The organism is Bifidobacterium miconis (assembly GCF_019331735.1).
GTDB classification, from domain to species: domain Bacteria; phylum Actinomycetota; class Actinomycetes; order Actinomycetales; family Bifidobacteriaceae; genus Bifidobacterium; species Bifidobacterium miconis.
The window spans coordinates 1-57,671 of record NZ_JAHBBH010000009.1; the positions used below are offsets into that span (position 1 = coordinate 1).

The 57,671-nt window shown below is 66.7% G+C and carries 43 protein-coding genes and 1 other RNA gene (1 of these 44 running past the window's edge); 33 read left to right on the forward strand and 11 right to left on the reverse strand.

Translation table 11 applies throughout. From position 1 onward, the window contains the following. Positions 1-194: 194 nt before the first annotated feature. Together KIH79_RS04425 and KIH79_RS04430 are read right to left on the reverse strand one after the other, a co-directional pair. Positions 195-995: an ABC transporter permease gene (locus tag KIH79_RS04425; protein WP_219058309.1), complete on the reverse strand. Its 801-nt coding sequence runs from the start codon at positions 993-995 to the stop codon at positions 195-197. Next, a complete protein-coding gene (locus KIH79_RS04430; protein WP_236023616.1) occupies positions 992-1,693 on the reverse strand; it encodes an ABC transporter ATP-binding protein in 702 nt (233 codons plus the stop codon). The genes KIH79_RS04425 and KIH79_RS04430 overlap by 4 nt, the downstream gene beginning before the upstream one ends. Before the next feature lie 400 nt (positions 1,694-2,093). Here KIH79_RS04430 and KIH79_RS04435 point away from each other — a divergent pair, with 400 nt between their 5' ends. From KIH79_RS04435 to KIH79_RS04450, 4 genes are all read left to right on the forward strand, one after another. Beyond that, positions 2,094-2,828: a response regulator transcription factor gene (locus tag KIH79_RS04435; RefSeq protein ID WP_219058310.1), complete on the forward strand. Its 735-nt coding sequence runs from the start codon at positions 2,094-2,096 to the stop codon at positions 2,826-2,828. Positions 2,829-2,916: 88 nt separating this feature from the next. Further along, entirely contained in the window at positions 2,917-3,960 is a 1,044-nt protein-coding gene (locus tag KIH79_RS04440) for a sensor histidine kinase (RefSeq protein WP_219058311.1), read from the forward strand. Between the two features lie 99 nt (positions 3,961-4,059). Then, positions 4,060-4,842: an AzlC family ABC transporter permease gene (locus KIH79_RS04445; RefSeq protein WP_219058312.1), complete on the forward strand. Its 783-nt coding sequence runs from the start codon at positions 4,060-4,062 to the stop codon at positions 4,840-4,842. Then, positions 4,839-5,174 carry a branched-chain amino acid transporter permease gene (locus KIH79_RS04450; protein WP_219058313.1) on the forward strand — a complete coding sequence of 112 codons (336 nt, stop codon included), beginning with the start codon at positions 4,839-4,841 and terminating at the stop codon, positions 5,172-5,174. Before KIH79_RS04445 ends, KIH79_RS04450 begins: the two co-directional genes overlap by 4 nt. Before the next feature lie 20 nt (positions 5,175-5,194). On the opposite strand, the gene KIH79_RS04455 is transcribed toward KIH79_RS04450, so the two are convergent. Then, positions 5,195-6,424: a glycoside hydrolase family 3 N-terminal domain-containing protein gene (locus tag KIH79_RS04455; protein ID WP_219058368.1), complete on the reverse strand. Its 1,230-nt coding sequence runs from the start codon at positions 6,422-6,424 to the stop codon at positions 5,195-5,197. Between the two features lie 267 nt (positions 6,425-6,691). Here KIH79_RS04455 and KIH79_RS04460 point away from each other — a divergent pair, with 267 nt between their 5' ends. Further along, positions 6,692-9,949 (forward strand): UPF0182 family membrane protein, encoded by a 3,258-nt coding sequence (locus KIH79_RS04460; protein WP_219058314.1) that lies wholly within the window; start codon positions 6,692-6,694, stop codon positions 9,947-9,949. A 155-nt stretch (positions 9,950-10,104) separates the two neighbouring features. Here KIH79_RS04460 and KIH79_RS04465 read toward each other — a convergent pair whose 3' ends face one another. Then, positions 10,105-10,905 carry an ABC transporter permease gene (locus KIH79_RS04465; protein WP_219058315.1) on the reverse strand — a complete coding sequence of 267 codons (801 nt, stop codon included), beginning with the start codon at positions 10,903-10,905 and terminating at the stop codon, positions 10,105-10,107. A gap of 401 nt (positions 10,906-11,306) precedes the next feature. Between KIH79_RS04465 and KIH79_RS04470 the strand changes: the two genes are divergently transcribed. The 5 genes from KIH79_RS04470 to mfd all read left to right on the forward strand — a co-directional run bounded on the left by KIH79_RS04470 (position 11,307) and on the right by mfd (position 18,503). Beyond that, on the forward strand, positions 11,307-12,380 hold the full coding sequence (locus KIH79_RS04470) for an ABC transporter substrate-binding protein (RefSeq protein WP_219058369.1): 1,074 nt from the start codon (positions 11,307-11,309) through the stop codon (positions 12,378-12,380). A gap of 2 nt (positions 12,381-12,382) precedes the next feature. After that, a complete protein-coding gene (locus KIH79_RS04475) occupies positions 12,383-13,564 on the forward strand; it encodes a nucleoside hydrolase (RefSeq protein ID WP_219058316.1) in 1,182 nt (393 codons plus the stop codon). 94 nt (positions 13,565-13,658) lie between these two features. After that, positions 13,659-14,183 carry a GNAT family N-acetyltransferase gene (locus tag KIH79_RS04480; protein WP_236023608.1) on the forward strand — a complete coding sequence of 175 codons (525 nt, stop codon included), beginning with the start codon at positions 13,659-13,661 and terminating at the stop codon, positions 14,181-14,183. Positions 14,184-14,305: 122 nt separating this feature from the next. Then, complete coding sequence (gene pth / locus KIH79_RS04485) at positions 14,306-14,905, forward strand: aminoacyl-tRNA hydrolase (protein ID WP_219058317.1); 600 nt, start codon at positions 14,306-14,308, stop codon at positions 14,903-14,905. After that, on the forward strand, positions 14,895-18,503 hold the full coding sequence (mfd, locus tag KIH79_RS04490) for a transcription-repair coupling factor (protein WP_219058318.1): 3,609 nt from the start codon (positions 14,895-14,897) through the stop codon (positions 18,501-18,503). Before pth ends, mfd begins: the two co-directional genes overlap by 11 nt. Positions 18,504-18,614: 111 nt before the next feature. Here the strand turns inward: mfd and KIH79_RS04495 are convergent, their stop codons facing one another. Next, positions 18,615-19,187, reverse strand: coding sequence for a hypothetical protein (locus KIH79_RS04495; protein ID WP_219058319.1), 573 nt, complete (start codon positions 19,185-19,187; stop codon positions 18,615-18,617). 131 nt (positions 19,188-19,318) lie between these two features. Here KIH79_RS04495 and KIH79_RS04500 point away from each other — a divergent pair, with 131 nt between their 5' ends. The 11 genes from KIH79_RS04500 (at position 19,319) to KIH79_RS04550 (ending at position 28,805) form a co-directional block, all read left to right on the forward strand. Beyond that, a complete protein-coding gene (locus tag KIH79_RS04500) occupies positions 19,319-19,846 on the forward strand; it encodes a GNAT family N-acetyltransferase (protein ID WP_219058320.1) in 528 nt (175 codons plus the stop codon). Between the two features lie 263 nt (positions 19,847-20,109). Further along, positions 20,110-21,408, forward strand: a complete 1,299-nt coding sequence (gene eno, locus KIH79_RS04505; protein WP_219058321.1) for a phosphopyruvate hydratase — start codon at positions 20,110-20,112, stop codon at positions 21,406-21,408. Between the two features lie 98 nt (positions 21,409-21,506). Continuing rightward, a complete protein-coding gene (locus KIH79_RS04510) occupies positions 21,507-22,238 on the forward strand; it encodes an FtsB family cell division protein (RefSeq protein WP_219058322.1) in 732 nt (243 codons plus the stop codon). After that, positions 22,235-22,858: a DUF501 domain-containing protein gene (locus tag KIH79_RS04515; RefSeq protein ID WP_219058323.1), complete on the forward strand. Its 624-nt coding sequence runs from the start codon at positions 22,235-22,237 to the stop codon at positions 22,856-22,858. Before KIH79_RS04510 ends, KIH79_RS04515 begins: the two co-directional genes overlap by 4 nt. Before the next feature lie 87 nt (positions 22,859-22,945). Continuing rightward, positions 22,946-23,953 (forward strand): Ppx/GppA phosphatase family protein, encoded by a 1,008-nt coding sequence (locus tag KIH79_RS04520; protein WP_219058324.1) that lies wholly within the window; start codon positions 22,946-22,948, stop codon positions 23,951-23,953. 159 nt (positions 23,954-24,112) lie between these two features. Next, positions 24,113-24,802 (forward strand): CDP-diacylglycerol--glycerol-3-phosphate 3-phosphatidyltransferase, encoded by a 690-nt coding sequence (pgsA, locus tag KIH79_RS04525; RefSeq protein ID WP_420829352.1) that lies wholly within the window; start codon positions 24,113-24,115, stop codon positions 24,800-24,802. 115 nt (positions 24,803-24,917) lie between these two features. Continuing rightward, positions 24,918-25,475, forward strand: coding sequence for a CinA family protein (locus tag KIH79_RS04530; RefSeq protein ID WP_219058326.1), 558 nt, complete (start codon positions 24,918-24,920; stop codon positions 25,473-25,475). 67 nt (positions 25,476-25,542) lie between these two features. After that, positions 25,543-26,055, forward strand: coding sequence for a helix-turn-helix domain-containing protein (locus KIH79_RS04535; protein ID WP_219058327.1), 513 nt, complete (start codon positions 25,543-25,545; stop codon positions 26,053-26,055). A 198-nt stretch (positions 26,056-26,253) separates the two neighbouring features. Continuing rightward, a complete protein-coding gene (locus KIH79_RS04540; protein ID WP_338023118.1) occupies positions 26,254-26,499 on the forward strand; it encodes a DUF3046 domain-containing protein in 246 nt (81 codons plus the stop codon). A 373-nt stretch (positions 26,500-26,872) separates the two neighbouring features. Then, on the forward strand, positions 26,873-28,078 hold the full coding sequence (gene recA, locus KIH79_RS04545; protein WP_219058328.1) for a recombinase RecA: 1,206 nt from the start codon (positions 26,873-26,875) through the stop codon (positions 28,076-28,078). Between the two features lie 10 nt (positions 28,079-28,088). Continuing rightward, the gene (locus KIH79_RS04550) at positions 28,089-28,805 is read left to right on the forward strand and encodes a regulatory protein RecX (RefSeq protein WP_236023610.1); all 717 of its coding nucleotides are present in this window, start codon (positions 28,089-28,091) and stop codon (positions 28,803-28,805) included. Positions 28,806-29,037: 232 nt separating this feature from the next. Here the strand turns inward: KIH79_RS04550 and rnpB are convergent. After that, an RNA gene (gene rnpB / locus KIH79_RS04555) (RNase P RNA component class A) lies at positions 29,038-29,401 on the reverse strand. A gap of 231 nt (positions 29,402-29,632) precedes the next feature. Here rnpB and hpf point away from each other — a divergent pair. From hpf to trpD, 3 genes are all read left to right on the forward strand, one after another. Beyond that, positions 29,633-30,292, forward strand: coding sequence for a ribosome hibernation-promoting factor, HPF/YfiA family (hpf, locus tag KIH79_RS04560; protein ID WP_219058329.1), 660 nt, complete (start codon positions 29,633-29,635; stop codon positions 30,290-30,292). A 215-nt stretch (positions 30,293-30,507) separates the two neighbouring features. Beyond that, entirely contained in the window at positions 30,508-33,426 is a 2,919-nt protein-coding gene (gene secA, locus KIH79_RS04565) for a preprotein translocase subunit SecA (protein WP_219058330.1), read from the forward strand. Between the two features lie 156 nt (positions 33,427-33,582). After that, positions 33,583-34,629, forward strand: coding sequence for an anthranilate phosphoribosyltransferase (gene trpD / locus KIH79_RS04570; RefSeq protein ID WP_219058331.1), 1,047 nt, complete (start codon positions 33,583-33,585; stop codon positions 34,627-34,629). A 168-nt stretch (positions 34,630-34,797) separates the two neighbouring features. On the opposite strand, the gene KIH79_RS04575 is transcribed toward trpD, so the two are convergent. Further along, on the reverse strand, positions 34,798-35,361 hold the full coding sequence (locus KIH79_RS04575) for a hypothetical protein (protein WP_219058332.1): 564 nt from the start codon (positions 35,359-35,361) through the stop codon (positions 34,798-34,800). A 51-nt stretch (positions 35,362-35,412) separates the two neighbouring features. Here KIH79_RS04575 and KIH79_RS04580 point away from each other — a divergent pair, with 51 nt between their 5' ends. Continuing rightward, complete coding sequence (locus KIH79_RS04580; protein ID WP_219058333.1) at positions 35,413-36,126, forward strand: lysophospholipid acyltransferase family protein; 714 nt, start codon at positions 35,413-35,415, stop codon at positions 36,124-36,126. Positions 36,127-36,303: 177 nt separating this feature from the next. Here the strand turns inward: KIH79_RS04580 and KIH79_RS04585 are convergent, their stop codons facing one another. Both KIH79_RS04585 and KIH79_RS04590 read right to left on the reverse strand, forming a co-directional pair. Next, a complete protein-coding gene (locus KIH79_RS04585) occupies positions 36,304-38,457 on the reverse strand; it encodes a protein kinase domain-containing protein (protein ID WP_219058334.1) in 2,154 nt (717 codons plus the stop codon). A gap of 120 nt (positions 38,458-38,577) precedes the next feature. Further along, positions 38,578-39,657 (reverse strand): polyprenyl synthetase family protein, encoded by a 1,080-nt coding sequence (locus tag KIH79_RS04590; RefSeq protein WP_219058335.1) that lies wholly within the window; start codon positions 39,655-39,657, stop codon positions 38,578-38,580. 203 nt (positions 39,658-39,860) lie between these two features. Between KIH79_RS04590 and KIH79_RS04595 the strand changes: the two genes are divergently transcribed. From KIH79_RS04595 to KIH79_RS04605, 3 genes are all read left to right on the forward strand, one after another. After that, complete coding sequence (locus KIH79_RS04595) at positions 39,861-40,526, forward strand: DUF4192 domain-containing protein (protein WP_219058336.1); 666 nt, start codon at positions 39,861-39,863, stop codon at positions 40,524-40,526. Between the two features lie 133 nt (positions 40,527-40,659). After that, positions 40,660-42,060 carry an RNA polymerase sigma factor gene (locus KIH79_RS04600; RefSeq protein WP_236023612.1) on the forward strand — a complete coding sequence of 467 codons (1,401 nt, stop codon included), beginning with the start codon at positions 40,660-40,662 and terminating at the stop codon, positions 42,058-42,060. A 78-nt stretch (positions 42,061-42,138) separates the two neighbouring features. Continuing rightward, positions 42,139-44,439, forward strand: a complete 2,301-nt coding sequence (locus tag KIH79_RS04605) for a DNA gyrase/topoisomerase IV subunit B (protein WP_219058338.1) — start codon at positions 42,139-42,141, stop codon at positions 44,437-44,439. 113 nt (positions 44,440-44,552) lie between these two features. Here the strand turns inward: KIH79_RS04605 and KIH79_RS04610 are convergent, their stop codons facing one another. Next, on the reverse strand, positions 44,553-46,046 hold the full coding sequence (locus tag KIH79_RS04610) for an aspartate ammonia-lyase (protein WP_219058339.1): 1,494 nt from the start codon (positions 46,044-46,046) through the stop codon (positions 44,553-44,555). Between the two features lie 266 nt (positions 46,047-46,312). On the opposite strand from KIH79_RS04610, the gene KIH79_RS04615 reads away from it, so the two are divergent. The 4 genes from KIH79_RS04615 (at position 46,313) to KIH79_RS04630 (ending at position 53,616) form a co-directional block, all read left to right on the forward strand. Then, a complete protein-coding gene (locus KIH79_RS04615) occupies positions 46,313-47,524 on the forward strand; it encodes an MFS transporter (RefSeq protein WP_219058340.1) in 1,212 nt (403 codons plus the stop codon). A 129-nt stretch (positions 47,525-47,653) separates the two neighbouring features. Then, positions 47,654-48,253: a DUF2975 domain-containing protein gene (locus KIH79_RS04620; RefSeq protein WP_236023613.1), complete on the forward strand. Its 600-nt coding sequence runs from the start codon at positions 47,654-47,656 to the stop codon at positions 48,251-48,253. Further along, positions 48,253-48,480 (forward strand): helix-turn-helix domain-containing protein, encoded by a 228-nt coding sequence (locus tag KIH79_RS04625; protein WP_219058341.1) that lies wholly within the window; start codon positions 48,253-48,255, stop codon positions 48,478-48,480. The genes KIH79_RS04620 and KIH79_RS04625 overlap by 1 nt, the downstream gene beginning before the upstream one ends. Positions 48,481-48,543: 63 nt before the next feature. After that, entirely contained in the window at positions 48,544-53,616 is a 5,073-nt protein-coding gene (locus KIH79_RS04630) for an Lhr family helicase (RefSeq protein WP_219058342.1), read from the forward strand. A gap of 145 nt (positions 53,617-53,761) precedes the next feature. Here KIH79_RS04630 and KIH79_RS04635 read toward each other — a convergent pair whose 3' ends face one another. Further along, complete coding sequence (locus tag KIH79_RS04635; RefSeq protein ID WP_219058343.1) at positions 53,762-56,491, reverse strand: DNA gyrase/topoisomerase IV subunit A; 2,730 nt, start codon at positions 56,489-56,491, stop codon at positions 53,762-53,764. A 203-nt stretch (positions 56,492-56,694) separates the two neighbouring features. On the opposite strand from KIH79_RS04635, the gene KIH79_RS04640 reads away from it, so the two are divergent. Further along, on the forward strand, positions 56,695-57,671 hold the 5' portion of the coding sequence (locus KIH79_RS04640; RefSeq protein ID WP_219058344.1) for an alkaline phosphatase family protein. Its footprint extends 289 nt past the window's final position; 977 of the gene's 1,266 nt are visible here — the first part of the coding sequence; it begins with the start codon at positions 56,695-56,697; the stop codon falls past the right edge of the window.

The following is a 57,671-nucleotide window of genomic DNA, read 5'->3' on the forward strand; positions in this document are numbered from 1 at the left end:
GCCGTCATTCCAAGATCAAGCGCGCCCCGTTCCGCCGCATGGGCCGCTGACCCGGGTCACTGACTTGGGCCGTTGACCTTGGCCGTTGGGCGCCGCATAACACAAGTGGCGGTTTTCTTTCGCTGAGCGTGACTCAGCGAAAGAAAACCGCCACTCGTGATATCACAGGAGGGCAGTCGGCCGCCTCCGCATCATTACCGCGCGTCGGCCGTCCTGTACTGGTGCAGCGCGGTGAACGAGGTCTTGTAGATCAGGATCATGATCAGCGAGTCGGCCATGAGCGTCAGCGCGCTGATCACCGCCAGCACCACGAGCTGGTACTTCGCGGCCGTCAGCGGGTCCGCGCCCGCGATCACCTGGCCGGCCATCATGCCCGGGATCAGCACGATGCCGCTCGACGCGAGCTGCGAGATCGTCGGGATCATGCCGAGCTTGACCGACGAGATGATCGACGGCTTGGCCGCCTCGAACGGCGTGGCGCCAAGGCTGAGCAGCATGTCGATCTCGTAGCGGCGCGCATCCATGTCGGAGAAGAACCGGCTCATCGCCACGGCGATCGCCGACACCACATTGCCCAGCAGCATGCCGCTCATGGTCGCCAGCACGGTCGGCGCGTACCACGGATGCGGGCGGATCACCATCTCCGTGACCACGCACACCTGCAGGATCACGCTCGCCGTGAGCGTCAGGAACACGGACGGCATGACGGAGCGCGGAATGTTCGACGCGCGCGACATGGTGATCTGCACGGCCGCGAGAATCATCACGGCGATCAGGGCGAACACCAGCCACGGATTGTTCTGCTCGATGACGAACTTGAGGATGTATCCCATCGCCAGCAGCTGGATGAGCGAGCGTATCGTCGCCCACAGCATCTGCCGGTGCACGCCGAGCCGCATCGCGTACGACAGGCCGGCGGCCACGGCCACCAGCAGGATGGTGATGATCAGACCCCATACGTCGATGGGGTAGGAGCCTGCGCCCGTGCCGTTCATCGCGTCGCCTCGCTTTCCCTGAGCTCGCCGCCGTGCGTAGCCGGCACGGCCGCCGCATTCGCCTTGATCTCCGTCAGCGCGCCCGCCTCAAGATGCAGCGTGCGGGTCGCCCGACCGTCCGCGCTGCGATGCCGCACGCGCACGATCGCCATGCCCTTCTCGCGCGCCGCGTAGGCGAGGATCTCGCCCACCTTGTCCGCGTTCTCGTCGTCCAGACCGGCGTCCACCTCGTCCGCCAGCATCACCTTCGGCAGCGTGAGCAGCGTGCGCAGCAGACACACGCGCGCCTGCTGGCCCACCGACAGATCCTGCGGCGAACGTTCCAGCTCGATGTCCGAGCAGCCCACGTTGTCCAGCGTGCGGCGCAGCGTCGCCTCGTCCGGCCGGCGCTCCTCCAGCGGCGAACCGTCGTCGGCGACGCGATGCACGCGCAGCGAGAACGGCATGAGGATAGCCTCGCGCACGGTCGCGCCGGTCAGCGTCGGCCGCTGCGGCAGATAGGCGACCTCGCGCCGCCAGCGTTCCGGGCTCATCCTCGATGCCGGAACGCCTTCGAGCGTCAGATCGGCGTTCGCGTGCGGGTTGAGCTGCGCGATCGTCGTCAGCAGCGTCGACTTGCCCGAGCCCGACGGTCCGACCAGATCGACGATGTCGCCGCTCGACAGCGAGAACGACAGGTCGGAGAAAATCGTCTTCATCTCCCGCGTTTCGGGATGCCTGTCCGCGCGGCGGAACAGCGACGGCAGCCGGAGCGTCTCGTCCGCCTGCGCGGTGACCTTCGGCATGCGGCACGTCGCATGGGCCACGTCCAATAATCGATTCGGTTCACTCATAGCCGCCATGCTACGAACCGGACGCGGTTATGGCGAACCGACGGCGATTCTGAGTGCTTTCTTAGTGAATCTTAGCGAAAACGATGATGGTGGTTTCCGGATCTCGGCCCCGATGCGCACGCGGACTTAGCATAGTCTGAGACGCGATGGAGTCCGGTGGGACGGACGGTGCGGTGTGCGGGACCGTGGCGGAATCGCGGCCGCACACGAAGAGAAGGCATACGGACAGGCGCGGCACACCGGCGCGCGGAAAGGAACGTGAACGATGATGACCGCCAGCGATACGACGACGGGAGCGAACGATCCGGTCGCGCTGCGCGATCCGGCGCGGCTGCTGCTGCCGGCCGTGCTGCTGATCGAAGACGATCCGAACCTCGGCGCGATGACCAGCGAAATGCTGCAGCCGGACTATCGCGTCGACTGGGTCGAAACGCAGGCCGCCGCACGCGACAGACTGCGCCGCGCCGGCTACGACGCGCTCATCGTCGACCGTCGGCTGCCCGACGGCGACGGGCTCGACCTGGTCCGCACGCTGCGCGGCGGCGGCATGACCGTGCCGGTGCTCGTCCTGACCGCGCTGTCCGGCGTCGACGACATCGTCACCGGCTTGGACAGCGGCGCGAACGACTACCTGTCCAAACCGTTCCACTTTGTCGAACTCGAAGCCCGTCTGCGCGCGCTGCTGCGTGGATTCCACGCGCAGTCGGCCAGCATTTCCATCGGCGACTGGACGCTCAAGCCCGGCTCGAACGCCGTCGAGGACCCGGACGGGCATAGCGTGGCGCTCACCGACGCGGAAACGAAGCTGCTCACGGTGATCGCCGGCTCGCCCGACCACGTGTTCAGCCGCGAGGAGCTGCTCGGCCGCGTGTTCAACGAGGGCGCGGACATGGGCACCGTCGACGTGTACGTGTCGTACGTGCGCGGCAAGACGACGCGAGGGATCATCGACACGGTGCGCGGACGAGGCTACCGCATCGGCAGTCCGGTCGCGCAGTGAGACGCCGCGGCGGGGCAACTCGGCCGATGACGGCGGACGGTGGCGAAACGCGGGATGCGTACACGATTGACGACGGAAGGACGGAACCATGGACGATGATCCGAACGGCGGCACGACGAAACCGGGCGGGCGGGCGACGGGCTCGCCGCTGAAACGACTCACCCTGCACGGGGGAGCGGCGGGGCTCATCAGCCTGCGGATGACGGCCGCCATGGCCGCGATCACCCTGTGCGGCGGCGTTGCGTTCGTGCTCGGCGTGCTGCTCGGCTCGCGCCACGAGTTCAGCGAACGCGGCCTCGACCCGAACGCCATGTCCGTGACCGAACAGTTCGGCTCGGGCATGATGGTCATCGACACGCGCAAGGCCGTCGCGTTCACCGTCCTGTTCGTGCTCGGCGTGATCGCCGCCGTCGCGCTCGTCGGCTGGCATTATGCGCGCCGCGAAGTCGAACCGCTCGAACACGCGCTCGAACTGCAGAAGGACTTCGTCGCCGACGCCAGCCATGAGCTGAAAACCCCGCTCGCCGTCATCTCCACGCGCATCGACCTCATCGACTTCCGCCGCGCGCACGGCCAGCCCATCGACCAGCCGCTCGACGACCTGCGCGGCGACGTCGACCGCATGAACGCGATCCTGACGGACCTGCTCGTCGCCGCGCGCGGCGCGGTCAACACGCAGCCGGTCGCGCTCGCCGGAGTGATCGCGCAGTCCGCCGACGCGGTCCGTCCGCTCGCCGACAAGCACCGCGTGTCGATCGTGACGCGCGTCGACGGCGACCGCGGCCACTTCGTCGTCAACGGCAATGCGGTCGGCCTCTCGCGCTGCGTGGTCGCCGTGCTCGACAACGCGATCGCCCATTCGCCGGACGGCTCCGACGTCGTCGTCTCGCTCGGATACCGGCACGGCGACGCGGCCATCCGCGTCACCGACCACGGGCACGGCATCGGGGAGAATCCGGAACGCCTGTTCCGCCGGTTCGCGCGCGACGACGACGGCACCGCGCATCAGGGCTACGGGCTCGGCCTCGCGCTCGCCCGCGACGTGGCGAACCGCTACGGCGGCACACTCGACGTGGAATCCACGTCCGAACACGGCACCACCATGCTCATCACGCTGCCGCTCGCGTCCTGATACGCGGCGTCGTTTCCGTCCGGGCCTGTCCTAAGATAAACGGGGCATGGACGTAAACCCGCGGGCGTCTCCGCGGGCGGGCAGGGAAGGAGACGACACATGCGCACTGGAGGAGGCGTCAGAGCCAAGGCGTTCGAGACCGCGCTGCCGTTGACCCTGCCGATCGCCGCCGGATTCCTGTTCCTTGGCTGCTCGTACGGCCTGCTCATGCATGCCAAGGGCTTCGCGTTCTGGTATCCGGTGTGCATGGCGTACTTCATTTTCGCCGGGTCGATGGAGTTCGTGACCGTGAACCTGCTGCTGTCCGCGTTCAACCCGATCGTCGCGTTTCTGCTGGCGATCATGGTCAACGCCCGCCACCTGTTCTACGGGCTGTCGATGCTCGGGCCGTACCGAGGCACGGGCTGGAAGAAGCCGTATCTGATTTTCGCGATGTGCGACGAATCGTTCGCGATCAACTCGTCGGCGAAGATCCCGGCGGACGTGGACCGCGGCTGGTTCATGATGTTCGTGAACCTGCTCAACCGCTGGTATTGGATCATCGGCACGGCGATCGGCTGGCTGGTCGGCGGTCTGCTGCCGTTTTCCACGAAGGGCATCGAATTCGTGCTCACCGCGCTGTTCCTGGTGATCTTCCTCGACCAGTGGATGGGACAGCCGCGGCATGTGCCGGCGATGATCGGCGTGCTCGCGTCCGCGCTGTGCCTGGTCGCGTTCGGCGCGGACCGGTTCATGATCCCGTCGCTGGCGTTGATGCTGGCGCTGTTCGTCGTGCTGCGGCCATATCTGGACAACCCGCACGACGACACGTCGACCGAGCCGAAGGTCGGCGAGCCGATCAAGACGGCGAACGAGACGGCAATGGAAGGGGAGTCCCGATGACCATGACGTTCTGGCAGTCCGTGGCGACGATCGCGGTCGTCGCGATCGGCACGATGCTCACCCGGTTCATCCCGTTCCTGCTGTTCCCCGAGTCGAAGGAGCCGCCGCGGTTCATCCGCTATCTCGGCGACGTGCTGCCGTACGCGATGACCGGCCTGCTCGTCGTCTACTCGCTCAAGGACGTCTCGCTCGTCTCCGGCTCGCACGGCGTTCCCGAGGCGATCGCCATGCTCGCCATCATCGGCCTGCACCTGTGGAAGAAGAACATGCTGCTGTCGATCGCCGGCGGCACCATCCTCTACATGGTTCTCGTGCAGCTCGTCTTCGTCTGACTGCCGCGCGGCTGAGGATATCAGGCGGCGAGTCCCGTCTCGTATTTGAGGGTCATGACGCGTTCGGCCGCACGCGTGGCCTTGGCGGCGAACGCCGCGTCCGCGCGCGCCCGAGTGAGCAGGCCATCAAGAATCGGCTGCACGTACGTCAGATCGCCGATGCACGCCAGGTCGCCGCCCGCCTCGACGAACCGCACGCCGAGCTGGTCGGCCGGCACGCCGCTCACGGCCGTCGCCGACAGCGAATCGGAGGTGACCACGCCCTCATAGCCGGTTGTGCCGCGCAGATAACCGTCGATGATCGTCGGCGAGAACGCGGCTGGATGCTCGGCGTCGATGTGCTGGTAAGTCGCCAGCGACATCATCACCATCGCCGGTCTGGCCTCGCGGATCACGCGCGTGAACGCGCCGATTTCCGGGCCGTTCAATGCCGTGGTCGCGTCGACGATGCCGTCCGCGGTGAAATCCGTGTTGCCGCTCACCGCGCCCAGCCCGGGATAATGCTTGATCGACGCGGCCACGCCGGCGTCCCGCATGCCCTGCACGAACGCGATCGCATGATCGGCGTTGCCGTTCGCATCCAATCCGAAATCGCGATCCAGCGCGCCGATCGGAGCGTTGGCGGCGCGGTCGCCGACCACCGTGTCCACGACCGGCGCCAGATCGACGTTGACGCCGGCCTGTGCGAGCTGCGCGCCCCACGCCGCCGCCGACGAGCGCAACGTTGCCGCGTCCATGAGCCCCTGACCGACCGCCGACGGCATCGCGTCGAAGCCCGGCCCCTGCAGATGCTGCACGAGCCCGCCCTCCTGATCGGCGGTGATCAGCAGACGATTCCCGTCCGGAGCATACGATTGCAAGGCATCGGTCGCGGCGCGCACCGACGCGACTCCGCCGTTCCAGTTGCCGATGAGCAGCACCGAGCCGACGTGCCGGTTCGCGATCAGATCCTGCAGCACGGACGGAGCGCTGCCGGCGAACAATGGCGCCATGATGAGCTGGCCGATCCGCTCCTCGAGACTCATCGCCGCGACCGCGCGCTTCGCCTTGCCGGCGGGCGAATCGTCGCGTGGCTCGGGCACGGCGTTCGCCTCATGATCGTCGCGGTTCGGCGATGACTGCGGTTGATTCGTCGGTTCCTGACGAGGGGACTGCGTCGCGGACTGCGCGGGCTTGTTGCCGTCCGCCGTCGTCTGCCCCGCCTGCGCGCACCCGGCCATCGTCACCGCCAACGCCGCGCACAGCGCCATCGTCAGCATCATGCGCATCCGCGCTCCGCAACGTCTCGTCATCAGCCCTTCCATGCGCCCGATTATCGCACATGCCTCGCAACGACTCCATCATGCACCGTGCGCATGCGAGCCGTTGCGGGACGCCGGATCGGCCGCAGACCGCCGCCCCGGCGTCGTACAACCCCGGTACCGCAACATCGCAAACGACAGGATGCCGAAAACCGCGAGAACGCGGGAAAAGCTCTGGGCGAAGGCCCTTCCGCACCTGACGATACGCTGGGAGGCATGTCATTTTTCGATGCTTTCGGACCTCTATTCGACCCTGACGAACGCCCCGGCGCCAGCCGTCGCAAGGCCACGGACGACGATCCGGTGATTTTGGACGTGCAGACGGACGGCGACGACGCCTCGGCGCGTCAGACGTACGACGGCGCCGCCGGCCAGCCTCCGCGCCGCCCGACCAATCCGCGCATCGCGCGCCGGCCCGGCCGGCCCAAACCGAACCGCGGATCGGCGATCCTCATCGGCGTCGTCGCGGCGCTCGTGATCGCCGTCAGCCTGTTCTTCGGCCTCGCGCAGTTCCTCACCGACCTCATGTGGTACGGACAGCTCGGCTTCCAAAGCGTCGTGTGGACGCAGCTGGGCACCAAGGTCGGCCTGTGGGTCGCCTACGCGCTGCTCATGGCCCTGACCGGATTCGTGTCCGCCATGCTGGCGATCTGGGCGCGCCCCGACTCGTCCGACGGTTCGACGATCCGGCTCAACGGCGACGTGATCGAAATCGGCAAGGGCGTGGCGTCCCAGACCGCCCGCCGCGTGGCCGTCGTCGTCTCGCTCGTCGTCGGCGCCGTGTTCGGCTCCCAGTTCAACGCGAACTGGGCCGACGTGCTGCTCATGTTCAACGCGCAGCCGTTCGGCACCACCGACCCGCAGTTCGGCCTCGACAACGGCTTCTACGTGTTCGTGCTGCCCGGCCTCAAGCTCGTCGTGGCCGCCGTCTCCATGCTCCTGTTCATGGGACTGCTGTTCTCGCTCGTCACGCACGTGCTCATGGGCGGCGTCCGCTTCACCATGCCCGTGCACGGCCGCGGCATCCTCGACGTGACCAAGCGCGCCCGCCGCCAGATCGCCGTCTGGTTCATGCTCAACATGGTCGCCTGGGCCTCGCGGCAGGTCATCGGCGTGTTCACGCACCTGACCGAACAGGGCAGCCGCATCACCGGCGCGACCTACACCACCGTCAACGCGACCATCCCCGTTACGTTCGTCATGGCCGCGATCACCGTCATCCTCGGCGTGTTTCTCGGCATCTGGCTCATGCGCTCGCACGCGCTCGAAGGCCCTGCCAAGCCCACCGTGCGCGCCGCCGCCGCGCTCAAGGCATGGCGCGCGCCCGTCGTCGCCATCGCCGCCGCGCTCGTCGTTTCCATGGTGCTCACCGTCGTCTGGCCGATGCTGCTGCAGCGCTTCAAGGTCAACCCGAACGCGCAGGAAATGGAATCCACGTACATCCAGCGCAACATCAAGGCCACGCAGCAGGCGTACGGGCTCGACAAGGTGAAGGTCGAACAGTATCAGGCCACCACCAAGGGCGAATCCGGCGCGCTCGCCAGCGAGGCGGACACCACCGCGCAGATCCGACTGCTCGACCCGCAGATCGTCTCGCCGACGTTCAAGCAGCTGCAGCAGTCCAAGCAGTACTACACGTTCGCCGACACGCTCGCGGTCGACAAGTACGAGGTCGACGGCGAAAGCCAGGATACGGTCATCGCCGCGCGCGAGCTCGACCTCGACGGCCTCGACAACCGCAACTGGGTCAACGACCATACCGTGTACACGCACGGATACGGCGTCGTCGCCGCGTACGGCAACAAGGTGACGGCCGACGGCCAGCCGAAGTTCTTCGAATCCGGCATCCCGACCCAGGGCAAGCTCACGGATTCCGAGCAGTACGAGCCGCGCATCTACTTCTCGCCGAACGCGACCGAATACTCGATCGTCGGCGCGCCGGAGGGCACCAAGTCGTGGGAGTTCGACTACCCGACCGGCTCGGAGGGTGCGACCACCACGTTCAAGGGCGACGGCGGCCCGTCGGTCGGCAACATCTTCTCCCGCCTGCTGTACGCGATCCGCTTCGGCTCCGACCAGATCCTGTTCTCCGACCGCGTGACCAGCGCGTCGCAGATCCTCTATGACCGTTCCCCGAAGGCGCGCGTCGCCAAGGTCGCCCCGTATCTGACGCTCGACGGCCGCGTCTACCCGGCGGTCGTGGACGGTCGCGTCAAGTGGATCGTCGACGGCTACACGACCTCCGACGCGTACCCGTATTCGCAGATGACCGATCTGGGCGCGGCCACCGCCGACTCCACTACGGAAACGTCGGACACGGTGCAGGGCCTCGGCTCGCAGCAGGCCAACTACATCCGCAACTCGGTCAAGGCCACCGTCGACGCGTACGACGGCTCCGTCGACCTGTACGTGTGGGACACGTCCGACCCGGTCATCAAGGCGTGGCAGCAGGTCTTCCCCGGCCAGTACCACCAGCTCTCCGACATCTCCGGCGACCTGATGAGCCACCTGCGCTACCCGGAGAACCTGTTCAAGGTGCAGCGCGAGTTGCTCGCCAAGTACCACGTCTCGTCGGCCAACCAGTTCTTCTCCGGCGAGGACTTCTGGCAGACGCCCGTCGACCCGACCGAATCCGAGGCCGCACAGGCCAAGGACATCCTGCAGCCGCCCTACTATCTGACGCTGCAGACCGGCGGCACGAACGAGCCGATCTTCTCGCTGACCTCCTCGTACATCCCCGCCGGCACGTCCACGCGCGAAATCCTCACTGGCTTCCTGTCGGTCGACTCCGACGCCGGCAACGAGAAGGGCGTGATCGGCGCGAACTACGGCACGATCCGCCTGCAGGAACTGCCGAAGGACTCCAACGTGCCCGGCCCCGGACAGGCGCAGAACAACTTCAACGCGGACGCGGACGTGTCCAAGGAGCTGAACCTCCTGCAGTCCGGTTCCACGAACGTGGTGCGCGGCAACCTGCTCACCCTGCCGCTCGGCGGCGGGCTCGTGTACGTGCAGCCGGTGTACGTGAAGTCCAGCGGCTCGACGTCGTTCCCGCTGCTCAAGAAGGTGCTCGTCGCGTTCGGCGACCAGGTCGGGTTCGCCGACACGCTCGACGAAGCGCTCGACCAGGTGTTCGGCGGCGATTCCGGCGCGTCCGCGGGCGACGCGGAGAACGCGGCCGGAGGCGGGAACGGTTCCGCGTCCGGTTCCGGCACGACGGACGGCTCGACGACGGACGGCGGTTCGAACACGTCGAACGGCGCGTCCGGCACGGACAAGGGCAACGGCGGCGGCACGACGGACGGCGGTTCGGCATCCGCGAACGCCGATCTCAAGGCCGCGCTCGAAGACGCCGCACAGGCGATGAAGGACTCCGACGCAGCCCTGAAGAAGGGTGACTGGTCCGCCTACGGCGACGCCCAGAAGCAGCTGCAGGAGGCGATCAACAAGGCGCTCGAGCTCGAGCAGCAGTAGGCGCGAGTTGCTTTCGGCCATCACGGGCCGACAACGACGAGGGGCCGCGGCCCATCCCGTTCATGGATGGACCGCGGCCCCTCGCGCGTCCTGTCGCTGCGTCATGTCACCGTGCGCATATCAATATCACCGTCGCCACGTGAACGGCATGACGATCACTCATCCGGATTCTCGTCGTTCTCGACCGGCCCGAGCAGGACGCGCTCGCACACGTTCACGATGGCCATGAGCAGCACGGTCAATGCGACGATCACGATCGTCGCGGAGAAGATCAGCGGCGTGCGGAACGAGTTGTACGCGGCCTGCAGCCAGATGCCAAGACCCTTGCGCGCACCTAGATACTCGGCCGTCGTCGCCGTGGCGAAAATGTACGCGGCGCTGATGCGCACGCCGCCGAAGATCTGCCGGGCCGCCACGCGCAGCTTGACATGCCACAGCGTCCACACCGGGGTCGCGCCGCAGGTGAGCGCCACGTCCGAATAGAACTGCGGCACGGCCTTGAGCCCGCGGATCGTCTGCACGGCTATCGGGAACAGCCCCCAGAACGCGGTGATGACGATCTTGCCGGAAATCTCGAACCCGAACCAGATCAGAAACAGCGGGGCGATCGTGATCAGCGGCATCGTCTGCGCCGCGTACAGCAGCGGGTACAGGGCCGCGTTCAGCGTGCGGAAGCAGTAGAACGCGATGCCGACCAGAATGCCGGCCAATACGGCGAACGCGAAACCGACGAATCCCTCGAACGCGGTCACCCGAGTCGCCGGCCACAGGGTCGGCCATGCGTCGATCGTCGCCTGCACGATCTGCGTGGGGGAGGAGAACATGCTCGCCGGAATGTGCGCGAGCCGCACCCAACCCTCCCATACCGCCAACAGCACGATCACGGCCGTCGTCGTCGCGATGCGGTCCTTGATGCGTTCGCGGCGTTCCTCTTGGTCTTTGCGCTGAGTATCCATCGTCACCTTCCCCTTTCCGTGGGGGTGTCCCATTCATCACAGCCGGAAGGCGACCTGCGGTAAGGTGAGGAGCCCGCGCGCCGTTCCGTCCGAATCCCAACAAGCCGTAAGCATACGGCCATATGGCCATGACCCATTATGAACGGTTCGCGGACTTTGCCCGAACGCCGGCCCGGATTGTCTGGCGAACCGGTACAATGGCAGTGCTTCAGCGCCAATGTGTGGCAAACCGGCCGGAATGGATTGAGAGTGACGACCGGGGGCATTGGGCAAGCGGAATCAGGCCCTCCGGTCGTGCTCTGCCGAACTCCGCTTGAAAGCGTCCCAGAGCGCGGCGCGCGGCTTTGCCGCGTTGGGAGAAGAAACTGATTTAGGGAATCATCATGACCTTCACGTCAACCATGCGTACCACGCTCACCCGCGTCTTCGCGGCCGGAGCCGCCGCGGCCATGGCGTTCGCCGTCGCCGGCTGCGGCAACACCGCCAACGACGCCTCCGACACCTCGTCGAACAAGCTCACCAAGGTCACGTTCATGCTCGCGTGGACGGCCGACACCAACCACATCGGCGTCTACGTGGCCAAGAACAAGGGCTACTTCAAGAACGCCGGACTCGACGTCGACATCGTCGCCGTCGCGCAGGCCGGCGCCGAACAGGCCGTGAACAACGGCGTCGCCGAATTCGCGCTGTCCAACATGTACAACGCGGCCAGCTACACCGACCTGAAGGGCGCGCACATCAAGCAGGTCCTGCAGGTCCAGCAGAAGCCGAGCGCCATCTGGTGCGCGCTCGCCAGCAACACCGCCATCAAGTCCCCGAAGGACTTCGACGGCAAGACCTTCGCCACGTTCGGCGGCAACGAGTCCGACATCGTCATCAAGCGCATGATCCAGAACGACGGCGGCAAGGGCGAATTCGACAAGGTCACCGTCGGCACGTCCACGTTCAAGACGCTCGAATCCGGCAAGGCCGACTTCGGCGGCTTCTACTCGACGTGGGAGGGCGTGCAGGCCGAAATGTACGGTCCGAAGCTCAACTGCTTCAGCGAGCCCGACTACGGCGTGCCCGGCAACGGCGACGCGATCGGCATCATCACCAGCGACAAGATGATCAAGGAGAAGCCGGACGTCGTGCGCAAGTTCGTGCAGGCCGCCCAGCAGGGCTACGAGTACGCGTACTCGAACCCGGACGACGCCGCGGCCATCCTCGCCAAGGACGCCGCCGACTACAACCTCGAGGAGGCGTTCGTCAAGAAGAGCATGCACGTGATCGTCGACGGCCAGTACTGGGGCGACCCGGCCAAGATCAAGGACGGCTCGTTCGTGCTCGGCACCAACGACTTCGTCGAAACGCAGAAGCGCTTCGACTTCCTCGGCGAGGGCCACGCCTACACCGACGCCAACGGCAACCCGACCGACAAGGTCCCGCAGGCCAAGGACGGCGCCACCAACGAATTCCTGAAGGGAGCCAAGTAGCCATGACCCGCCTCGTGCTCGACGTCGACACCGGCATCGACGACACCCTCGCCCTGTGCTATCTGCTCGCCTCGCCCGAGGCCGAGCTCATGGGCGTCGTCGGCACCTACGGCAACGTGACCGCGCGCGACTCCGTGCGTAACAACCACGCCGTGCTGCGACTGTTCGGGCGCGAGGACATTCCGGTCATGCTCGGATGCGAGGCGCCGTCCTGGGCCGACCTGTTCGAGGTCGACGAGGGCTGCGCCCGCTTCCATGGCGCCAACGGACTCGGCAACGTCGATCCGGCCTGTTATCTGCCGGACGACGACGCTGCCGAGGTCGGCGAAAGCCGCGACGATACGAACGCGGCGCATGATGCCGCATGCGATGGCGCGGCTGATGTCCGCGACGATCGCGCGTCGGCCGCGCGTCCATCCGTCGCCGCATTCCGCGACCGGCTGACCAAATCTGTCGGCGGCGAACGCGTCGACGTCGCGACGACGGCCGCCGACGCGGCGCTCGCCGACGCGGCCGCCGCGTCGCGCGAAGGCGACGGCGTGCGGTTCATCGTCGACGCGGTGCGCAAACACGGCCGCGACGTGACGATCGTCGCCACCGGCCCGCTCACCGACGTGGACGCGGCCATCCGGCTCGCGCCCGACATCGTGCCGAACCTGCGCCTCGTCATCATGGGCGGCTCGCTCACGCAGGAGGGCAACTGCTACGACCTGATCTGCGAAACCAACATCTTTCAGGATCCCGAGGCCGCGAACCGTGTGTTCCGCTCCGGCGCGGACGTGACCATGATCGGCCTCGACGTGACCCACCAGTGCCTGATGACGCGCGCCGACGCCGACCGGTGGCGTGCGACCGGCACGCGGCGCGGCGCGTTCCTCGCGGACATGGTCCGCTTCTACATCAACGCGAACGAGGCCAGCGATCCGATCTTCCTCGCCGGCAGCCCGCTGCACGATCCGCTCGCCGCGGCCGTCTCGCTCGACCCGACGCTCGTCGGCCTGTTCGACGTGAACATGATGACCGAAACGGCCACCGGCAACGGCCACGGCTTCCGCGGGCGCACCATCGGCGACCCGACCCGGCTGCGCGAGCCGCGCAAAACCGCGCACGTCGCGCTCACCGTCGATGCGCCGCGTTTCACCGCGCGATTCCGCGACCGGCTTGCGGGCTTGTGCGCGGCGTAAGACGGGCGACCGGCCCCGGTCTGCGCGCGCGACCGGTTGCGTTCGTGACGCGATGATGCGCGACGCGCGTGACCCGATGCTATCGTCGGTAATCATGCTGAACTATGAGATTCGTCCCGCCGAGGACGCCGACCTGCAGGCCATCACCGACATCTACAACGAGGCGGTCATTCGCGGCGGCGCGTCCGCCGACCTCGAACCTGTGTCGCTGGACGCGCGCCGCGCATGGGTCGACTCGCATCAGCCGCGCGGCAAATATCCGGTCGTCGTCATCGAGGTGACCGATGCGGCGACCGGTGCGCGCACGACCGCCGGCTTCGGTTCGCTCTCGAAATTCCACCAGCGCGCCGGCTATGACGGCGTCACCGAACTGAGCTACTACATCGCCGGCGAATACCACGGTCAGGGACTCGGCACGACAATGGTGCGCTGGCTGCTCGACGCGGCGGTCGAACGCGGATTCCGCCACGCTGCGACGATCATCTACGCCGACAACGCCGGCTCGGTCGCGCTCATGCGCAAGTTCGGCTTCACCCGCTTCGGCCTGCTGCCCGCGGCCGTGACCACCGCCGGCGATGACGCGCCGCACGACATGAGCTACTGGTACAAGAAGCTGTGACCACAGCCTCCCCACGTCCGGCGGCACGGTTGCGATGACGTCGGGAACGGGTATGATTCCTGTGTTTGCGCACGATATGAGACGCCGTGACGGTACGGCGCACGGACGAACAGGGGAGTGACATGGCATCCGATTTCTGGCTGATCGTAGGACTGGGCAACCCGGGCAAGAAGTACGAGGACACGCGGCACAACATGGGATTCATGACCGCCGACGTGCTCGCCGAACGCTGGTCGGTCGCCTTCTCCGACCACAAGGGCCTCGCCATGCTCGGCAAGGGCGCGATGAGCCTGAACGGCCGCACCGTCAAGTTCTTCCTCGCCAAGCCGCTCACCTACATGAACGATTCGGGTAACGCGGTCGCCTCCATCAGCGCCTACTACCAGATCCAGCCTGACCGCATCGTCGTCATCCACGACGACATGGATCTGGAATTCGGCCGCATCAAGGTCAAGGCCGGCGGCTCGGCCGGCGGCCACAACGGCATCAAGTCCATCGACCGTTCGCTGGGAACCCCGCAGTACGCGCGCGTGCGCATGGGAGTCGGCCACGCCAAGCGCGGCGCGAACGCGCACGACAACACCGTCAACTGGGTGCTCGGCGGATTCGGCCCCGACCAGCGCAAGCAGCTGCCCGAATTCCTCATGGACGGCGCCGACGCGTCCGAAGACATCATCTTCAACGGCCTTGCGAAGACGCAGGAGAAGTTCAATGGCCGATAAGGCGAACGCACAACAGGGCAAGACGGGCAAGACCGACGCGCGCATCGCGAAACTGTCCGACGGATCCCTCGCCGGCGTGCTCGCCGCGCTCGACCAGGATCCGCGCTTCCACGCGCTTGCGGCCGGCGAAGTCGAGTCGTACGTCGACAAGGACACCGACCCGACCATCACCGTCGGCGCACCCGAAGGCATCCGACCGGCGCTCGCCGCGGCCGTCGCACGCCGCCTGCCGGTCGTGCTCGTCGTCGCCTCAGGACGCGAAGCCGAGGAAACCGTCGCGTCGCTGCGCTCCTGGTACGACGGCGACCCGAACGACATCACCCAGCTCGAAGCATGGGAGACGCTGCCGCACGAACGGCTCAGCCCCCGCGCCGACACCGTCGCCAGCCGCATGGCCGTCTTCCGCCGGCTCACGCATCCGGACGCGTCCACCCCCATGTTCGGCCCCATCCGCATCCTTGTCATGCCGGTGCGTTCGCTCATCCAGCCGGTCGTCAAGGGACTCGGCGACGTCGAACCGCTCGTCTTCACGCAAGGCGAGGAGCTGCCGCTCGACGAAGCGTCCGCACGACTCGTCGAAAACGCGTACACGCGCGTCGACCTCGTCATGGACCGCGGCGAATTCGCCGTGCGCGGCGGCATCATCGACGTCTTCCCGCCCACGGCGCCGCACCCGGTGCGCATCGAATTCTTCGGCGACGAAATCGACACGATCAGGGAATTCCACGCATCCGACCAGCGCACGTACGGCGACAGCATGCGCACGATCTGGGCCACACCCTGCCGCGAACTGCAGCTCACGCAAGCCGTGCGCGACCGTGCGAACAGCCTGATCGGCCGCATCCCCAACGCCGACGACATGCTCGAATCCATCGCCAACGCGATTCCCGTCGAAGGCATGGAATCGCTCATGCCCGCGCTCATCGACGACATGGAACCCGTCTCAGGCATGTTCGACCGGCATGCGCTCGTCATGCTGTCCGATCCGGAAAAACTGCGCCGCGCCGCCGAGGACCTTGCGAAAACCGCGAACGAATTCCTCGCCGCCAGCTGGCATGTCGCCGCGTCCGGCCACGGCGCGGGAGCCCCGATCACGTTCGACCAGGCCAGCTTCCTCGACTTCGAGGAGACGGTCAGCGCGCTCGCATACTCCAGCCACGACGTGTGGAAACTGTCCAGCTTCGGCGTGGACGCGAGCATGCCGAACCACGTGCAGCTGTCCGCGCGCACGCCCGGCGAATACCGCGGCGACGAGGCGAAGGCCGCGGCCGGCATCGAAGGCCTGATCGACGCCGGCTACCACGTCACCGTCACCGCCGCTGCGCAGGGCACGCTCGCGCGACTGAAACGCGCGATCAACGAAACCGGCATCGCCACGTTCGACGTGATCCGCTCGCAGGCCGTCGACGGCTTCGTCGACGAACCCGCCAAAACCGCGCTGCTCACCGAACGCGACCTGACCGGCCGCTCGTCCGCCGCCGGCGTCGCGAAAACGCCGAAACGCCGCCGCAAGGCCATCGACCTGATGGAGCTCAAGCCCGGAGACTTCGTCGTGCACGAACAGCACGGCATCGGCCGGTTCATCGGCATGAAACAGCGCGAAATCGGCGCGGGCAGGAACAAAAGCACGCGCGAATACCTTGTGCTCGAATATGCGCCGAGCAAACGCGGCGCGCCCGCCGACAAGCTGTTCATTCCCACCGACCAGCTCGACCAGATCAGCAAGTACATCGGCGCGGAAGTCCCCAAGCTCAACAAGCTCGGCGGCTCCGACTGGGCCGAAACCAAGGCGAAGGCGCGCAAGCACGTGCACGAGATCGCCGAGGATCTGGTCAAGCTCTACTCGGCGCGCCAGCGCACGCCCGGCTTCGCGTTCAGCCCCGACACCCCGTGGCAGAAGGAGCTGGAGGACGCGTTCCCGTATCAGGAGACCGCCGACCAGCTCACCACGATCGACGAGGTCAAGGCCGACATGGAAAAGCCCGTGCCGATGGACCGTCTCATCTGCGGCGACGTCGGCTTCGGCAAGACCGAAATCGCCGTGCGCGCCGCGTTCAAGGCGATCCAGGACGGCAAGCAGGTGGCCGTGCTCGTGCCGACCACGCTGCTCGTCCAGCAGCATTACGAGACGTTCACCGAACGCTATGAGGGCTTCCCGGTCACGGTCGCGGCAATGAGCCGCTTCCAGACGACCAAGGAGATCAACGAGACGATCGAGGGGCTTGAATCCGGCGCTGTCGACGTGGTGATCGGCACGCACAAGCTGCTCAACCCGAAGATCAAGTTCAAGGACCTCGGCCTCGTCATCATCGACGAGGAGCAGCGCTTCGGCGTCGAGCACAAGGAGACGTTGAAGGCGTTGCGCACGAACGTGGATGTGCTCTCGCTGTCCGCGACGCCTATCCCGCGCACGCTCGAGATGGCCGTGACCGGCATCCGCGAGATGTCGACGCTGGCGACCCCGCCCGAGGACCGCTTGCCGGTGCTCACGTACGTCGGCGCGTACGAGGACGCGCAGGTCACCGCGGCCGTGCGGCGCGAGCTGCTGCGCGGCGGCCAGGTGTTCTACGTGCACAACCGCGTGCAGGACATCTCCAAGATCGCGGCGAAGATCCACGAGCTCGTGCCCGAGGCGCGCGTCGGCATCGCGCACGGCAAAATGGGCGAGAAGCAGCTCGACCAGATCATCCGCGACTTCTGGCATCGCGACATCGACGTGCTCGTGTGCACGACGATCATCGAAACCGGCTTGGATATTTCCAACGCGAACACGCTCATCGTCGACCATGCGGACAAGTTCGGACTCTCGCAGCTGCACCAGCTGCGCGGACGCGTCGGCCGCGGCCGGGAGCGTGCGTACGCGTACTTCCTGTACGATCCGACCAAGCCGATGACCCAGCAGTCGCACGACCGTCTCGCCACCATCGCGCAGAACACGGCGCTTGGGTCGGGCTTCGACGTGGCCATGAAGGACCTCGAGCTGCGCGGCACCGGCAACCTGCTCGGCGACGAACAGTCCGGACACATCGAAGGCGTCGGCTTCGACCTGTACATCCGCATGGTCTCCGAGGCGGTCGAAGCGTACAAGGCGCCGGAGACCAGCGCCGAACCGTTGACGGTGACCATCGACCTGCCGATCGAGGCGTCGATTCCGGTCGACTACATCGACTCGGACAAGCTTAGGCTCGAGGCGTACCGCAAGCTCGCCGCCGCGCGCGACGAGGACGACCTGCACGAACTGTCCGAAGAGCTCACGGACCGCTACGGCAAGCTGCCGGAGGAGTTCGAGACGCTGTTCGGCGTGGCGCGCCTGCGCATGAAAGCCCGCAAACTCGGCATTTCGGAGATCATCGCGCAGGGGAAGAACGTGCGCGTCGGCAAGATCGACCCGCCCGAATCCATCCAGATGCGCATCAACCGCATCTACAAGGGCGCCCAGTACCGCGCGCTCACGCACGCGTACCTGATCCCCGCCCCCTTCGCCGGCTCGCTCGGTTCCGGACCAATGAGCGGCGAGATGGTCATGGACTGGACCTCCGACCTCCTCAACGATTTCGCATGGACGCCGGCGTCAAGCAAACGGCAGAGCCGTTTGTAGCCGGCGTGCGAGCCGACAGGCGAGCCGGCAAAGCGCGGCCGTAAGGCTGTCCGAAATTGCAGGACCGCCGGCGTCGGACAAAGCGACGTCTCGTGGAGATTGCCGTCGCGGTCAGGCGCCGGCCAGGCCGAGCCGATCCGCCAGATCGTCGGTGAGACGGAGCGAGCCGTCCGCGTTCGCGGAGGCGGCCGGATTGCGCTTGGCCGCGTCGGTGACGGGGAACGTGCTGAGCGCGGGCGTCAGCTGCGCGTACGTGCCGTCATCGTAGTGCGCGAGAAAGAAGACGTATTCGTCTCCGACGGTCAGTTCGCCCGCGCCGGACGCCTTGGCGGTGTAGCCGTGCACGGCGACGGCATCGCCTGCCCGTGGAACGGCGTCGCCACTGGCCTCGCCGCCGCCCGTGACCGCGCTGATCGTGTCGAGCGTGATGAGCGTGTCGTAGCCGGTGTCGCCCGGCTTCGGACGGGCGCACGACGCGATGCGCGCCCGGACGATCACGTCGGCGGATGCGCCGAGATCGTCGATCGAGTCGTACCACGGCCAATCGTAGCGCGTCTGCGAGTCGCTGCCGGTGCAGCGTGATCCCGTCATGCTGACGTTCGCGCCGCATGCGGTCAGCGCCGGCGACAGGCACAGTGCGGCCAGCGTGATTGCGGTGGCAATGGATTGCATGGTCCTGTTCATCGTGGCCTCCCTGCTCCCCGCGCACGGTTCCGCGCGTGGTCCGTGCAATGCGCATGGAATGCAATTCCATTGTCCGGTATGCCGTGGCGGGCGTTCGCAACTCGTCATGCGACGCATTACACTGAACGACCATGAGCGACGATTTGGAGTACGTCGAAACGACGACTGACGGTCAGGGGCGCGGCGTGCACATCCGCCGCGCCGAGGCACGGGACATCCCGCAGCTGCACAAGCTGTTGCGCGAGGTGCTGGAAGTGCATCACCGGGGGCGTCCGGACCTGTTCAACACCGGCGTGACCAAGTACACGGACGACGAACTGGCGGGGATCGTCTCGAATGATGAGACGCCGGTGTTCGGCGCGTTCGCCGACGACGACACGACGCTGTACGGCTATGCGTTCTGCGTGTTCGAACGGCACGAGGACAGCCATATCCTGACGGATGTCACGACGCTGTACATCGACGACATCTGCGTGGACGAGGCGGCGCGCGGCCGTCACGTCGGCACCGCGCTGTACCGGCACGTACTCGATTTCGCGCGGGGCGCCGGCTGCTACAACGTGACGCTCAACGTGTGGTCGTGCAATCCGGGCGCGCAGGCGTTCTACGAACGCATGGGACTTACTCCGTACAAGATCGGCATGGAACAGGTGCTGTGACGCTGCCACCGGCCGATCCGCAGCCGATCGGACGGTCGGTGCGGCGCGGCCGCGGCATGTAGCTTGGCCGATGTGACACGTAGGCGCATGATGGGCCGCGAACGGGAAACGTGAACGGAGCATGAATGGCGGATGGCCGGCAATATGGCGCAGCCGCAATGATATGAGCGCTCACAATTTCGTGTCGCGCGCTCTTGCGTCTCGTCCATCAACCCCGGTATTCTTAAGGCTGTCATCACAACCTATACGTTAAAGGAGTAGTTGTGGCAGCTATTGAAAGCGTGTACGCGCGTCAGATTCTCGATTCCCGTGGCAACCCGACCGTTCAGGTCGTGCTCGACACCGAGGACGGCGCCCAGGGTCTGGGCCTCGTTCCGTCCGGCGCCTCCACCGGTGAGGCCGAGGCTTGGGAGCGTCGCGACGGCGACAAGTCCGTCTACGGCGGCAAGGGCGTTCTGAACGCGGTCAAGGCCGTCAACGAGGAGATCGCTCCGAAGGTCATCGGCATGGATGCCTCCGACCAGCGCGCTCTCGACGACCTGATGATCGAGCTCGACGGCACCCCGAACAAGGGCCGTCTGGGCGCCAACGCCATCCTCGGTGTCTCCCTGGCTGCCCTGTACGCCGCCGCCGAGTCCGCCGAAGAGCCGCTGTACCGCTACATCGGCGGCACCAACGGCCACATCCTGCCGGTTCCGAACATGAACATCATGAACGGCGGCGCCCACGCCGACTTCGCGACCGACATCCAGGAGTACATGATCTCCCCGTACGGCTTCGACACCTACTCCGAGGCTCTGCAGGCCGGCGTTGAGGTCTACCACACCCTCAAGAACGTCCTGAAGAAGGAAGGCCTGAACACCGGCCTCGGCGACGAGGGCGGCTTCGCTCCGAAGATGAAGTCCAACAAGGACTCCCTGAACTACATCATGGACGCCATCTCCGCCGCCGGCTACGAGCCGGGCAAGCAGATCGGCATCTCCCTCGATGTGGCCTCCTCCGAGTTCTACAACAAGGAGACCGGCAAGTACCACTTCGAGGGCGACGACCGCGACTCCAAGTACATGCTCGACTTCTACGAGCAGCTCATCGAGGAGTACCCGATCGTCTCCATCGAGGATCCGTTCCAGGAAGAGGGCTGGGAAGACTGGACCGCCATCACCAAGCTGCTCGGCGACCGCCTGCAGTTCGTCGGCGATGACCTGCTGGTCACCAACCCGGCTCGTCTGGCCAAGGCCATCGAGCTCGGCGCCGCCAACTCCCTGCTGGTCAAGCTGAACCAGATCGGCACCGTCACCGAGACCCTCGACGCCATCGAGCTGGCCACCGCCAACGGCTACACCTCCATGGTCTCCCACCGTTCCGGCGAGACCCCGGACACCACCATCTCCGATCTCGCGGTTGCCAAGAACACCCGCCAGATCAAGACCGGTGCCCCGGCCCGTGGCGAGCGCGTTGCCAAGTACAACCGCCTGCTCGAGATCGAGGAGGAGCTCGGCTCCACCGCGAAGTACGCCGGCTACAGCGCGTTCAAGGCCTGCAAGAAGTACCTCGCCAAGTGAGCCGGCACGCGTGACGCGGCGCATGGCCGCGTGACGCTCCGGTGATCATTGGTACCCGTCGCATTCCCCGTCGAATGCGACGGGTATTTTTATTGCCTATGAGTGCACGATCCGCCCGGGAACGATCCGGCAACGCCGGAAAGACGTCGAAACCGTCGATATGGTCATCGTCGGCCAAGTCAAAGCCTTCGGCGAAATCGTCGGCGAAACAGGCGAAAACGGCGTCGCGCACGCGATCCGGCCGCACGCGCGGCTCCTCCGGTCCCAAGGCGAAAACGCGCAGCAGCGGTCCGATCGTATTCTTCATCGCGCTGTTCATCGTCGCGCTCGGTTCCATCCAGCTGCTGTCCACGCTGTACACCTACGCGATCAACCTGTCCGAACTCAACGGGCTCAAGCGGCAGGAAGCCGCGCTCATCGCCAAGAAACAGGAACTGGAAAACAGCATCGCCCGCTGGAACGACGACGCGTACGTCGCCGCGCAGGCGCGCGAGCGTCTCGGCTTCGTGTTCCCCGGCGAGCAGGCCGTCACGGTGCTGCACCCCGAGGCTGTCACCGGCAAGCCGCAAAGCGACGGCGACACGTCGTCTCAAGCCGAATCGGACAAGAAAACGCTGCCTTGGTATAGTGAACTGGCCTATTCGATCGAGAAGGCCGACAGCGCCGACACCTCGGCCACCGACATCGGCTCCGCCGCATCCGGCTCCGGCAAGCAGACTGACGCCAAGAACTCCGCAGGATCCTCAACGGACCAGTCGAACCAGACCAGCCAGGACAACACGGATTCCAGGGCGAACGGCACGACCACCGACAGCAAGAAGGACCAATGACCGAAACGAACACCGCACCGACAACCACCGACACCAGCGCCGCCAACGATGACGCCCTCGCGCCGTTCGCTGACGCCGCCAAAGCCCTCGTGGACCGCTGCCTGGCCGAGCCGGCAAGCGACGAGGACATCGCCATCGTCGAACGCCAGCTGGGACGATACCCGCGCGGCATGGTCGCCGTCGGCGCGCGCTGCGCGTGCGGACGCCCGCTTGCGGTCGTCACCCGCCCCATGCTGCCGGGCGGCATCCCGTTCCCCACCACCTGCTATCTGACCAGTCCGGAAGCCGTGAAGGCCGCGTCGCACGTCGAGGCCGAAGGCGGCATGCGAGACTACAACGAACTGCTTGCCGAAGACGAGTCCGTGCGCAACGCGTACCACGACGCCCACCTGCGCTATCTCGCCTTCCGCCATGAGCTGGCGCTGCGGCTCGGCGACAGCGAGGAGCACATCGCCGACACCAGCGCCGGCGGCATGCCGACCCGCGTCAAATGCCTGCACGCGTTGCTCGCCCAGACGCTTGTCATGGGACCGGGCGCCAATCCGATCGGCGATCTGACGCTGGAACGCATCGCGGGCGAATTCAGCCCGACCGTCTGCCGCTGCGCGGTCGAAGACTGACCGGACAGCGGCCGCAACGGGCCGGACATCGGCATCCGGCGGCACAAACCCAATAAGGAACACCCAAGACAGGGGGAGAGGAACATCATGAGCGAACCCGGCAAGCGTTCCGTGACCGTGGCCGGCATCGACTGCGGCACGAACTCCATCCGTCTGAAAATCGCGCGCGTGGACGCCGACGGCGTGCACGACATCGTGCCGCGCACGCTGCGCGTCATCCGGCTCGGACAGGACGTCGACAAGACGCACCGGTTCGCCGACGAAGCGCTCGAACGCGCCTACGCGGCGGCACGCGAATTCGCCGGCATCCTCGCCGAACACCCGGTCGACGGGCTGCGCTTCGTCGCGACCTCCGCCACGCGCGACGCCGCCAATCGCGAGGAATTCGAAGACGGCGTCGAATCCATCCTCGGCGTGCGCCCCGAAGTGATCCCCGGCACCGAAGAGGCCGACCTGAGCTTCCTCGGCGCGACCAGCGTCGTGCCGCGCGACCTCGCCGCGCCGTTCCTCGTCGTCGACCTCGGCGGCGGATCCACCGAACTCGTGCTCGGCGGCGACGGCGTGCACGCGCCGGACACCAAGGTCGAGGCCGCGTTCTCGATGAACATCGGCTCCGTGCGCATGACCGAACGCCACCTGCACTCCGACCCGCCCACGCAGGCGCAGATCGACGAGGCCGTCGCCGACATCGACGAGCACATCGACGAGGCGTTCCGCACGGTCCCCGCCGGCAAAACGCGCACCATCATCGGCGTGTCCGGCACCGTGACCACCATGACCGCACTCACGCTGGGGCTCAAGGAATACGACCACCGCGCGGTCGACGGCGTGCGCGTGCGCTACGAGGACGCCTACGCCGTCGACGACCGGTTCCTGAGGATGACGCGCGCCGAGCGCGCCGAATACAAGACCATCCACCCGGGGCGCATCGACGTGGTCGGCGGCGGCGCGCTCGTGTGGAGCCGCGTGCTCGCCAAGGTGTCCGAGGCGGCGCTGGCCGACCACGGCGAGGCAATCGACACGTTCGTCGCCAGCGAGCACGGCCTGCTCGACGGCATCGTGCTCGACTACGGGCGCCGGCTGCTCGCCGCCTGAACGCCGTCCGAACGCGGGATCATCGGGACGGACCGCGCATCGTCCGTCTTCGGGGTGCGCTGCGGCGCATAGTCCCGTTCCCACCGTTTTCCCCGGATGTTCCCGGCGAACGGTCACGCAACGTATCAATGTGGGGGTAACGTGAACAGTATGGAAAAGATGGATACCACAGAATCCGCCAAGCCGTCGCTGCTCGACGGTTGGAATGCGCCGCCGAATCTGGTCACCTATTCGCGCATCGTGCTGGTCGTGATCTTCCTCGGCCTGTACATCGCCGCCGGCCCGTGGGGCGCGCAGAACTATGCGATGCGCTGGGCCGCCGCGATCCTGTTCATCGTCGCCGCGTCCACCGACAAGCTCGACGGATGGATGGCGCGCACATTCGACCAGGTCACCGAACTCGGCAAGCTCATGGACCCCATCGCCGACAAGCTGCTCACCTGCGCCACGCTCGTGGTGGCCGCGGCGTTCGGCGAGCTCGGACCGACCGTGCTGGGCTGGGTCGTCGTCGCGCTGTTCCTGCTGCGTGAGGTCGGCATCACCGTCATGCGCTTCTTCGTGATCGACACGGGCGGCAAGGTCATCGCCGCGGCATGGCCCGGCAAGCTCAAGACGCTCTTCCAGTGCATCGGCCTCGCCATGCTGCTCCTGCCGTTCTGGCAGTTCGCCGGCGGCTCGGGCGACAACCCGATGTGGCTGACTGTCTACCTGTTCCTCACGTATCTGATGATCTACGTGGCGCTGGTGCTGTGCCTGTACTCGGGTGGTGTGTACCTGATCAACACGTTCGGCCACGGCAAGTCCGGCAAGTCAGGCACGGGCGACGCGCCCGAGGCGAAGCGCAAGTGACGTTGCGCCCGGCGCCCCGTCCGGTCCGCCGCCGGCACTCCGCCCGGCGCATGACCGGCGCATGATGTCACCCCTCCCGCCCAGCGGGAGGGATTTTTCATAGAAGGAGAACGACATGACGATGATCGACGATGACGGCGTGGCGCGGCGCTGCGACGAGCTCGCCGCCGGCATATTGCGATGCTGCGAGGAGCGCGGTCTGAAGATCGCCGCCGCCGAATCGTTGACGGGCGGACTGCTCGCCGACGCGTTCGTGCGCATTCCCGGCGCGTCCAACGTGTTCCTCGGCTCCGCGGTGACGTACGACATTCGGGCGAAGGCGTCGGTGCTCGGCGTGGACCGCGGGCTGCTCGAACGCGAAGGCGCGGTGCATCCCGAGGTCGCGCGGCAGATGGCGGCCGCGACCGCGCGCCTGTACGCCCAGCCCGAATACGGCGATCGCGTCATCGGCCTGTCCACCACCGGAGTCGCAGGACCCGGGCCGGACGGCGACAAGCCGGCCGGACTCGTCTACATAGGCCTCGCAATCCCCGGCGCGCTCGCCTCGGACGGGCACGGCCGCCAGGTGTGGAAGGAACTGCGCCTGAGCGGCACGCGCGGGCAGGTGCGCCGGCTCACCGTATTGCGCGTTCTGGAAAACCTGAGCCTATTTACAGCAAGTTCTCAGGAATAATGCCGCGGCTCGGGTGTTGAAGATAGTGGAAACACGAAATGTCGACGAGCACTTAAGGAGGGTTGCGATGGAAACGATGACCCGCAGCGCAGCAACAATCAATGTCGAGGAGATCAGCCCGGTGGCGGCCCGTCCGGGCAGCGCGCGCATGCGCGACCTCACTCCGGCGCAGCGCAGGGCGGTGATGTTCGCCCAGCAGCAGGTGCTGGCCGCCCGCGCCGCCAAGAAGGCCAAGGACGAACGCAAGGCGGCGCTGAACCGCATGTGGCAGGAGGAGGATTCCGAGACCCATACCAGAAGCGCATCCCGCACGGTGCGCGACGCGTCCGCGGACGTGCGTGACGTGTCGTTGCGCGAGGCCATCGGCCACGTGCTGCGCGAACTGCGCACCCGCGACCGCAAGACGCTGCGCGAGGTGAGCGAGAAGGCCGGCGTGTCGCTCGGATATCTTTCGGAAGTCGAACGCGGGCAGAAGGAGGCCAGTTCCGAGTTGCTCAGCTCGATCGCCGAGTCGCTCGGCGTGAGCACCGCGCAGATGCTGCGCATGGTCGCCGACTATCTGGATTCGGTGGAGGCATAGCGCGCGTGCGCCCGCCGTGACGCCGCGGAGCGCGTCCGGCGTTGGGCGATGAACGATGACGGCATGACGCGGCCCGTCGCCGAGAGGATCGGCGGCGGGCCGCATGCGTATGCGGCGGTTATACGGCGGATGGCGCCACGGCGGTGGCGGCGAGCCCGGGGCGCATCGTCCGCGGGCCGGGCTGTAAACTTGGATGCCGTGAAGGAACGTGAATTCTGGCAGCTGGTCGAGGAAGTGTTCGGCCGCGGATACGGCAGGAGCCTCGCGCACGATCAGGGACTGTCCCGATTGGGCGGCATGACGGCGGTCGAGGCGCTCGCCGCGGGGGAGCAGCCTCGCGTGGTGTGGAACGTGCTGTGCGACCAGATGGACGTGCCGGATTCGCGGCGATGGGGCGACGATCATGCCGCGCCGCCGTTGCCGGTCGGATTCGCCGATCGCTGATCCGACGCGCCGGGCGTCCGTGCCGGGCATGGCGCGGGATTGTCCGGTTTCCCTACGGTGATGGCGACTTTGTCGCTGTGCCGTTGCGTTGTTTTGTCGCTGTGTCGTTGCGGACGCAAGGCTGGCAAGACACGCGGTTCGAACAAATGTTCGTCATATGGGGTAAGGTTATCCACAGTGACGATTCGCCGTCCCGTACGGGTTTCGGCCGGTCGAACGGCCGAAAAGCGTTGCGTCGCAAGGTCTGGGAGTCCCTGCGACACGCCCGGGTGCAAAGCGTTCGACCACAGGGGCCGAACGGGCTTGCGGACGGGCCGCATGGCCCATACCGTGAACGGTGAACCCGACGTCCACGACATACAAGGAGCAGATCATGGCACAGCAGACAGGCGCGGCGGCGAAAAAGACGCCCGACGCGAAGCCCGGCATTGATCCCCGCCGCCAGGCGGCGCTGGACACGGCGCTGGCGCAGGTGGAAAAGAGTTTCGGCAAGGGCTCGGCGATGAGGCTGGGCGACCGGCCTGAACAGAACGTCGAGGTCATTCCCACCGGTTCGCTGGCGCTTGACATGGCGCTCGGCATCGGCGGTCTGCCCAAGGGGCGCATCGTCGAGATCTACGGCCCGGAATCCTCCGGCAAGACCACGTTGGCGCTGCATGTGGTGGCCAACGCGCAGAAGGCCGGCGGCGTGGCCGCGTTCATCGACGCGGAGCACGCGCTTGACCCGGTGTACGCGCGCAAGCTCGGCGTCGACACGGACTCGCTGATCGTCTCCCAGCCGGACAACGGCGAGCAGGCGCTCGAAATCGCCGACATGCTCATCCGTTCCGGCGCGCTGGACGTCATCGTCATCGATTCGGTCGCGGCCCTGGTGCCGAAGGCCGAGATCGACGGCGACATGGGCGACAGCCACGTCGGCTTGCAGGCCCGACTCATGAGCCAGGCGCTGCGCAAGATGACCGGCGCGCTCGCCCAGGCCGGCACCACGGCCATCTTCATCAACCAGCTGCGCGAAAAGATCGGCGTGTTCTTCGGCAGCCCGGAGACCACCACCGGCGGCAAGGCCCTCAAGTTCTACGCATCGGTCCGCCTCGACATCCGGCGCATCCAGACCATCAAGAACGGCGAGGAGGCCATCGGCAACCGCACCAAGGTGAAGGTCGTCAAGAACAAGATGGCCCCGCCCTTCAAGTCGGCCGAATTCGACGTGCTGTACGGCGAGGGCATCTCGACGGAGGGCTCGGTGCTCGACATGGCGCTGCAGTGCAACGTCGTCAAGAAGTCCGGCTCGTGGTTCACCTACAACGGCGACCAGCTCGGGCAGGGCCGTGAGAACGTGCGCCGATTCCTGCGCGACAACCCGGACGTCACCCACGAGATCGAGAACAAGGTCAAGGTCGAGTTCGGCCTGATCCCCGCCGAAGACCAGTTCGCCGAAGGCGCCGGCGAAGTCTCGGACGGTGATGGCGATGCGAAGGATCCGGGCGCCGGTGCCGCGGACAAGGCCGGCAAGGCCTCGGACAAGGCTTCATCGGCGTCGGGGACCGCCAAGAGCGGCGAGTCCGGCGACAAGGCATGATCGTTCGACGATGATCAGCGCCGAGGAGTTTCTGCGTCGGCATCCGGCCGATCCGACGGCGGTCGACGATGCGCGGCACGCCGCGGATGCGGGTGCCGCAGCCGGGATTGCGGGCATGCCGGATGATGATGGCATGCGAGCGGTCGGCGCGGATGGTCGGGGCGATGATGGCCATCGCCGTTATGGACGGTCCCGCCGTTCGCGCCGGTCACCGCGCTCGGCGCCGCGTTCGACGTCCCGTTCGTCATGGGCCGCAAGAGAGGCGGACGATCCCTCGGACGCGGACGCCTGCCGCGAGGCGGCATTGCGGCTGCTGGACGCCGCGCCCCGTTCCTCCGGGACGTTGCGCGAAAAGCTGTCCGATCGGGGCTACAACGCCGAGGTGGTGGAGGACGTCATCGCGCGGCTGCGGCAAGTGCAGCTGATCGATGACGAGGCATACGCGCGTGCGGCCGTGCGCTACTGCGCCGGCCGGCTGATGGGCGGCAGGGGAGCGCTGACGGAACTGTCCCGCCGCGGCGTGGAGCGGAACCTGGCGCAGATGGTGGTGGCGCAAGCCGAATCCGAAGGCGTGTTCGAGGACGCGGCATGGGAGCTTGGCCGCAGGTATGCCGCGAAGACGGAGGGCATGGAACCCGACCGCCGCCGTCGCCGTTTCTGGTCGGCCGGTGGCCGCAAGGGCCATAATCCCGACACGCTGCGGCGTGTTGCGCAGGAACTGTTGTAGCCCATGCCGCCGGACCTATGCCGCCGACATTGCACGAATAACGCGTTCCTCGCCGCCATTGCGTCGAGGCCTGTTCGACGACGGGAGAAGGAAGGCCTCGACAATGCCAAGAGCGCGTTGCCATGCATGCCGACGATGCCGCCGGGTGCCCTACGCATCGGGGCGTCCGGCATCATTGGCATGCATGGCCCTACATGCCAACCGCATGCAGGGGATACGTTTCGTAAACAGGTGATTGAGACCCCTTATACCCCGGGTTCTGTCACGCCACGCGAACGCGGCGCGGACGACCATCCATCTCGACCTGACGTCGCCGTCAGGCTCCAGCAGCCTACCCGAAGGCATCGGGCGAGCAGCCCTCAAACGCCTTCTGCTTGGCCTTGCTCCCGATGAGGCTTGCCATGCGGCCGACTGTTGCCAGCGGCCCGGTGGTCTCTTACACCGCCGTTTCACCCTTACCAGCCGAAGCTGGCGGTCTGTTCTCTGCTGCGCTATCTCTCAGGTCACCCTGGGCGGACGTTATCCGCCATCGTGCTCTGCGGAGCCCGGAAGTTCCTCAGTCCGATGATTCGGACCGCGGCCGTCAAGGGGTCTCAACCGCACCACTATACACGACGGCACGCCGGGGCGGAGCAATGGGGAGGCGATGCGAGCCGAATTTTCGCAAAAGCGGGGATGCTCACGAAACGCGCGGGAAACGCCCATTTTTCTTCGGGCGAGTTCCCCATTGTTCACCGTTCATTCGGCTACAATAAAACATACCGACGGCGAAGTCGCCGCCGGACCGCAAATAGCGGGCAACACCGCTTGAGTCATAGGAGGTCCACATGGAAATCGTCGTTACCGGACGCCACACGCAAGTCAAGCAGAGGTTCCGTGATGTCGTCGAAAGCAAGATGAATCGTGTGACCGCTATCGCTCCGGACGCCCAGCGCGCGCAGATCGTGCTGACGCACGAGGGCAACCCGCGTCAGGCCGACACGGCCAAGCGTGTGGAAATCACCGTCATCGCCGGCAGCACCGTGGTGCGCGCCGAGGCGTCGAGCACGGACGAGTTCAGCGCGCTCGACATGGCGCTGGACAAGCTGACGCTGCGCCTGCGCCGCACGCGTGACCGCCGCAAGGACCATCGCCGCGGCTACACGAACCCGGTTCCGGTCGACATGGGCGTGGTCGAGCCCGAAGTCGAGGAAGAGGCTCCGGAGGAGGAGCCGAACAACAGCCCCGCCGCCGCGGTTGCGTCCGACCTCGGTCCGGGCGAATCGGTGGAGGTCCAGGTCGGCGACACCCCGATCGTCATCCGCCGCAAGCTGCACATCGCCGAGCCGATGACCATCGACGAGGCTCTGTACGAGATGGAGCTGATCGGCCACGACTTCTTCCTGTTCGTCAACAAGGAGACCGGCCGTCCGTCCGTCGTCTACCACCGCCATGGCTGGAGCTACGGCGTGTTCGAGATCGACACCCCGGAAAACGTGCAGAAGTGAGGCTCCGCCGCGCAACCGGCATAGGGTCGTGACGCGGCGATGAATCCAAGGGCCCGCGTGGAGGAATGTCCGCCACGCGGGCCCTTTCGTGCGCGAAAACGGACATCTACCGGCGAAAATCGGCGTGTCCGCGTATTATGAACGAAGTTTGTGCCCGACTTGCACGAGGTTGGGCTATGCTCGTTTACGGTAACAAACTCTACAGGGAGCAAAACGTGGTAGATATCGTTGACAAGGCCCTTCGCATGGGCGAAGGCCGTCAGATCAAGAAGCTCGAAGGCGTGGCGAAGGCGGTGAACGCCCTCGAGGACGAGATTTCGGCCCTCAGCGACGAGGAGCTCAAGGGCCAGACGGCCAAGTTCAAGCAGCAGCTGGACAACGGCAAGAAGCTCGACGACATCATGCCCGAGGCGTTCGCCACCGTGCGCGAGGTGTCCAAGCGCACGCTCGGCCAGCGTCACTTCGACGTGCAGCTCATGGGCGGCGCCGCCCTGCATTGGGGCAACATCGCCGAAATGAAGACCGGCGAAGGCAAGACCCTGGTCGCCACCCTGCCGAGCTATCTCAACGCGCTCGAAGGCAAGGGCGTCCACGTCGTCACCGTCAACGACTATCTGGCCAGCTACCAGAGCGAGCTGATGGGCCGCATCTACCGCTTCCTTGGCATGTCGGTCGGCTGCATCATCACCGATCAGAAGCCGCCGGAGCGCCGCAAGCAGTACAACGCCGACATCACGTACGGCACCAACAACGAGTTCGGCTTCGACTACCTGCGCGACAACATGGCGTGGGAGAAGAACGAGCTCGTCCAGCGCGGCCACCACTTCGCCATCGTCGACGAGGTCGACTCCATCCTCATCGACGAGGCCCGTACGCCTCTGATCATCTCCGGCCCGGCCGAGGGCGACGTGACCCGCTGGTACCGCCAGTTCGCGCGTCTGGTGCCGAAGCTGACCCGCGACGAGGACTACGAGGTCGACGAGAAGAAGAAGGTCGTCGGCATTCTCGACCCGGGCATCACCAAGGTCGAGGACTTCCTCGGCATCGACAACCTGTACGAGCCGAACAACACCGCCCTGATCGGCTATCTGAACAACGCCATCAAGGCCAAGGAGCTCTTCCTGCGCGACCGCGACTACGTCGTGACGGGCGGCGAGGTCCTCATCGTCGACGAGCACACCGGCCGCATCCTGCCGGGCCGCCGCTACAATGAGGGCCTGCATCAGGCCATCGAGGCGAAGGAAGGCGTCGAGGTCAAGGCCGAGAACCAGACCTTCGCGACCATCACCCTGCAGAACTACTTCCGCATGTACGACAAGCTCGCCGGCATGACCGGTACCGCCGAGACCGAGGCGGCCGAGTTCATGGGCACCTACAAGCTGGGCGTGCTGCCGATTCCGACCAACAAGCCGATGATCCGCAAGGATCAGGACGACCTGATCTTCCGCACCAAGAAGGAGAAGCTGGCGGCCATCGTCAAGGACGTCGCCAAGCGCCATCACAAGGGCCAGCCGGTGCTGCTCGGCACCGCGTCCGTCGAGTCCTCCGAGGTCGTCTCCACGCTGCTTGACGTGGCGAAGATCCCGCATCAGGTGCTCAACGCGAAGCAGCACGACAAGGAGGCCGCCGTCGTGGCCGTCGCCGGCCGCAAGGGCGCCGTCACCGTGGCCACCAACATGGCCGGCCGTGGTACCGACATCATGCTCGGCGGCAACGTCGAGTTCCTCGCGGACGCCAAGCTCAAGTCCGAGGGCTACTCGCCGGAGGACACGCCGGACGAGTACGAGAAGCGTTGGCCGGGCACCCTCGCCGAGATCAAGGAGCAGGTCAAGGACGAGCATGAGGAGGTCGTCAAGCTCGGCGGCCTGTACGTGCTCGGCACCGAACGCCACGAGTCCCGCCGCATCGACAACCAGCTGCGCGGCCGTTCCGGTCGTCAGGGCGACCCGGGCGAGTCCCGCTTCTACCTGTCGCTCGAGGATGACCTGATGCGCCTGTTCAACACGCAGCTCGTCGCCCGCGTCATGGCCAAGGGCATGCCCGAGGGCGAGCCGATCGAGTCGAAGAGCGTGTCCAAGGGCGTGCGCACCGCGCAGAAGGCCGTCGAATCCCGCAACTTCGAGATTCGCAAGAACGTCCTGAAGTACGACGACGTGATGAACAAGCAGCGCACCGTCATCTACTCCGAGCGTCAGGCCGTGCTGCAGGGCGAGGACATCCACGAAGACATCGAGCGCTTCTTCGCCGACACCGTCGAAAGCTACATTAAGGGCGCCAACAACAGTTCCGAGAAGCCGAAGGACTGGGACTGGGAGGGCCTGTTCAAGGCCCTGCGCACCGTGTTCCCGATCGAGTTCGACGTCGAGGCCGCCAAGGACGCCGCCGGCAAGGCCAAGGGCGAGAAGGCCGTCGAGGCCGTGCGCGACGCGATCGTCGAGACGATCAAGGCCGAGTACGCCAAGCTCGAGGAGAAGATCGGCGCCGAGGGACTGCGTCAGCTCGAACGCCGCGTCGTGCTCGCCGTGCTCGACCGCAAGTGGCGCGAGCACCTGTACGAGATGGACTACCTCAAGGACGGCATCGGCCTGCGCGGCATGGGCCAGCGCGACCCGCTGGTCGAATACCAGCGCGAGGGTTACCAGATGTACAACTCCATGATCGAGGCCATCAAGGAGGAAAGCGTCCAGCTGCTCTTCCACGTGGACGTCGAGCAGGTCGCCCGCACCGAGGACGTCACGACCGAGTCCGACGAGGATCAGGCCGTCGATCAGGCCGAAGCCGCGATCGGCATCGATGGCGCCGAAGCCGAGAGCGAGGCCGCCGACGAGGCGTCGTCCGTCACGTCCGAGCCGAGCGAGGACGAAAATAACGAAGTCGACGAAGAGCAGGCGGCCGCCATCGCTGAAGCCGCGAAGGAGTCCGAGGCCGGCGAGGCGTCCGCTCCGGTCGTGGTCGGCCCCGCGCCGATCAGCCATGCCGAAGGCAAGGTGCCGGCTTCCAAGAAGCCGAAGAGCGAGGAGCTCCGTACCCCGTGGTCCGACGGCCGCACCTTCCCGGGCACGCCGAAGAACGCGCAGTGCCCGTGCGGTTCGGGCCGCAAGTACAAGATGTGCCACGGCCAGAACGAACAGTGACGCATTGCACGGCATCGTGCGATGCGTGACATGACTCAGGGTTCCCGAAAGGGAACCCTGTTTTGCTATATGGAAGATCGTGTTCGACGAAACGGCGGCCCATTACAATAAGCGGCGATAATCATCAACAGCGGCGCGAAGCGCCAAGGAGGCATCATGGCAGAGATCACATGGAAGTCGATTCTCACCAAGCTGGTCGGGGGAGACCATCTGAGCGCGGAGGAATCGGAGTGGTTCGTCGACGACCTGATGCAGGGCAACGCCAATCCGGCCGCCGTCGGCGCGGCGCTGGCCATGCAGCAGCAGCTCGGCCTGACCGCTGACGAGGTGTCGGGCGCCGCCAAGGCCATGGTGTCGCACGCCGTGCCGCTTCACGTCTCCGGCGAGACCACCGACATCGTCGGCACCGGCGGCGACGGATTCGCCACCGTGAACCTGTCCACCATGGGTTCGGTCGCCGCGGCCGCGGCCGGCGTGAAGATTGTCAAGCACGGCAATCGCGCCGCATCGTCCAAGTGCGGCGCCGCCGACGTGCTCGAAGCGCTCGGCCTGCCGTTGGGACTGTCTCCCGAAGCCGTGGGCGAAATCGGCGACGAGGTCGGCATTACGTTCGCCTTCGCGCGCACGTTCCATCCGGCCATGCGCTTCGTCGGTCCGATCCGTGCGGCCCTCGGCATCCCGTGCGTGTTCAACGTGCTCGGCCCGCTGACCAATCCGGCCAAGCCGGCGCACGTCGCCATCGGCTGCGCCAACCGTCGCATGAGCCCGATCATGGCCGCCGTCTACGCGGCCAACGGCCAGTCCGGCATGGTGTACACCTCGCATGAGGGCATGGACGAGCTGGCCCCCACCGGCCCGGTGTCCGTGTGGGAGATCCGCGACGGCAAGGTCACCGAAACCGAGTTCGACCCGACCGTCGAACTCGGGCTGGCGAAGATCGACGTCGCTGATCTCAAGGGCGGCGAGCCGGAGGTCAACGCCGCGGCGTTCCGCGACTTCGTGGCCGGCAAGGACGTTCCGTCGCGCACCACCGCGCTGCTCAACGCGGCGTCCGCGATCGTGGCCGACGGCCATCTGGTCGGCGACGGCACGCTGGGGGAGCGGTTCAAGGAAGCCTACGATCTGGCCGCCAGAACCGTCGATTCCGGCAAGGCGCAGGCGCTGCTCGACCAGTGGATCGCTACCGCCAAGAGCAAGGCGTGACGAGCGACGCGTGACCGTCATGCGTCGCCGCAGACGCGGGGCACGACGGTCACGCGCGACGATACGCACATAATAAGGCCGGGCGGAACACATCGCGCTGCATGGCGATGTGTTCCGCCCGGCCTTCGTCGTCATGACCGTCGCGCGCCTTTGCGCCCGACCGGCAGGCTACACGCGCGCCCCGTCGTCGTCATAGCCGTTGCGCGTCTGCGTATGCCCCTTGTGCTGCACGATCAGCCCGGCGGCCCCGATGACGGCGCACGCGCCGAACACCGTGCCCAGCAGGGAGGCCAGCGCCGGCACGAACACGCTGGCGATCACGCCCGCCACGCCGGCCACGAGCAGGATCCAGAACACGAGCTTTGCCGGCTTGATCGGTCCGAGCTCGGGATTCGGCGGCGTGAAATCGTCGCCGTACCGGTCCATCACGTCGTCCGTGTCCAGCCAGCTGGAACTCGTGTTGTCGCGCGGCCCGCGCACGCGCTGGTTCAGCGGCCTGAGATCATCGGTGAACACGCCGTTGTCCAGATCGCTGACGGAAACCAGCTTCTCCTTCTCCTTGCGCTGCGCGTGGCGTTCGAACCGTTTCGCATTGCGCGACTGCTCCACGTCCTTGAGGTCGTCGGCATGCGCCTCGGCGAACGCGGCCCATGCGCTGTCCAGATCGTCGCCGCCATTCGGCGTGGGGTTTGGGCGTTCGCCGCCGCCGTTGCTATTGTTGAGGTCAGTCATATCCACTACTGTAATCAGCGGCAAAGCCAAGCTTTGGAAAGGAGCGCCGTCATGCTCTACTGGTTCTTCGTCAAAGTGTTCGGTCCCATCGCCCGCCATCGCCTCGGGCCCAGCGTGACCGGCAGGGAGAACATTCCGCGCCACGGAGGCGCGATCATCGCGGCGAACCATCTGGCCGTCATCGACGATGCGCTCATTCCGATCACCTGCCCGCGCATGGTGCATTTCATGGGCAAGGCCGAATACTTCGAGGGCAAGGGCATCAAGGGCAAGTTCAAGAAGTGGTGGTTCACGTCCGTGGGCGTGTTCCCCGTGGACCGTTCCGGCGGCTCCAAGTCGCTGGGCGCGCTTGAACACGCCCGCGAAATCATCGAGGCCGGCCACCTGTTCGGCATTCACATCGAGGGCACGCGCAGCCCCGACGGCAAGCTGTACAAGGGACACACCGGCGCGGCCCGCCTCGCGTTCGAGACCGGCTGCCCGATCGTGCCGACCGCGATCATCGGCTCGCGCGAGCTGCAGGCGCCGGGCACGGTGATTCCGGCCAAGGGCAGGACGCAGGTGATCTACGGCAAGCCGATTCCGGTGGCGAAGAAGCTCGACGTGACGCACGACGAGCTGCGCGAGCTCACCGATCGCGTCACCCGCGAGATTCAGGCCATGAGCGGTCAGGAGTATGTGGACGAATACGCGCAGAAGGTCAAGGCCCGGCTCAAGGAGCAGGCCGAGGCCGAACAGGCGGAGCGCGATGCGGCCCATCAGTGAGCCGTAGCCGAGCCGCCGGACGGGCCGGCTACGGACGATCGACGACTCGGCGCGGCGTGGCGTATCCATGACGAAGGAGGGGGTTAACCCGGAACATCATCCGGGTCAACCCCTCCCTTCGTTCGCCGTTCGTGCGCGCCGCGCGAACGGCGCGAGGACAACGGAACCATCACGCGATCATACGATGGTGAGCGTGACGACCGTCTTGTTGCCGTCCTCGTCGCGCAGCCTCGTTTCGCCGCTGGCGCTCTGCTGCTGCACGAGACCGAGAATGTCCAGCCCGGACGTCTTCACCTCGAAACCGAGTTCCTGCAGTGTCTTGGTCGCGGCGGACTTGGTCTTGCCGACCAGATTCGGGATCTTCGCCATTTCCGGTCCCTTGGAAACCACCACGTCGACCGAATCGCCCCAGTACAGTTCCGCTCCGGCCTGCTCGGACGCGGAGATCACCGAACCGGACGGGATCTTGTCGTCGTACTTCTCGGTGACGTTCGCGGTGACGTGGATTTCGTCGAGCGCCGCCGTCATCGCGTCCTTCGTCATGCCGACCACGTCCGGCATCGTCACGGGCATCAGTCCCTTCGACAGCACGACGGTGATCTTCGCGTTGTGGTTCATCGTCGCGCCGGACTGAACGGCCGCGCCGGACTCGTCGGTGATACTCAGCAGCGCGCCGGCGGGCACCGACATGTCGTACTGGTCGTTCGCCTCGTCGTGCGCGACGTTCGTGAACCCGGCCTTCTTGAGCGCGTCCAGCACATTCGTGCCGTCCGTCGAATTCGCGTTGAAAATGCCGGCCGGCACGGTGGCCTGCTTCACGCCCTTCGACACCACGACCGACACGGTGCCGCCGGTGCGCTTGCTCACGTGCGCGCCCGCCACCGCCGGCTTCGCCTCGATGACGTCGCCCTTGGCGACCTTGTCGTCGTAGCGTTCCGTCGCCTGATACGGTATGCCCGCGGATTCGAGCGTCTTGCGGTACTTGACCCAGTTCGTGCCGGCGATGCGGCACTCCTGCCCCTCTTCGCAGGCCACGTCGGTCGGTTGCGGGACCAGCCAATAGCTGCCCGGACCGCGGTAATACCACCATGCGTAGCCGCCGCCCGCGCCGCCGAGCACGGCGACCGCCAGCACCGCCGCCAGCACGGCGACCAGCGTTTTCCTCGACTTGCGCTTCGCGCCGACCTTGAGCGGCGAATCGATCGCGTCGGGCGTCACGGACAACGCCTGCGTGGCCGCCGTGCCGATGGCCGTGGTGGGCGCGGTGCCGTCGGCCGGACGGTCGAACGCCGTGGTGGCCGCGTCGGAGGAAGCGGAACCGGTACGAGCCGTGGCGCTTTCCGCATCGCCGGAGGACGGCGCCGTCTTGCCCGCGCCCGCATGCGCGTCGTCGGACGGCGGCAGCGGGGGAGCGGGAGCCACGGCGGCCGCCTCTCCCGCCGCCACGGGCACGGCCACGGTGTCGTGGTCCTCGGCGCTTTGCGGCATTTTGCGGTACGTCCAGGCCGCCATGTCGAGCTTGGGTCCCAGCGCGCGCAGTTCGTCGGCCGCGACCCCCGCATCGGCCGGACGGTCCTCGACCGCGCGGGCGGTCAGGTGCGCGACGAACGCGGCGACCTTCGGATCGATGCCCGGGCAGGGCACGGTGATCGGCGGCACGTCCTCGTGCACGTGCTTGAAGACGAGCGTGACCGGATTATCGGACGTGAACGGCACCGTGCCGGCCAGCATCTCCCACGCCATGATGCCCACCGAATACAGGTCGCCCTGCGGCGTGGCCTGATTGTCCTCGATCATTTCGGGCGCCAGATACGCGGCCGTGCCGAGCAGCATGCCGGTCGACGACAGCGTGGCCTGCGAGGCGGCCTTCGCCAGACCGAAGTCGGTGATCTGCACGTGGCCGCGGTCGTTGAGCAGAATGTTCTCGGGCTTGATATCGCGGTGCACGACCCCGGCCCGGTGCGCCGACGCGAGGCCGTCGAGCGTCTCGCCGACGATGCGCAGCGTCTCGCGCACCGTGAAGGTGCCCTCCTCGTTCATTTCGCGGCGCAGATTCACGCCGTGCACGAATTCCATGACCAGATAGTCGAGTCCGTTGACCTCGCCCGTGTCGTACACCTGCACGATGTGCGGGTTCGCGATCGCCGCCGCCGACTTCGCCTCGCGGCGGAACCGCTCGACGAACTGGGCGCGGTGGGGGCCCTGCGCGAGCTGCGTGTGCATGATCTTGATGGCGACGGTGCGTTCGAGCCGCTCGTCCATGGCCTCGTACACGCTGGCCATGCCGCCATCGGCGATTTTGCGGATGATGCGGTATCTTCCCTCGATCATCGGCGTTTCGATTGCGTTCGCGGCTTCACTCATCTTGCGTGTCTGGTCCCTCGTCAAAATTCACGGAATCTCACAACAGTGTACATGCACGTCTACATACTGCGCCGGAACCACGCGGATTTACGCAAGAGGTACAAATCGGGCGCACGCCTCCGCGAACGCGCGGTCTTCGGGGGCATCCGCGCCGCAGCGTTCGGCGATGGCCGAACGGGACTCGTCCCACAATGCGGCGATGCGTTCGCGGGAACGCGCCACCGCGCCGGTGGACTCGAACAGGCCGATGACGCGGCGTACCAGGGCCTCGTCGCGCGAAGGCGCGCAGAACGCGTCCGCCAGCTCGTCGCGCTCGGCGGGGGACGCCATGGCGAGCGCGTCGGCGAGCAGCACCGTGCGCTTGCCTTCGCGGATGTCGCCGCCGACCGGCTTGCCGGTGCGTTTGCTGGAACCGACGACGTCCAGCAGATCGTCGGCCAGCTGGAACGCGAGCCCGAGCGGGCGGCCGATGGCGAGTGCCGTCCGTCGCGACTTGTCCGGATCCCCGCCCGCGGCGAGCAGCGCGAGCTCGATCGGCGCGATCGTCGTGTAGCTGGCGGTCTTCCATCGGAACACGTTCAGCGACGCCTCCGCCAGCGATTCCGGATCGTCCAGCGGCGCAAGCTCGACGGCCAGATCGAGCACCTGGCCGACCTCGACCTCCTTGTGCATGTTGAGGAACGCCGCGACGACGCCGTCCGGCGAGCCGAGACGGCGGGACGCGTCGTTCGCGATGTCCACGCTCGCCGTGGCCAGCAGATCGCCGAGCATGATGCCCAGTCCGCGGCCGATCGCGTCGCTGCGCGTCGCCGTGGACAGCGCGCGGTGCGCGGACGGCTTGCCGCGGCGCAGATCCGATTCGTCGATGATGTCGTCGTGCACGAGCGCGGCTGTTTGGAACACCTCGATGGCGCAGGCCAGATCCAGCATGCCCGATCGGGCGGGCTGCGCGGCGTTGCCTCGCGTGGCCTGATCGAACGCGGCGAGGGCGAGCCGGGCGCGCAGCCGCTTGCCGCCTTCGCTGGACGTGAGCGCCTGATCCAGCACGGCGTCCAGCACGCCAGCGCAGGAGCCGGCGACTGCGTCTCCCGGACGCAGGGCCATACTGTGGCGGATCAATTCGGCGATTCTTGGCTCGATGGACGTCATTTCTGCAGCAACACTCATGCCCCCAAGGTTATCCACATCGTTTCTCGAACACAAGATCGGCTTCGTTCCAACGAAAAGGACCGTTCGACCACAGGGGTCGAAAAACGCGATGCGGCGACGGAAAATACGGCATAGTGGTGTTCTCCCCGACGACGGGCGGGGTGCGCGGCCGGCTTGGACGGACACGGAGCCGGAGCGGAATCGCAGGAAAGGGGAACGCCATGACCACGAACACGAGGCAAGACGGGGCGCGACGGCGTGACGACGCGATCGGCGCCGACGGGACGGATGCCGGCCCGAAGGACGCGGCCTATCTGGAGATCCTGACGCAACGGTTCCGCGACGGGCGCAGGAAACGCGGCTCCAAGGCGGCCGTCTCGGCATGGCTGGACCGTCCGTTCGGCGAATGGCTGACCGGGTTGCGCGCCGATCCCGGAGACGAAGACGCGCTGCACGAGTCCAGCGTCGCCGCGCTCGCCGTGGCCCTGCGCGAGACGCTGTCCTCGCGCGACGCGATGATTCTGTCCCTGATCGCCCGGGACGCCTGCGACCATGCGTCGATGATCGTCTTCGCCTCCGATCCGCACGCCGTCCGTTCCAGACGACGGTTCACGGCGCTGCTGTCGTCGTCGTTCGAAAGCGAGGAAGGACCGGACATCGACCGGTGCGAGGCCGGGCTGGCCATGCTCCAGCACATCGCGGATACGGTGCCGGACCGGTGGCGCGCCCAACCCTGCGCCGTTATGGCCTATGTGCTGTGGTGGCTGGGGGACGGCCGGGCGCTGCGCTACGCGGTCGAGTGCCTCGTCTGCGACGACGAGTGCACGCTGGGCGGCATCGTGCTGTCCCTGCTGGAGCGGGGCGCATGCCCCGCCTGGCGACGATGAGTCGTCCGTCAGAGGGCATGATGCGGGAATAATCGTCCTTGGAAGGTGGTTTACTCCAATAGTTGACGATTTGCCCTTGCCAGAAGTGTGTCTTATGTGGTATAAGACGCAGCGGGCAGGATCATGCAGGAGGATGGACTTGGCCAAAAAGGATGCGACGGCGGTTCAGGACAACGTCGAGGAGGAACAGACGACGTCCCGTAGGAAGGCTGCCGCCACGGCGAAGAGGAAGCCCTCGACGAAGGGCTCCTCGGCGAAGAAGGCGGCATCCGACGTCAAACGCGAGGAGACCGCGAAGGAGGACGCGCTCAAGGAGCGCGAATCCGCGGTCGACGACGCCTTGGAAGACGATGACGATCAGGACATGGACGCCGACGACCTCGACGAGCTCGAGGACGACATCGACGACGAGGACGACTCGGACGACGACGATGATCTCGACGACGAGGACGACGGCGATCTGGATGACGACTCGTCCGATGAGGACGACGAGGAGGACGCCAAGCCCAAGGAGATCGAAACCCCGAAGGAAAAGGGCGCGTTCGTCGTGCGCGACGACGATGACGACGACAACCTGACCCCCTCGGGCAACCCGAAGCGCCGCGTCATCGCCGCGGGCGCCACCGCCGACCCGGTCAAGGACTACCTCAAGCAGATCGGCCGCGTGAGCCTGCTGAACGCCGAGCAGGAGGTCGACCTGTCGGAACGCATCGAGGCGGGCCTGTACGCGCAGCACCTGCTTGACACCGAATCCGACAAGATGGACTTCAAGCGCAAGCGCGAGCTCAAGTGGGCCGCGAACGACGGCAAGAAGGCCAAGGACCACCTGCTCGAGGCCAACCTGCGACTCGTCGTTTCGCTCGCCAAGCGCTACACCGGCCGCGGCATGCTGTTCCTCGACCTCATTCAGGAAGGCAACCTCGGTCTGATCCGCGCCGTCGAGAAGTTCGACTGGAAGAAGGGCTTCAAGTTCTCCACGTACGCCACGTGGTGGATCCGCCAGGCCATCACCCGCGCCATGGCCGATCAGGCGCGCACCATCCGCGTGCCCGTGCACATGGTCGAGGTCATCAACAAGCTGTCCCGCGTGCAGCGCCAGATGCTGCAGGACCTCGGCCGCGAGCCCACGCCCGACGAGCTGGCGCGCGAGCTCGACATGCCGGTCGAGAAGGTGCAGGAAGTGCAGAAGTACGGCCGCGAGCCGATCTCGCTGCACACCCCGCTCGGCGAGGACGGCGACTCCGAGTTCGGCGACCTCATCGAGGACACCGACGCCATCGCGCCGTCCGACGCGGTCGCGTTCTCGCTGCTGCAGGAGCAGTTCAAGCAGGTGCTCGAGACGCTGTCCCCGCGCGAGGCGGGCGTGATCAAGATGCGCTACGGCCTCGAGGACGGCCAGCCGAAGACGCTCGACGACATCGGCCGCGTCTACGGCGTGACCCGCGAGCGCATCCGCCAGATCGAGTCGAAGACCATGTCGAAGCTGCGGCACCCCTCGCGCTCGCAGACCCTGCGCGACTTCTTGGATCAATGATCCGCTTTCGTGCTCCCCGCAAGGGAGCACGTTTTTGTCTTACCCGGACTTGAATCACGGACTTGAATAAGGAGAACCATGCCCGAATCCTACGGCGCCGACAGTCTTACCGTGCTCGAAGGCCTTGACGCGGTGCGCAAGCGCCCCGGCATGTACATCGGCACGACCGACAGTCAGGGCCTTATGCACTGCCTGTGGGAGATCATCGACAACTCCGTGGACGAGGCCCTCGCCGGCGCGTGCGACCACATCACCGTCACCCTGCACACGGACGGTTCGGTCGAAGTGGCCGACAACGGCCGAGGCATCCCCGTCGACGTCGAGCCGAAGACCAAGCTCACCGGCGTCGAGGTCGTGCTCACCAAACTGCACGCCGGCGCCAAGTTCGGCAACGCGTCGTACAACGCGGCCGGCGGTCTGCACGGCGTCGGCTCGTCCGTCGTCAACGCGCTGAGCTCGCGTCTCGACGTCGAGGTCGACCGCGACGGCAAAACGCACCACATGGCCTTCCATCAGGGCCATCCGGGCGTGTACGCGGACGCCGACCCCGCGCATCCGTCCCCGGATTCGCCGTTCAAGCGCACGCGCAAGAACAAGCCGACCGAGCTGGAGATCATCGGCAAGGTCAGCCCCAAAACCACCGGCACGCGCATCCGCTACTGGGCCGACCCCGAAATCTTCAACGACACCGCGCGGTTCAGCTACGAGCAGCTCATCGACCGCGTGCGCCAGACCAGCTTCCTCGTGCCGGGCCTGAAAATCACCGTCGTCGACGAGCACATTCCCGAAACCGGCGACGAGAACGTCGACGAACTGCGCGAAGTCGACGACGCCGCAGCCGACGCGACTCCCGACGTCAATGACGTCAACGGCGCGTCGCCGCTCGACGGATTCGACGAGATCGGCGGCGAGCGCGACGACCGCGAGGAGAGCCGATCCGGCGAATCGGCCGCGGTCACGATCGCCAAGGCCGACGCCGCGGGCCACACGCACCGCCGCGTCGAGGAATTCTGCCACACCGGCGGCGTCAGGGACTTCGTCGACTTCCTGTCGAACGGCGAACCCGTCTCCGACATCTGGCGCATCGGCGGCCAGGACACGTACGTCGAGGAGACGCAGGCCGTCGGCGAGAACGGCGAGCTGCACGCGCAGAAGGTCACCCGCGACTGCGGTGTCGACATCGCCATGCGCTGGGTGAACGGCTACGACACGGTGATCCGCAGCTTCGTCAACGTCGTCGAGACGCCGGGCGGCGGCATGCACGTCGACGGCTTCCTGCTGAGCCTGACCAAGCAGATCCGCAAAACCGTCGAGGACAACGCGCGCAGGCTCAAGGTCAATCTCAAGGACCCCGCGCAGAAGGTCGAGCGCGACGACATCATGGCCGGACTCGTGGCCGTGGTCACCGTGCGCATCGCCGAACCGCAGTTCCAGGGCCAGACCAAGGACGTGCTCGGCACCGCGCAGGTCAAGCCGATCGTCACCCGCATGACCGACCAGCAGTTCGGCGAGATGATCACCGGCTCCAAGCGCGGCTACAAGGAGCAGTCAGGCCGCGTGCTCGACAAGATCGTCGGCGAAATGCACGCGCGCATTCAGGCGCGCAAGACCAAGGAGGTCACGCGCCGCAAGAACGCGCTCGAATCCGCGTCCATGCCGCCGAAGCTGTCCGACTGCCAGCCGGGCAACGACGACGTGGCCGAACTGTTCATCGTCGAGGGCGACTCCGCGCTCGGCACCGCCAAGGCCGCGCGCAACTCCGCGTTCCAGGCGCTGCTGCCGATTCGAGGCAAGATCCTCAACGTGCAGAAGGCGTCCCTCGCGCAGATGCTGTCCAACAAGGAATGCGCGGCGATCATCCAGGTTGTCGGCGCCGGCTCCGGCCAGAGCTTCGACATCGATCAGGCACGGTACAACAAGGTCATCATGATGACCGATGCCGACGTCGACGGCGCGCACATCCGCATCCTGCTGCTCACCCTGTTCTATCGGTACATGCGGCCGCTCATCGAGCACGGCCACGTGTACGCGGCCGTGCCGCCGCTGCATCGCATCGCGCTCGCCGGCTCGCACAAGGGTGAGTTCATCTACACGTACTCCGACGACGAACTCGCCGGCAAGCTCGCCGACCTTGACCGACGCAAGATCTCGTACAATCCGGACATCCAACGGTACAAGGGTCTGGGCGAGATGGACGCCGACCAGCTGGCGGACACCACCATGGATCCGCGCACGCGCATGCTGCGGCGCATCCGCATGGAGGACGCCGCGCAGGCCGCGGGCATCTTCAGCCTGCTCATGGGCGACGACGTGCCGCCGCGCAAGCAGTTCATCGTCGACAACGCCGACGACTTCGACCGCTCCAAGATCGACACCTGATCGGGAGCGCGGCTAGGCGCGCACGATCGGCGAAGGGCCGGTGCGAACGGGATTTCCCCGTTCGCACCGGCCCTTCGCCGTAAATGCGTGTTCCTGATGTGTGCTGCGCGGCGTCACTCGTGCCGTTCGCGGCAGGTCTGGCCGAGCCGGCGCGACAGGGCGATCGGGTCGAGCAGCGCGTCGAGCTCGTCGGCCGGCAGGTCGGTGCGCTCGCCGGCGACCTCGCGCACGGACCGGCCGCTGACCGCCGCCTCCTTGGCGATGTCGGCCGCGTGCTCGTAGCCGATCGCGTCGTTGAGCGTCGCGGCGATCGACGGCGAGTATGCGGCGTACCGGCGGCCCACCTCGGCGTTGATCGTGATGCCGTCCACGCAGCGCTCGCGGAACATCGCCATCGCGCGCGTCAGCAGATCGATGCCGCCGAGCAGCGCGTGGATCATCACCGGGTCGAACGCGTTGAGCTGCAACTGGCCTTCGGACGCGGCCCACGTGACCGTCGTGTCCATGCCGAACACCATGAAGCAGCACTGGTCCACGCATTCGGGAATCACCGGGTTCACCTTGCCGGGCATGATGCTGCTGCCGGCCTGACGCGCCGGCACGTTGAGATCGTTGAACCCGTCGTGCGGTCCGGAGTTGAGCAGGCGCAGGTCGTCGGCCGCCTTCTTCAAATGAACCGCGAGGTTCTTGACGGTCTGCGAGACGGCGATGTACGCGCTCATGTCGGTCATCGCGGCCACAGGGTCGGGTGCGGCCGTGATCGGCAGGCCGGTGATGCGCGCCAAGTGCTCGGTGGCGGTTTTGCGGAAGCGCAGGTCGGCGCAGATGCCCGTGCCGATGGCCGTGGCTCCGAGATTGAGCGACATGAGTCGAGGCACGACGCGCTCCAGTTCGGCGAGATCGGTTTTCAGGAAACTGGCGAACGCGTGGAATTCCTGTCCGTACGTCATCGGCACGGCGTCCTGCAGCTGCGTGCGTCCGATCGTCACGTCGTTGATGTGCCGGTCGGCCAGATCGTGGAACGACTTGGCGAGTCGCTTCGTTTCCTCCGCGAGGGGCCCAAGCGCATCGATGAGCGCGAGCTTGCACGCGGCCGGATACGTGTCGTTGGTGGACTGGCTGTGGTTGACGGTGTCGTTCGGGTGGATGACCGCGTAGTCGCCGCGCCGGCGGCCGATGATTTCGAGCGCGCGGTTGGCGATGACCTCGTTCATGTTCATGTTGGTGGACGTGCCGGCGCCGCCCTGCAGCACGTCGACGGGGAACTGGTCGGCGAGCTTGCCGCCTTCGATTTCCAGGCACGCGGCGACGATGGCGCGCGCCTTGTCCCCGTCTATCAGACCGAGTTCGGCGTTGGCTTCGGCGCACGCGCGCTTGACGGTCGCGTAGGCGCGCACGAGCTGCGGATGGGCCGAGTCGGGGATGCCGGAGACGGTGAAGTTGCCGATGGCGCGTTGCGTGTGGATGCCCCAGTAGACGTTCGCGGGGACTTCCATGGTGCCGATGCAGTCGTGTTCGAGCCGCGTCGGGCGTGCCTCGTGCGCCGCGTTCGCCGCGTGCGTTGCGGATGCCGTGGGTGTCGCCTGTGCTGGCTGATGGTCGCTCATGATGTGCTCCTTGCTGGTTGTCTGACACCATCATGGCGGGTTTGCGCGGGATATGCCATCGTTCGCCGTGCGCGAATGGCGATTGACTGCGGGCGGGATTTCCCGTCGCGACCGCGGCCGTTCGTTCGACGACACGCCAGCTGATTACCTGACGGTAATTATCGAGCCGGTTCGCTATCGTATGTACGAACGTACAGCATGAATCGTGTCATGACGCACGGCGCTCCGCGCGCCGCCGCCAACCAACGCACAAGGAGAACAGAGTCGTGGTCAACCTGCTGCTCGCCGTGATCTACCTCGCCTTCATCAGCCTCGGCCTGCCCGACGCCCTGCTCGGCGCCGCATGGCCCACCATGAGCCAGGATCTGGGCGCGCCCGTCTCATGGGCGGGCGGCATTTCCATGACGATCTCCGCCGGCACCATCGTCTCCGCGCTCCTGAGCGACCGCATGACGCTGCGCTTCGGCGCCGGCCGTGTCACCGCCGTATCGGTCGGCATGACCGCCGCCGCGTTGCTCGGCTTCTCCGTCGCGCCGAACTACTGGGCGCTCATCGGCATGGCCATCCCGTACGGCCTCGGCGCGGGCGGTGTGGACGCGGCGCTCAACAACTACGTCGCCATCCACTACGAAAGCCGGCACATGAGCTGGCTGCACTGCATGTGGGGCGTCGGCACGCTCGTCGGCCCGTATGTCATGGGCTATGCGCTGTCCAACGGCCAGGGCTGGCCGTGGGGCTACCGGTACATCGGCCTGCTGCAGATCGCGCTCACCGTCATGCTGGTGGTCAGCCTGCCGTTGTGGAAGTCGCGCAAGGCGACCGGCGGCGATGCCGCGGAAGGGCTGGGCGTCGTCTCTGCGGGTGCCGTGTCCGGCGAAGCCGCGGTCGAGCCGCGCAAGCCGTTGGGTGTCAAAGGCGTACTCGCCATCCGCGGCGCCAAGGAGATCCTCGTGATGTTCCTGTGCTACTGCGCCATCGAACAGACCGCTATGCTGTGGGGCAGTAGCTACATGGTGCTCGCCGACGGCGTCGACAAGGTGACCGCCGCCAGCCGCATCGCCGTCCTCTACTTCGGCATCACCATCGGGCGCGGGTTGAGCGGGTTCCTGACCATGCGCCTGTCCGATCCCGCCATGATCCGCCTCGGTCAGGCGCTCATCCTCGTCGGCGTCATCGTCATGCCGCTGCCGCTGCCGAACCATTTCGGCGTCTACGCCGGGCTCGCCGTGCTCGGCCTCGGCTGCGCCCCCGTCTACCCGTGCATCATCCACTCGACGCCCGCCTACTTCGGCGAGGAGAACTCGCAGGCCATCGTCGGCGTGCAGATGGCGTGCGCCTACGTCGGCACCATGCTCATGCCGCCGCTGTTCGGCCTCATCGCCCAGTACGCGACCATCCGCCTGCTGCCGCTCTACCTGTTCGCCTTCCTTGCGCTCATGGTCTTCATGCACGAGTCCCTGCGCCGCAAGCGCGGCTGACGCGTTTCGCCGGCGGGGCCCGTTGTGGCTGTTATTGAACTTGCATATCGAAAAACAATAGATTACTATTGAATTACGATTGATAATAATCGTTTTTCGATGGCAGTGACGACAAGGCTGGTGATCGACATGGGAAACGTTGGTTGGCTGCACGGCCGCACGGCATCCGCGGCGACGGCAGGGGAAGGCGACACTCGGATGTGGACGGAGTTTCATCCGCGGGCGATCAGGGCGCTCAGGGTGCTGATCGTGCTGTTCGGTCTGATCTGCGTGTTCGGGCAATACCTCGTGTACTCCATCGCGGAAGATGTGGTGAGCGTGTATCCCGAGACCGCGCCCGCACGCTGGCCGTACACGATCGCCGGCATACTCGGCGTCGCCTGCTTCGAGGCGGCGCTCGTACCCCTGTGGAAGCTGCTCGATCTGGTCAGGCGGCGCGACGTGTTCTCCGGCAGGGCCCTGCTGTGGGTCAACGTGATCATCGGCTGCGCCGGCGTTGAAGGGCTGCTGGTCTTGTTCGTACTGCTGTTCGGCGGGTTCGCCCGATTCGAATACTGTGATCCGACGAGCGGCGAATGCTTCCCCGCCGCCGTAACCATGCCAGCGATGGGGCTTGGGTGTTTGGTTGCATTGCTGCTTATCGCCGCGTTCATTCTGCTCATGCTCGTCATGCGCTCGCTGCTCGCCGCCGCGATCGCCCAGCGCGACGAACTCGAGGCGGTGATCTGATGGCGATCCGGGTGAACCTCGACGTGATGCTCGCCAGGCGCGGAATGGGTGTGAACGAGTTCGCCGAGCGCATCGGCATCACGCCGGCCAATGTGTCCGTGCTCAAAAACGGCCGCGCCAAGGCCATACGGTTCTCCACGCTCAACCGCATCTGTGAGGTGCTGGACTGTCAGCCCGGCGATGTGCTCGAATGGGTCGACGGGGATGGCGGTGAGGCCGCCGCGTAGATGTCTGCGCGGTTGCAGCCCCTGCGTGTCGGATCGTCCGCGGCGACAGGCATAATCGAACGTATGTACGAATGTTTGGATCTGTTCTCGACGCCCACCAAGGCATGGTTCAAGCATGCGTTCAAGGAGCCGACCGATGCGCAGCAAGCGGCGTGGCCGGCCATCCGGTCCGGCAAGAACGTGCTGGTGATCGCGCCCACCGGCTCCGGCAAGACCCTGTGCGCGTTCCTTTCGGCCATTGACCGGCTGATGGGGGAGCGGGCCGCGCGCTCCGCATCCGAACGGGGCGCGGCGACGGCGGACGGCACGGCATCGCCGGGCGTACGAGCCTCCACGCAATCCACCAATGGGATCGCGCAAGGCAAACGCCAGGGTGGACGAACGCGGCGGACCGCGGCCAAAGGCGTCACGGTGCTGTACGTTTCGCCGTTGAAGGCGCTCGCCGTCGACGTGGCCAAGAACCTGCAGGCACCGCTCGACGGCATCGCCGCGCAATGCGAGGCCATGGGCATGCAGCCGCCGAGCATTGCGGTGGCGACCCGCAGCGGCGACACCACGCCGCAGGAACGGCGGGCCATCGTCTCCCATCCGCCGGACATCCTCGTCACCACGCCGGAATCCCTGTACCTGCTGCTCACTTCCAAGGCCCGGCGCATCCTCACAACCGTGGACACGGTGATCGTGGACGAGGTGCACGCGCTCGCCGGCACCAAGCGCGGGGCGCACCTCGCACTCAGCCTCGAACGGCTCGACCTGCTGACGGCGCGGCCGGCACAGCGCATCGGGCTGTCGGCCACGGTGAACCCGCCCGAGGAAGCCGCTCGATTCCTCGGCGGCGTGCAGCCGGTGACCGTCGTCAACCCGGGGGAGCGGCCTGCAATGGACCTGCGCGTGGTCGAACCATTGGCGAACATGCGCGATCTGCAGTCAGCCAACGTTCCCTCCCGCGCAGGCGGCACGGAAGCGCAGAAGGCAACGGCGCAGCACATTTCCGGCGTCACGCCGGCCATGCAGCGTCTGGCCGAACGCCGCGGCATCGCCGGCATGGCAGTGGATGGCGGAACATCGGCGTCGCCGGCGGGCGGGCGGACCGTCGGATCGGATTCGATCGCCCTGACGGGGGCGGCCGGAGAGCGCACTTCCGGTTCCATCTGGCCGGTCGTGGAACGCAGCATCCTCGACGAAATCCTCGCACATCACACCACGCTCGTGTTCGTCAATTCACGCGGGCTGGCCGAAAAGCTCACCGCACGGCTCAACGATCGGTACGCCGACATGCGCGGCACGGGCCACGCCATCGCCTCGCCGGAGGGACGTGAAGAGTTCGCGCAGCACTATGACGCGGTGGTCGGCTCGACGACCATGCTTGTCCAATCGCACGGCGCCGACGACGTGATCGCGATGGCGCATCACGGCTCCGTGTCCAAGGACCGGCGCAAGCAGATCGAGGAACAGCTCAAACGCGGGCAACTGCGCTGCGTGGTGGCCACGAGCAGCCTCGAACTCGGCATCGACATGGGTTCGGTCGATCTGGTCATCCAGGTCTCGCCGCCGTTGTCCGTCGCATCCGGCCTGCAGCGCGTGGGCCGCGCCGACCACCGTGTCGGCGGCGTTTCGCACGCGCTGTTCTACCCGCTGACCCGCGAACAGATCGTCGGCGTCGCGGCCAGCATCGAAAGCATGACGGCCGGCGACCTCGAACCGCTGGCCGTGCCGCGCAACCCGCTCGACATCCTCGCCCAGCAGACCGTCGCCGCCGCGGCGATGGACGATCTCACACCGGACGACTGGTATGCGACCGTGCGCAAGGCCGCGCCGTTCGCCGACCTCGGCCGCGACATGTTCGACGCGGTCATGGGCATGATGACCGGTGCCTACAACACCGAGGAATTCTCCGCATTCCGCCCGCCGCTCATGTGGAACCACGACGACGACCTCATCGCCGCACGTCCCGGCGCGCAGCGGCTCGCCGTCACCAGCGGCGGCACCATCCCCGACCGGGGACTGTACACGGTCGTCCTGCCCGAGGCCGACGCCGGCAAAGGCCCCCGCCGCGTCGGCGAACTCGACGAGGAAATGGTCTACGAATCCCGCGTCGGCGACGTGATCACCCTCGGCACCTCCACATGGCAGATCCAGGAGATCACCCGCGACCGCGTCATCGTCACGCCCGCGCCGGGACGCACCGCGCGCCTGCCGTTCTGGCACGGCGAGGAAAGCGGGCGCGACTACGGATTCGGCAAAGCCAAAGGCCGGTTCCTGCGCGAAGTCGCCGGAGGCTTGCAGTCATCGGCAACGATTGCCCACGTGCCGGGTGGGGCGGAGACCTCCGGCGGCGCGGGAGCCCCCGACCAAGGCCCTCGTTTCGACGAGGCCATCGAGCGGCGATTGCGCGGCGACGGGCTCGACGACAACGCCATCGACAATCTCGCACGGCTGCTCGCCGAGCAGCAAGCCTCAACCGGCATCGTGCCGAGCGACCGCGCCATCGTCATCGAACGGTGTCCGGACGAGGAGGGGGACTGGCGCGTCATCATCCATTCCCCGTTCGGCAGGCGCGTGCACGAGCCATGGGCCATGGCGATCACCACCCGTCTCAAGCAGCGCTACGGCTTCGACGGACAGGCGTACGCCGCCGACGACGGTATCGTCTTGCGTCTGCCTGAAGGCGAAGGCACCATTCCGATCCGGGAGCTGGTGACGTTCGACCCCGACGATTTGCAGCGCGTCGTCGAAACGCAGGTGGGGGAGAGCGTGCTGTTCGCCGCCCGATTCCGCGAATGCGCGGCGCGATCCCTGTTCCTGCCGCGCACCGAACCCGGCAAACGCGTGCCGTTATGGCAGCAGCGGTTGCGCGCCGCGCAACTGCTCAACGCCGCCCGCCTGAAGCGCAACTTCCCGCTGCTGTTGGAAACCGCGCGCGAATGCCTGCAGGACGTGTATGATCTGCCTGCGCTCAGGGAGATCATGACCGGACTCAACGCAGGCACCATCACCTTGCGCGAAACGGATACGCAGACGCCGTCGCCGCTTGCCGAAAACCTGCTGTTCGGCTTCGTCGGTTCCGTCATGTACCAGTACGACGTGCCGCAGGCCGAACGCAGCGCGCAACTCCTGTCCATGGACCCCGACGTGCTGGAACGCCTGCTCGGCACGACGGACCTGTCCGCCGTGCTCGACCCGGACGTGATCGCCGAAGTCGAAGACCAGCTCGCCCAGCGCACGTTCTGGAACGAACTCGCCGCCGACGACATCGACGGCCGCGTTGCCCGCTACGCCAAAACCCACGGGCCGTTCACCGCCGACCGGCTCATCGGCGACCTGCACATCGACGCGACGGAAGCCGTGCATGCGCTCGACCGGCTCCAATCCCAAGGCGAACTGCTGAACGGCGCATTCCTGCACGGCATCACCGCAAGGCAGTGGCTGCACAAGGACGTGTTCCGCCGCATCCGATCCCGCTCCCTCGCCAAGGCGCGCGCCGCGATCAAGCCGGTCGCCCCGGACATCTACCAGGCGTTCCTGCTCGACCGGCAGGGCGTCGGACCGGTCGGAGGAGAACGATATCACGGCGAAGACGGGCTGATGCGCGTCATCGAACAGCTCGAAGGCGTCGCCCTGCCCCTTGACGTGTGGGAAAACGGCGTGTTCCCCGCGCGGGTGGGCGATTATGCGCCGTCCATGCTCGACGAGCTCGTCGCGGACGGGGAAGTGACGTGGATTGGCTCCAAAATCGGAGACACCAAAGCCGACGAACCGGGAATGGTCGCCTTCCACCCATCCGATTCGGTGATGCTGCCCGTCATCGACGGTGCCGAGCACTCAACGCGCGTCGCCGCGGCGTCCGCAGCATCCGCCGCGGCCGTTGAACGGGCCGATGAAGCCGAGGAGGATGCGCTCACCATTCCCGACGCCATCCTGTCGGTGCTCTCATCCGGTGGCGCCTACCGAGCCGACCAGCTGGCCGTAATGACCAACCGGCTCTGGCAGGAGGAATCCACGGACGTGGATCCGCAAACCGGCGAGATCCTGCCCCGCGCATGGTCGGACAGCCAGTTCGAGGAAGCATTGTGGTCGCTCGTCTGGCAGGGGAAGGCCACCAACAGCTCCCTGACTCCGATTCGGGCGCTTGCCGCCGGAACCCGCAAAGTGCGTGCGCCTGCCCGCGCGTCGCGTCGGCGCGTGCGCGTGCAGGTCGGCGTTCCGGCACGCATGGGCGGACTGTGGTCGCTGGTCGGCAACGGCATGGCGACGCCTGAACCGGCGACACCCGGCCCATGGACGATTCCGAGGGAAGCCGTGGGAAACGCCGTTTCGGGAGAAGAATCGGCGGTGGTCTCGGCAACAGGTTTCGGCCGGCAGGCGGAGGCCGGATCTTCCGGCGAGACCATATCGCCCGAACAACATGTCATCGCATTGACGGAGGCATTGCTGGACCGCTACGGCGTGATCGCACAGCCGCTGGTGGATCAGGAAGGAATACCCGGCGGGTTCTCCGCATTGTATCCCGTGCTCAAGCGCATGGAGGAAACCGGGACGCTGGTGCGCGGCATGTTCGTGCGAGGCTTCGGCGCCGCCCAATTCGCCGACAAGGATACCGTGAACGCGCTGCGCGACGCGGAACATGGACACAGCCAATCCAACGTGGCCCTTGACGCCACCGATCCGGCGAACCTGACCGGTTCGGCCATCGCATGGCCGGCCATCCCTTCCGCAATCCGGCAACCGTCCCCGGAGACGGAACGGACCGCCGCGGATGCCGGGAATAGCGCTCCCGCCTATGAGAAGGGAGCGGCAACCACAACGATCCGACGAACCGGAACTGCGGGCAGGCCGGCACGCCGAGCCGGCACCATCGTCGTGCTCGGCCAAGGCAGACCGGTGCTCTACGCGGCGCCCCGCACGCACCGGATCATCGCCTTCGACCGCACCGAAACCGTATTGCGCCCGGCATGTTCGGAACTGGCGTTCGCCCTGCGCCGCACGCTCGACAACGGCACCCGTACAGGCAACGCCGGCGGCATCACCTTCGCCGACCTCAGCGGCGAATCGCTCATCCGCGGCGGCGACGCCGCCCGCATTCTGCATGCCGCCGGCTTCACCCCCTGCCCTCAGGGCATGAAGCTCTACCGATGACCGTCGCTCGCCTTCCGCATGCTCGCCGAGCCTTCCGTGTCGAGACGCGCGTGGAACAATGCCCCTGAACGCATGGCATGACGCAGGGGATGGAAGACCTGCTCCTTCCATCCCCTGCGAACCGTAAGTCGGCCGATATTGTGTCTCAGCCGACGAACGCGATCGGCGCCGCCAGATCGACGCCGGAACCGTCGCGGCGCATGTCCGGCGCCGGCAGTGTCACCGCGGAACCGGATTCGGTGGAAGCGTGCAGCGGCCATGCGCCCACCCATGCAAGGATCAGCGTGTTCTGCCCCTTGAGGAAGCGCTGCGAGCGCACGCCGCCCGTGCCGCGGCCCTTGGTCGGATACAATTCGAACGGCGTCACCTTCGCACAGCCGTTCTCCGTGCCCGGCAGCGCGTCCTTGTCGCCGGCGACCGTGAGCACCACGGCGCCCGAAGCGTTCGACAGATCGGCGTCAGCGCCGTTCTCCCCGTCGCCGTCCCCACCGGTCCACGCGATGCGTCCCGCCGGCACCACGTTGAACGACACCGCCGCGCAGCCCTTGGCCAGACGGATGCCGGCCATGCCGCCGGCCGTACGGCCCTGCGGACGCACGTTGGACGCCTCGAACGTGAGCAGCGACGAATCGGACGAGACGAACACAAGACGGTCGTCGTCGGCCGCGTCGGCCGCAAACAGCACTTCGTCGCCGTCCTTCAGGTCGATCACGTTCCACGAATCCATCGTCGTCGGCGACTCGCGGTTCCAACGCTTGACCACGCCGCCGCGCGTGCCGATCGCCAACGGGGCGAGTACGGCGCCATCCGGTCCTGCCGCACCCTCCGGCGACTCCACGCCGTTCAGCGTGCCGGTCATCGCCACGGCGGCGACCACGCGCTCGCCGGGCACCGGATCGGTGCTTTCGGTCAATCCCAGCAGTTCGTTCGCGCGGATGCCGCCCATCGTGCTCAACGTGTCGGACGCGGCCAATGTGGGCAGTTCGACCGCATGCGCGAGCACCAGTCGTCCCGCCGACGTGATCAGGCCGTACGACGAACGCGTCGTCGTACGGAAGATCGACGTGATCTGATCGTCAGGCCTGCGCGCGTCCGCGACGGAACGCGACTCCCACACGTCCCAAGCGGCCGGCGACGTACGCGCGATCAGACCGGAGGCGCTCAGCATCACCACGCACGGCTCGTCGTCGATCTGCAGCGCGGCGGCCGTCGCGTTCTCCTCGCCGGCCTTCTTCGCCGCCGCGGTCGCCGCCGCCACGTCAGCCGCGGCCGACGACAGTTTCGTCGCGGTGCGGGCCGCCTCCAACGCGGCCGTCGACGCCGAGTCGTCGCCGTGCGGCGTCACCGGGGTCAGCGTGCCGTCCTCGCCCTCGTCAAGCAGCACGGTGCGACGCGGAGAGCCGTACGTCTTGACCGCCGCGTCCATCTCGCGCACCACCACGCGGTCGAGCTCCTTGTCCGAAGCGAGAATGCGCTCCAGTTCCTCGATGCGCTGCTTCAAATCATCGCGTTCCGCCTCAAGCTCGATGCGGCTCATCTTCGTGAGCCGCCGCAGCCGCAGGTCGAGAATGTACTGCGCCTGAATGTCGTCGAGGTCGAACACGGCGATCAGGCGGCTCTTCGCGGCATCCGCGTCGTCGGACGTGCGGATCACCTGAATCACCTCGTCAATGTCGATCAGCGCGAGCAGCAGGCCCTCGACCAGATGCAGCCGCTCCAGCGCCTTCTTGCGGCGGAACTCGCTGCGCCGGCGCACCACCACGCGACGGTGGTCGATCCACACCTGCAGCAGTTCCTTCAGACCCATCGTGTGCGGGCGGCCGTCCACGAGCGCCACGTTGTTGATCGTGAAATTGTCCTGCAGCGGCGTGTGGCGGAACAGCTGCGCGAGCACCGCGTTCGGGTCGAACCCGGTCTTCACCTCGATCACGAGACGCGTGCCGTTGTGCCGGTCCGTCAGGTCGATCGCGCCCGAAATGCCTTCCAGCTTGCGGTTCTTCACGCCTTCGGAAATGCGCTCCAGCACGCGTTCGGGGCCGACCATAAACGGCAGTTCGGTCACCACGATCGCCTTCTTGCGTGCGGTCACGTTCTCGATGTGCGTCTTCGAACGCGTGGTGAGCGTGCCGCGGCCCGTCGCGTACGCGTCGCGAATGCCGTCGCGGCCGATGACGATGCCGCCGCCCGGCCAGTCCGGCCCCGGCACGTAGCGCATCAGCTCCTCGAGCGACGCGGTCGGATACTTCATGAGATGCTTGGCGGCCGCCACAACCTCGCCGAGGTTGTGCGTGGCCATGTTCGTCGCCATGCCCACGGCGATGCCCGAACCGCCGTTGACCAGCAGGTTCGGAATCGCGGCCGGCAGCACGGTCGGCTCCTTGAGCTTGTTGTCGTAGTTCGGCGTGAAATCGACCGTGTCCTCGTCGATGTCGGCGTTCATGCCGAGCGCCGCGGGAGCCAGACGCGCCTCCGTATAACGCGAGGCGGCCGGGCCGTCGTCGAGCGAGCCGAAATTGCCGTGGCCGTCCACCAGCGGCAGACGCATCGCGAACGGCTGGGCGAGACGCACCATCGCCTCGTAGATCGCCGAATCGCCGTGCGGATGCAGCTTGCCCATCACCTCGCCGACCACGCGCGCCGACTTCATGTACGCGCGGTCCGGAGTCAGGTTCATTTCGCCCATCTGGTAGATGATGCGCCGCTGCACCGGCTTCAGGCCGTCGCGCGCGTCGGGCAGGGCGCGCGCGTAGATCACCGAATACGCGTATTCGAGGAACGACTTGCTCATCTCCTCGTTCAACGGCGTTTCGACGATGTGCTCCCTGACCGTGCGAAGGTCATAGGCTGCTGATGCCGGCTTGCGATGTGATGCCATGCGTGCGCGCTCCCACTGGTCGATTGCGGACAAACGGACGGAATAACCGGTCCATGATACCGAACCCGTGCGAACATCCGTGCGACGATCGCATGCAGCCGATGCTCATCGGCATTCGGCGACGCTCGCCGACGCCCGCCGTCGTTTGCGGGCAACGCCCCGCTCCGGCACGATGTTCACCCCGCAGTGATTGAATGGAGCGCATGAGTGTGGATATTCCGGACATGAGCGAACTGCTGAAGCTGACGCCGACGGCGCGATACGGCGATGACGCGCCCGATCGCGCGGCCGCTGCCGGGGCCAATGCCGTCGCCGACGCAACCGGCGCGCGCGGGGGAGCGCTGCACCTGTCCGCCATCCTGCCGGCCGTATCCGCAGCCATCGGGCATCCGATCAACACCGCCGTCCACCGTGACCCGAAGGCGTTGCAGCGCGCGCTCGGACTGCCCGACGCGACCAGCGCGATCGTCGTGCTCGTCGACGGACTCGGCTACTGGAACCTCGCCATGCGGCTCGGCCATGCGCCCTACCTGCGCTCGCTGATGAACGAGCCGGCCAACCAGCGGCCGATCGCCACCTGCGCGCCCAGCACGACCGTCGCCGCGATGGCCACGTTCGGCACGGGCACCTGTCCGGGACTGACCGGCATGGCCGGCTACACGCAGCTCAATCCGGTCACCGGCAAACTGTCGCAGCTCATCCAGTTCACCGACGCGATCCCGCCGTCCGACCTGCAGCGCCAGCCCACCGTGTTCGAACGGCTCGCCCTGCGCGGCGTGCAGGTCACCAGCTGCGGCCTGCCGAAGTTCAAGGATTCGCCGCTGACCGAAGCGGCATTGCGCGGGCCGGCTTACGTCGGGGGCGTCACGCCGCGCGATCGGCTGCTCGCCGCCTGCGACGCCGCGAAGACGCCGGGACTGACCTATCTGTACATTCGCGACGCCGACAAGACCGGCCATTCCTACGGCTGGGATTCGGACAAGTGGATCGGCGTGTTCGAACGCATCGACGCGCAGCTGGCCGCGCTCAGGCACAACGCGCCGCACGGCACGCTCATCGTCGTCACCGCCGACCACGGCATGATCACGGCGGATCCCGACCAGCGCATCGACATCGCCGCCGAGCCGCAGCTGAGCCGCGGCGTGCGCGTGGTCGGCGGCGAGCCGCGCGCGCTCATGCT

Excerpts from the sequence above, each read along its gene's own strand:
- trpD (WP_219058331.1), top strand. The coding sequence starts at position 33,583 with ATGGCAGAGATCACATGGAAGTCGATTCTCACCAAGCTGGTCGGGGGA.
- KIH79_RS04630 (WP_219058342.1), top strand. The coding sequence starts at position 48,544 with ATGTACGAATGTTTGGATCTGTTCTCGACGCCCACCAAGGCATGGTTC.
- KIH79_RS04635 (WP_219058343.1), bottom strand. The coding sequence starts at position 56,491 with ATGGCATCACATCGCAAGCCGGCATCAGCAGCCTATGACCTTCGCACG.
- KIH79_RS04500 (WP_219058320.1), top strand. The coding sequence starts at position 19,319 with ATGAGCGACGATTTGGAGTACGTCGAAACGACGACTGACGGTCAGGGG.
- KIH79_RS04445 (WP_219058312.1), top strand. The coding sequence starts at position 4,060 with ATGCGCACTGGAGGAGGCGTCAGAGCCAAGGCGTTCGAGACCGCGCTG.
- pth (WP_219058317.1), top strand. The coding sequence starts at position 14,306 with ATGGCATCCGATTTCTGGCTGATCGTAGGACTGGGCAACCCGGGCAAG.
- KIH79_RS04460 (WP_219058314.1), top strand. The coding sequence starts at position 6,692 with ATGTCATTTTTCGATGCTTTCGGACCTCTATTCGACCCTGACGAACGC.
- KIH79_RS04590 (WP_219058335.1), bottom strand. The coding sequence starts at position 39,657 with ATGAGTGTTGCTGCAGAAATGACGTCCATCGAGCCAAGAATCGCCGAA.
- KIH79_RS04465 (WP_219058315.1), bottom strand. The coding sequence starts at position 10,905 with ATGGATACTCAGCGCAAAGACCAAGAGGAACGCCGCGAACGCATCAAG.
- KIH79_RS04625 (WP_219058341.1), top strand. The coding sequence starts at position 48,253 with ATGGCGATCCGGGTGAACCTCGACGTGATGCTCGCCAGGCGCGGAATG.
- KIH79_RS04605 (WP_219058338.1), top strand. The coding sequence starts at position 42,139 with ATGCCCGAATCCTACGGCGCCGACAGTCTTACCGTGCTCGAAGGCCTT.
- KIH79_RS04575 (WP_219058332.1), bottom strand. The coding sequence starts at position 35,361 with ATGACTGACCTCAACAATAGCAACGGCGGCGGCGAACGCCCAAACCCC.
- KIH79_RS04535 (WP_219058327.1), top strand. The coding sequence starts at position 25,543 with ATGGAAACGATGACCCGCAGCGCAGCAACAATCAATGTCGAGGAGATC.
- KIH79_RS04550 (WP_236023610.1), top strand. The coding sequence starts at position 28,089 with ATGATCAGCGCCGAGGAGTTTCTGCGTCGGCATCCGGCCGATCCGACG.
- KIH79_RS04450 (WP_219058313.1), top strand. The coding sequence starts at position 4,839 with ATGACCATGACGTTCTGGCAGTCCGTGGCGACGATCGCGGTCGTCGCG.
- KIH79_RS04425 (WP_219058309.1), bottom strand. The coding sequence starts at position 995 with ATGAACGGCACGGGCGCAGGCTCCTACCCCATCGACGTATGGGGTCTG.
- KIH79_RS04440 (WP_219058311.1), top strand. The coding sequence starts at position 2,917 with ATGGACGATGATCCGAACGGCGGCACGACGAAACCGGGCGGGCGGGCG.
- KIH79_RS04455 (WP_219058368.1), bottom strand. The coding sequence starts at position 6,424 with ATGGCGCTGTGCGCGGCGTTGGCGGTGACGATGGCCGGGTGCGCGCAG.
- KIH79_RS04470 (WP_219058369.1), top strand. The coding sequence starts at position 11,307 with ATGCGTACCACGCTCACCCGCGTCTTCGCGGCCGGAGCCGCCGCGGCC.
- pgsA (WP_420829352.1), top strand. The coding sequence starts at position 24,113 with ATGGATACCACAGAATCCGCCAAGCCGTCGCTGCTCGACGGTTGGAAT.
- KIH79_RS04610 (WP_219058339.1), bottom strand. The coding sequence starts at position 46,046 with ATGAGCGACCATCAGCCAGCACAGGCGACACCCACGGCATCCGCAACG.
- KIH79_RS04430 (WP_236023616.1), bottom strand. The coding sequence starts at position 1,693 with ATGAAGACGATTTTCTCCGACCTGTCGTTCTCGCTGTCGAGCGGCGAC.
- KIH79_RS04580 (WP_219058333.1), top strand. The coding sequence starts at position 35,413 with ATGCTCTACTGGTTCTTCGTCAAAGTGTTCGGTCCCATCGCCCGCCAT.
- KIH79_RS04600 (WP_236023612.1), top strand. The coding sequence starts at position 40,660 with ATGGACTTGGCCAAAAAGGATGCGACGGCGGTTCAGGACAACGTCGAG.
- KIH79_RS04595 (WP_219058336.1), top strand. The coding sequence starts at position 39,861 with ATGACCACGAACACGAGGCAAGACGGGGCGCGACGGCGTGACGACGCG.
- KIH79_RS04510 (WP_219058322.1), top strand. The coding sequence starts at position 21,507 with ATGAGTGCACGATCCGCCCGGGAACGATCCGGCAACGCCGGAAAGACG.
- KIH79_RS04475 (WP_219058316.1), top strand. The coding sequence starts at position 12,383 with ATGACCCGCCTCGTGCTCGACGTCGACACCGGCATCGACGACACCCTC.
- KIH79_RS04520 (WP_219058324.1), top strand. The coding sequence starts at position 22,946 with ATGAGCGAACCCGGCAAGCGTTCCGTGACCGTGGCCGGCATCGACTGC.
- KIH79_RS04480 (WP_236023608.1), top strand. The coding sequence starts at position 13,659 with ATGCTGAACTATGAGATTCGTCCCGCCGAGGACGCCGACCTGCAGGCC.
- KIH79_RS04585 (WP_219058334.1), bottom strand. The coding sequence starts at position 38,457 with ATGATCGAGGGAAGATACCGCATCATCCGCAAAATCGCCGATGGCGGC.
- KIH79_RS04495 (WP_219058319.1), bottom strand. The coding sequence starts at position 19,187 with ATGAACAGGACCATGCAATCCATTGCCACCGCAATCACGCTGGCCGCA.
- KIH79_RS04435 (WP_219058310.1), top strand. The coding sequence starts at position 2,094 with ATGATGACCGCCAGCGATACGACGACGGGAGCGAACGATCCGGTCGCG.
- mfd (WP_219058318.1), top strand. The coding sequence starts at position 14,895 with ATGGCCGATAAGGCGAACGCACAACAGGGCAAGACGGGCAAGACCGAC.
- KIH79_RS04530 (WP_219058326.1), top strand. The coding sequence starts at position 24,918 with ATGACGATGATCGACGATGACGGCGTGGCGCGGCGCTGCGACGAGCTC.
- KIH79_RS04515 (WP_219058323.1), top strand. The coding sequence starts at position 22,235 with ATGACCGAAACGAACACCGCACCGACAACCACCGACACCAGCGCCGCC.
- recA (WP_219058328.1), top strand. The coding sequence starts at position 26,873 with ATGGCACAGCAGACAGGCGCGGCGGCGAAAAAGACGCCCGACGCGAAG.
- hpf (WP_219058329.1), top strand. The coding sequence starts at position 29,633 with ATGGAAATCGTCGTTACCGGACGCCACACGCAAGTCAAGCAGAGGTTC.
- KIH79_RS04620 (WP_236023613.1), top strand. The coding sequence starts at position 47,654 with ATGGGAAACGTTGGTTGGCTGCACGGCCGCACGGCATCCGCGGCGACG.